Annotated in this window: 39 protein-coding genes and 2 pseudogenes; 14 read left to right on the forward strand and 27 right to left on the reverse strand. The window is 65.5% G+C overall.

Annotated elements, in window-relative coordinates; all coding sequences use genetic code 11:
- Window positions 1-127, forward strand: a pseudogene (locus AAHG09_RS29130) (IS481 family transposase); the annotation flags it as partial.
- A 38-nt stretch (window positions 128-165) separates the two neighbouring features.
- Here the strand turns inward: AAHG09_RS29130 and AAHG09_RS29135 are convergent.
- Complete coding sequence (locus AAHG09_RS29135; protein ID WP_342111380.1) at window positions 166-1,485, reverse strand: APC family permease; 1,320 nt, start codon at window positions 1,483-1,485, stop codon at window positions 166-168.
- Between the two features lie 235 nt (window positions 1,486-1,720).
- Between AAHG09_RS29135 and AAHG09_RS29140 the strand changes: the two genes are divergently transcribed.
- The 4 genes from AAHG09_RS29140 (at window position 1,721) to AAHG09_RS29155 (ending at window position 6,699) form a co-directional block, all read left to right on the forward strand.
- Complete coding sequence (locus AAHG09_RS29140; RefSeq protein ID WP_342111382.1) at window positions 1,721-2,869, forward strand: acyl-CoA dehydrogenase family protein; 1,149 nt, start codon at window positions 1,721-1,723, stop codon at window positions 2,867-2,869.
- The gene (locus tag AAHG09_RS29145; protein ID WP_342111384.1) at window positions 2,866-3,435 is read left to right on the forward strand and encodes a cytochrome b; all 570 of its coding nucleotides are present in this window, start codon (window positions 2,866-2,868) and stop codon (window positions 3,433-3,435) included. The genes AAHG09_RS29140 and AAHG09_RS29145 overlap by 4 nt, the downstream gene beginning before the upstream one ends.
- A gap of 349 nt (window positions 3,436-3,784) precedes the next feature.
- The gene (locus tag AAHG09_RS29150; RefSeq protein ID WP_012322182.1) at window positions 3,785-4,417 is read left to right on the forward strand and encodes a tyrosine-type recombinase/integrase; all 633 of its coding nucleotides are present in this window, start codon (window positions 3,785-3,787) and stop codon (window positions 4,415-4,417) included.
- Between the two features lie 308 nt (window positions 4,418-4,725).
- The gene (locus AAHG09_RS29155) at window positions 4,726-6,699 is read left to right on the forward strand and encodes an AI-2E family transporter (protein ID WP_342111387.1); all 1,974 of its coding nucleotides are present in this window, start codon (window positions 4,726-4,728) and stop codon (window positions 6,697-6,699) included.
- A 99-nt stretch (window positions 6,700-6,798) separates the two neighbouring features.
- Here the strand turns inward: AAHG09_RS29155 and AAHG09_RS29160 are convergent, their stop codons facing one another.
- The 4 genes from AAHG09_RS29160 to AAHG09_RS29175 form a co-directional block, all read right to left on the reverse strand.
- On the reverse strand, window positions 6,799-7,569 hold the full coding sequence (locus tag AAHG09_RS29160) for a cation:proton antiporter (RefSeq protein ID WP_342111388.1): 771 nt from the start codon (window positions 7,567-7,569) through the stop codon (window positions 6,799-6,801).
- Window positions 7,570-7,608: 39 nt separating this feature from the next.
- Window positions 7,609-8,625: a cation:proton antiporter gene (locus AAHG09_RS29165; RefSeq protein ID WP_342111391.1), complete on the reverse strand. Its 1,017-nt coding sequence runs from the start codon at window positions 8,623-8,625 to the stop codon at window positions 7,609-7,611.
- Between the two features lie 202 nt (window positions 8,626-8,827).
- A complete protein-coding gene (locus tag AAHG09_RS29170; protein WP_342111392.1) occupies window positions 8,828-9,922 on the reverse strand; it encodes a catalase family protein in 1,095 nt (364 codons plus the stop codon).
- A gap of 381 nt (window positions 9,923-10,303) precedes the next feature.
- A complete protein-coding gene (locus AAHG09_RS29175; protein ID WP_342111448.1) occupies window positions 10,304-11,083 on the reverse strand; it encodes a class I SAM-dependent methyltransferase in 780 nt (259 codons plus the stop codon).
- A gap of 87 nt (window positions 11,084-11,170) precedes the next feature.
- Between AAHG09_RS29175 and AAHG09_RS29180 the strand changes: the two genes are divergently transcribed.
- Window positions 11,171-11,626, forward strand: a complete 456-nt coding sequence (locus AAHG09_RS29180; protein WP_342111395.1) for an Rrf2 family transcriptional regulator — start codon at window positions 11,171-11,173, stop codon at window positions 11,624-11,626.
- A gap of 92 nt (window positions 11,627-11,718) precedes the next feature.
- On the opposite strand, the gene AAHG09_RS29185 is transcribed toward AAHG09_RS29180, so the two are convergent.
- The 3 genes from AAHG09_RS29185 to AAHG09_RS29195 all read right to left on the reverse strand — a co-directional run bounded on the left by AAHG09_RS29185 (window position 11,719) and on the right by AAHG09_RS29195 (window position 14,930).
- Window positions 11,719-12,612: an NAD(+)/NADH kinase gene (locus AAHG09_RS29185; RefSeq protein ID WP_342111397.1), complete on the reverse strand. Its 894-nt coding sequence runs from the start codon at window positions 12,610-12,612 to the stop codon at window positions 11,719-11,721.
- A gap of 11 nt (window positions 12,613-12,623) precedes the next feature.
- Entirely contained in the window at window positions 12,624-13,610 is a 987-nt protein-coding gene (locus AAHG09_RS29190) for an SPFH domain-containing protein (RefSeq protein WP_342111399.1), read from the reverse strand.
- A gap of 237 nt (window positions 13,611-13,847) precedes the next feature.
- Window positions 13,848-14,930, reverse strand: a complete 1,083-nt coding sequence (locus tag AAHG09_RS29195; RefSeq protein WP_342111401.1) for a molybdopterin-dependent oxidoreductase — start codon at window positions 14,928-14,930, stop codon at window positions 13,848-13,850.
- Window positions 14,931-16,081: 1,151 nt separating this feature from the next.
- On the opposite strand from AAHG09_RS29195, the gene AAHG09_RS29200 reads away from it, so the two are divergent.
- The gene (locus AAHG09_RS29200) at window positions 16,082-17,011 is read left to right on the forward strand and encodes a Hint domain-containing protein (RefSeq protein WP_342111403.1); all 930 of its coding nucleotides are present in this window, start codon (window positions 16,082-16,084) and stop codon (window positions 17,009-17,011) included.
- A gap of 59 nt (window positions 17,012-17,070) precedes the next feature.
- Here AAHG09_RS29200 and AAHG09_RS29205 read toward each other — a convergent pair whose 3' ends face one another.
- The 4 genes from AAHG09_RS29205 to AAHG09_RS29220 all read right to left on the reverse strand — a co-directional run bounded on the left by AAHG09_RS29205 (window position 17,071) and on the right by AAHG09_RS29220 (window position 20,518).
- The gene (locus tag AAHG09_RS29205; protein ID WP_342111405.1) at window positions 17,071-17,316 is read right to left on the reverse strand and encodes a DUF333 domain-containing protein; all 246 of its coding nucleotides are present in this window, start codon (window positions 17,314-17,316) and stop codon (window positions 17,071-17,073) included.
- A 454-nt stretch (window positions 17,317-17,770) separates the two neighbouring features.
- A complete protein-coding gene (locus AAHG09_RS29210) occupies window positions 17,771-18,814 on the reverse strand; it encodes an ABC transporter substrate-binding protein (RefSeq protein WP_342111407.1) in 1,044 nt (347 codons plus the stop codon).
- A 36-nt stretch (window positions 18,815-18,850) separates the two neighbouring features.
- A complete protein-coding gene (locus tag AAHG09_RS29215; protein ID WP_342111409.1) occupies window positions 18,851-19,705 on the reverse strand; it encodes an ABC transporter permease in 855 nt (284 codons plus the stop codon).
- A gap of 18 nt (window positions 19,706-19,723) precedes the next feature.
- On the reverse strand, window positions 19,724-20,518 hold the full coding sequence (locus AAHG09_RS29220) for an ABC transporter ATP-binding protein (RefSeq protein WP_342111410.1): 795 nt from the start codon (window positions 20,516-20,518) through the stop codon (window positions 19,724-19,726).
- A gap of 244 nt (window positions 20,519-20,762) precedes the next feature.
- Here AAHG09_RS29220 and AAHG09_RS29225 point away from each other — a divergent pair, with 244 nt between their 5' ends.
- Both AAHG09_RS29225 and AAHG09_RS29230 read left to right on the forward strand, forming a co-directional pair.
- On the forward strand, window positions 20,763-21,764 hold the full coding sequence (locus AAHG09_RS29225) for an ornithine cyclodeaminase family protein (protein ID WP_342111411.1): 1,002 nt from the start codon (window positions 20,763-20,765) through the stop codon (window positions 21,762-21,764).
- A 21-nt stretch (window positions 21,765-21,785) separates the two neighbouring features.
- Window positions 21,786-22,598 carry a phosphate/phosphite/phosphonate ABC transporter substrate-binding protein gene (locus AAHG09_RS29230; RefSeq protein ID WP_342111413.1) on the forward strand — a complete coding sequence of 271 codons (813 nt, stop codon included), beginning with the start codon at window positions 21,786-21,788 and terminating at the stop codon, window positions 22,596-22,598.
- Here AAHG09_RS29230 and AAHG09_RS29235 read toward each other — a convergent pair.
- The 4 genes from AAHG09_RS29235 to hutI are packed head-to-tail and all read right to left on the reverse strand — an operon-like array spanning window position 22,580 to window position 26,932.
- Window positions 22,580-23,203: a HutD/Ves family protein gene (locus tag AAHG09_RS29235; protein ID WP_342111415.1), complete on the reverse strand. Its 624-nt coding sequence runs from the start codon at window positions 23,201-23,203 to the stop codon at window positions 22,580-22,582. The two genes, AAHG09_RS29230 and AAHG09_RS29235, sit on opposite strands and share 19 nt — an antisense overlap.
- Window positions 23,200-24,864 carry a urocanate hydratase gene (gene hutU / locus AAHG09_RS29240; RefSeq protein ID WP_342111418.1) on the reverse strand — a complete coding sequence of 555 codons (1,665 nt, stop codon included), beginning with the start codon at window positions 24,862-24,864 and terminating at the stop codon, window positions 23,200-23,202. The genes AAHG09_RS29235 and hutU overlap by 4 nt, the downstream gene beginning before the upstream one ends.
- Complete coding sequence (hutG, locus tag AAHG09_RS29245; RefSeq protein WP_342111420.1) at window positions 24,861-25,700, reverse strand: N-formylglutamate deformylase; 840 nt, start codon at window positions 25,698-25,700, stop codon at window positions 24,861-24,863. Before hutG ends, hutU begins: the two co-directional genes overlap by 4 nt.
- A complete protein-coding gene (gene hutI, locus AAHG09_RS29250) occupies window positions 25,697-26,932 on the reverse strand; it encodes an imidazolonepropionase (protein WP_342111451.1) in 1,236 nt (411 codons plus the stop codon). The genes hutG and hutI overlap by 4 nt, the downstream gene beginning before the upstream one ends.
- Window positions 26,933-27,067: 135 nt before the next feature.
- On the opposite strand from hutI, the gene AAHG09_RS29255 reads away from it, so the two are divergent.
- Window positions 27,068-28,423 (forward strand): formimidoylglutamate deiminase, encoded by a 1,356-nt coding sequence (locus AAHG09_RS29255; protein ID WP_342111423.1) that lies wholly within the window; start codon window positions 27,068-27,070, stop codon window positions 28,421-28,423.
- The gene (hutC, locus tag AAHG09_RS29260) at window positions 28,420-29,160 is read left to right on the forward strand and encodes a histidine utilization repressor (protein WP_342111425.1); all 741 of its coding nucleotides are present in this window, start codon (window positions 28,420-28,422) and stop codon (window positions 29,158-29,160) included. Before AAHG09_RS29255 ends, hutC begins: the two co-directional genes overlap by 4 nt.
- A gap of 263 nt (window positions 29,161-29,423) precedes the next feature.
- On the opposite strand, the gene AAHG09_RS29265 is transcribed toward hutC, so the two are convergent.
- From AAHG09_RS29265 to AAHG09_RS29295, 7 genes are all read right to left on the reverse strand, one after another.
- Entirely contained in the window at window positions 29,424-31,109 is a 1,686-nt protein-coding gene (locus AAHG09_RS29265; RefSeq protein ID WP_342111426.1) for a methyl-accepting chemotaxis protein, read from the reverse strand.
- A gap of 344 nt (window positions 31,110-31,453) precedes the next feature.
- A complete protein-coding gene (locus AAHG09_RS29270) occupies window positions 31,454-33,610 on the reverse strand; it encodes a putative bifunctional diguanylate cyclase/phosphodiesterase (protein WP_342111453.1) in 2,157 nt (718 codons plus the stop codon).
- A gap of 1,562 nt (window positions 33,611-35,172) precedes the next feature.
- Complete coding sequence (locus AAHG09_RS29275; RefSeq protein ID WP_342111427.1) at window positions 35,173-35,415, reverse strand: DUF6894 family protein; 243 nt, start codon at window positions 35,413-35,415, stop codon at window positions 35,173-35,175.
- Between the two features lie 124 nt (window positions 35,416-35,539).
- Window positions 35,540-36,268, reverse strand: coding sequence for a Crp/Fnr family transcriptional regulator (locus AAHG09_RS29280; RefSeq protein ID WP_342111429.1), 729 nt, complete (start codon window positions 36,266-36,268; stop codon window positions 35,540-35,542).
- A gap of 133 nt (window positions 36,269-36,401) precedes the next feature.
- Window positions 36,402-36,680: an HU family DNA-binding protein gene (locus AAHG09_RS29285; RefSeq protein ID WP_342111455.1), complete on the reverse strand. Its 279-nt coding sequence runs from the start codon at window positions 36,678-36,680 to the stop codon at window positions 36,402-36,404.
- 221 nt (window positions 36,681-36,901) lie between these two features.
- Complete coding sequence (locus AAHG09_RS29290; protein WP_342111431.1) at window positions 36,902-37,162, reverse strand: hypothetical protein; 261 nt, start codon at window positions 37,160-37,162, stop codon at window positions 36,902-36,904.
- Between the two features lie 191 nt (window positions 37,163-37,353).
- Window positions 37,354-37,587, reverse strand: coding sequence for a hypothetical protein (locus AAHG09_RS29295; RefSeq protein WP_342111433.1), 234 nt, complete (start codon window positions 37,585-37,587; stop codon window positions 37,354-37,356).
- Between the two features lie 674 nt (window positions 37,588-38,261).
- On the opposite strand from AAHG09_RS29295, the gene AAHG09_RS29300 reads away from it, so the two are divergent.
- Both AAHG09_RS29300 and AAHG09_RS29305 read left to right on the forward strand, forming a co-directional pair.
- Window positions 38,262-38,651, forward strand: coding sequence for a PilZ domain-containing protein (locus AAHG09_RS29300; protein ID WP_342111436.1), 390 nt, complete (start codon window positions 38,262-38,264; stop codon window positions 38,649-38,651).
- 9 nt (window positions 38,652-38,660) lie between these two features.
- Window positions 38,661-39,746, forward strand: a complete 1,086-nt coding sequence (locus AAHG09_RS29305; RefSeq protein ID WP_342111438.1) for an HD-GYP domain-containing protein — start codon at window positions 38,661-38,663, stop codon at window positions 39,744-39,746.
- Between the two features lie 22 nt (window positions 39,747-39,768).
- Here the strand turns inward: AAHG09_RS29305 and AAHG09_RS29310 are convergent, their stop codons facing one another.
- The 3 genes from AAHG09_RS29310 to AAHG09_RS29320 all read right to left on the reverse strand — a co-directional run bounded on the left by AAHG09_RS29310 (window position 39,769) and on the right by AAHG09_RS29320 (window position 43,654).
- Complete coding sequence (locus AAHG09_RS29310) at window positions 39,769-41,739, reverse strand: methyl-accepting chemotaxis protein (protein ID WP_412760106.1); 1,971 nt, start codon at window positions 41,737-41,739, stop codon at window positions 39,769-39,771.
- Window positions 41,740-41,878: 139 nt separating this feature from the next.
- Window positions 41,879-42,124, reverse strand: coding sequence for a cupredoxin domain-containing protein (locus tag AAHG09_RS29315; RefSeq protein WP_342111440.1), 246 nt, complete (start codon window positions 42,122-42,124; stop codon window positions 41,879-41,881).
- A 586-nt stretch (window positions 42,125-42,710) separates the two neighbouring features.
- A protein-coding gene (locus tag AAHG09_RS29320; protein WP_342111442.1) for an IS630 family transposase occupies window positions 42,711-43,654 on the reverse strand; the annotation gives its coding sequence in 2 pieces (ribosomal slippage) (window positions 42,711-43,318 and window positions 43,318-43,654; 945 coding nt in all).
- An 827-nt stretch (window positions 43,655-44,481) separates the two neighbouring features.
- Here AAHG09_RS29320 and AAHG09_RS29325 point away from each other — a divergent pair.
- On the forward strand, window positions 44,482-44,736 hold the full coding sequence (locus AAHG09_RS29325; protein WP_342111445.1) for a hypothetical protein: 255 nt from the start codon (window positions 44,482-44,484) through the stop codon (window positions 44,734-44,736).
- Here AAHG09_RS29325 and AAHG09_RS29330 read toward each other — a convergent pair.
- Window positions 44,733-45,158 (reverse strand): annotated as a pseudogene (locus AAHG09_RS29330) (hypothetical protein). The gene AAHG09_RS29325 and the pseudogene AAHG09_RS29330 sit on opposite strands and share 4 nt — an antisense overlap.
- Window positions 45,159-45,417: the final 259 nt, after the last annotated feature.

Genomic DNA, 45,417 nt, shown 5'->3' on the forward strand with positions numbered 1-45,417 from the left:
CTTCGCCCGCCGCCTCAAGACCTTGCGCGGCCTCACGCCCTACGAAGCCATATGCAAGGCATGGTCGGCCGAGCCCAGCCGCTTCAGGTCAGACCCGCTCCACCAAATGCTGGGACCAAACATCTAGAGCGCAGCGATCACATCGCGGGAGCATGGCCGTCAGGCTCAGCGCCGCGTTCGCGCCTTGGCGGCTGCGTACAGCACGAGGCCGACCAGCATCATGAGCAACCCCCCCAGGGACTGGAAGGGTCTCACCGCCACGAGATAGACCATCATGAACAGAGTGACCGCGAGGAAGACCAGCGGCGTGAACGGGTAGCCCCAGGTCCGGCACGGCCGCGGCAGGTCGGGCCGGGTGATCCGGAGCTTGATCAGGCCGAGTACGGTCAGGAATGAGCAGGCGATCAGGCCGAACTGGACGAACTCAAGCACCGCCTCGAAGCTCTGCGTCAGGAGCAGAAGGCTGGCGACGCCGCCTTGGAGCAGGATGGCGGCAGTCGGTACGCCGTTGCGCGAGCGGCGCGTGAACACCTGCAAGGGTTCTACGTCTTCGCCCATCGCCACCGTCACGCGGGGACCGATCCACATCATCGCGCTGATCGTCGGGATCAGGCCGGCGCAGATCAAGATACCGACCAGGCGGCCACCCGCTTCACCGAACACGTGACGCCCGGCGATCAGGGCGACCTCGACTTGGCCGGCGAGCTCCGTCAGCGGTGTGGTGTAGAGGAACACCACGTTCAGGGCGACGTAGAGCACAGCCACGGCCCCCGTCCCGGCTAGCAACGCCCGCGGCAGGCTGTGATGTGGATCGCGGAGCTCGCCGACGATGTAGGTCGCGGCGTTCCAGCCCGAGTAGGCGTACATTACGAAGACCAGGCTGACCGCGAAGCCGGCGCTGACGATCTGCGTGAGGTCGAACGCGCTGGGGGCGAAGCTGATGGGTTGGCCACCGCCTCGGGCGAAGCCCACCCCGACGAAGACGACAATCAGAGCGAGCTTCAGCAGCGTGAAGACGACCTGAAACACGCTGCTGTGGCGCAAGCCACGCAGGTGGATGGCCGTGACAATCCAGATCAAAGCGAGGCCGAGCGGAAGTGCAGGCGCGCCGGGCAGTACAGCCTCGGCGTACCGCCCGAACGCCATAGCGGCGAGCGCCACCGGTGCAGCGAACCCAACGGTGGCCGAGAGCCAGCCCGCCATGAACCCGACCGCCGGGCCGTACATGTTTGAGAGGAAGTTGTACTCGCCGCCGGAGCGGGGAAACATCGTGGCGAGCTCGGCGTAGCAGAGCGCCCCACAGAGCGCGACGCCGCCGCCGACGACCCACAGCAGCACCAGGGCGAAGCCGGACGTGACGTCCCGGGCCTGGAACCCCAGACTGGTGAAGACCCCGACGCCGATCATGTCGGCCACCACGATGGCCGTCGCCGTCAGCGTGGTGACAGCCGGCAACCTTCCGGTGGCCGTCGGTCGGTCTGTCATCTCTTCCACCTGCCGGGATCCATCGCGCTGATGCGCCTGCTCACGAGAAGTCGAGTGAGCAACAGCCCGTGCTGCGCATGTGACAAACCGAGTGACCGGCCGCTGCGTAACCGTCGATTAAGTCGCACGCCGTGATGGACCGTAAACCGGGAGACTCGAATATCTTCCGGCAGCGGCCGTTCGCCGACGATAGAGCGCGAGCATGGCGCTTGTCGCGGCTTCGCGGGAGAACACCATGGATCAGCGCACGCCGCTCGACCTGACGTTCGACGCCGTCGCCGCGGCACGCGCGGCGTCACAGTCGGCGGCGCAGCGCGCGCAAACGCAGGATCGCGACGACGGCTTCCCAGCCGAAGACGTCGCCGACCTCGCACATCTGGGCTTGCTCGCGGCGCCCGTCCCGCCCTGGGCTGGCGGTGCTGATCTCGGTGAGGAGTCGGGAGCCTCCGGGCTCGCCACGGTGCTGCGGTTGGTGGGATACGGCAGCCTCGCCCTCGGGCGGCTCTACGAGGGTCATGTCAACGCGTTGCAGCTCATCGCTCGGCACGGTGACGCCGGCCAGCAAGAGCGCCTGTTCGCAGATGCTCTTGCTGGCCACCTGTTCGGCGTTTGGAACACCGAGCCGACCGAGGGCGGCCTCGTCCTGCAGGATGGCGTTGACGGCATGTGCTTCAGCGGCGTGAAAACATTCGCCTCTGGGGCGGGCTACGTCACCCGTGCGCTCGTGACGTGCCGCGGTCAGGCCGGAATTGGAACCCTGATGCTGGTCGTGCCCCTGAAGCCCGGGACCCGGAGCGACCTGTCGGCGTGGCGGGCCCACGGCATGCGCGCCTCGGCCACAGGAACTCTCGACTTCGGCGGCATCGCCGTGGCGGCGGAGGACGTTCTGGGCGGCCCGGACGACTACTTCCGTCAGCCAGATTTTTCAGGCGGCGCGTGGCGGTTCGCGGCCGTGCAGGTCGGAGGCATCGAGGCTGTGTTCGACGCCTGGCGGGGGCATCTCGCCGCGACCGGCCGCGGCGGCGACCCACACCAGCTCGCGCGTCTCGGCGAGGGTGCCATCGCGGTTGAAGGGGCCAGGCTGTGGGTGAACCGCGCTGCGGAGACGGTTTCCGAGGGCATCCTTCCGCCGGAGCGCGTCGTCGCACTCGTCAATCTGGCACGGCTAGCGGTCGAACAAGCCGGCCTTGAAGTGCTGCAACTCGCCCAGCGTTCTGTCGGCCTGCAAGGATTCCTGCGAACGCACCCTCTGGAGCGGCTGTCTCGCGACCTTGCCACCTACCTGCGTCAGCCTGGGCCGGACCGGGCCCTCACTACGGCCGCCGAGGAGATCCTCAGGGCCGGAGGCATGGCCGGGGACCTGTGGGACGGGACCATTGCATGAGCGCGGCCAGCGGTACCGACGCAGCCCCGGTTAGAGACGGGTGGCTCGATACACCAAGCCGCTACGGCCGCGTCAGCCGTGCGTTCCACTGGCTGATGGCCGCGCTGTTCGCGTGGCAGTTCGCAGGCGCGCTGCTGTACGTCGTCACCGGCGACAACGCGGTGACGCGCATCGTCGGCGGCAGCCACTTCACCTTGGGCTTCACCCTGTTCGTGCTCGCGCTGCTGCGCGGTGCCTGGGGCTTGGCGAACATGGCCCGGCGCCCGCCACATCCGGGGCGACTTGGTCGCGCCGCGGTCGCTGGCCACCTTCTCATCTACGCGCTGATGGTCGTCGTGCCGGGCCTCGCGCTGCTGCGCCAATACGGCTCGGGCAAGCCGTTTACGCCCTACGGCATCCCGGTGATGCCCGGGCGCGACGAGAAGATCGCCTGGATGGTTGCCCCCGGTGATTTGCTCCATCACTGGCTGGCCTTCACGCTTTTGGCGGTGTTGGCCGGCCACGTCGTCATGGCCTTCCTGCACCGCAAGCTGCGGAAGGAGGACGTACTCGCGCGGATGACATGAAGAGGTCGAAGCAGCGGCGCAGTCGGGAGATGGCGCTTTCGGGATGCCGTACCACGCCGCGTCCGCTTCCAACCCGTGAGCAGCCCCTCAGCTGAGAGGCTCGAAGTCGGCGAAGGGTCATCTACTGCCGGGGTGCAGGCATGATCCTCTCAATCAGCCCGGTCCAAAGCTAGCCGGTCAGGTCAGCTGGAGCGGCGGCGGAAAACACTTCCGCTTTCGGTGATCGCTTAAGCGTTCGTGTACGGCTGGGTTGGGTCGCCAGCGGAACGTCCGCATACGCCCCCATCTTCAGAGCCTTCGTTCGGGTGTCTCTTCGCCTCGTCGGCATGGGCCGGCGAGGAGACAGACGATGGGACACTCAGCACACGATCCGGCAACGAAGGGGCGGCCAGCCTGGAACGCTGGCCGCAAGCTCGGCGCCAAGCGCGCCCTCAAACCTCAGCAGGTTTGGGCCATCCGGTTCTGGCTCGACCGCGAACGGCGTACACGCGACCGGGCTATGTTCGACCTCGCCATCGACAGCAAGCTGCGTGGCTGTGACATCGTCAAGCTTAAGATCGGCGACCTGATCAGCGGTGGTCGCGTCCGTAGCCGGGCCATCGTCATCCAGCGCAAGACCAGCCGGCCGGTCCAGTTCGAGCTGCTCGAACCTGCACGAACCAGCATTCTGACATGGCTGGAAGCCAGGGGTGGTACGCTCGACGACTATGCCTTCCCGAGCAGGCTCGACGGCGTCACGCACATCAGTACCCGGCAGTATGCGCGCCTGGTCGATGAGTGGGTCGCAGGCATCGGGCTGCGCAGCGAGGACTATGGCACCCACTCCCTGCGCCGCACGAAGGCGTCGTTGATCTACAAGCGGACCGGCAACCTACGGGCGGTTCAGATTCTACTTGGCCATACCAAGATCGAGAGCACGGTCAGATACCTCGGTGTTGACGTCGAGGATGCCCTGACCCTGGCCGAAGGAACTGAGATTTGAGCGTTTGGCCCCTCGGCTACAGTGTCGAGGGGCTTCCAAACCAGCCCAGCAGCAATGCGCCCATCTCGGTCAATCAGGGGGCGGACGCGATAACCCTGAAGCGGACCTTGCCGACCGCCCGCGCCAAACGCCCCCTACCATCGACAGATGATCGGCGAGGAAGATGCCAGTCGAAAGTTCTCTTCTGTGTTGCGGGCTATGCATCAATCCGAGATCCATCGCACATCCGGCCGGACCTTACGGGAGACGAACCGAGGGTAACGACGTTATGGGGAAGCTGTCGGTGTCAGGCAGCAGGGAGTTTGCGTATGCCAACCGCTGTGCCGGACGCCTTGAAGCCGCCCGCCCAGGTGCCTCCGCCCCTCGTGCCGGGCCTGCGCGGACTTCTGACACTCGCCGTCGGCGTCGTGCTGGTAGCCGCACTGTACTTCGGCCGCGAGGTGTTCGTCCCTCTCGTTCTGGCCATCCTGCTCAGCTTCGTGCTGGCACCCGTGGTCAATCTGCTGCGCCGGATCAAGCTCGGGCGCGTGCCGTCTGTCATCGTCGCCGTCCTGCTGGCGCTGGGAGTTCTCGGCGGCATCGGGGCTGTGATCGGAACCCAGGTTGCGGGGCTCGCCGGCAACCTGCCTCAGTACCAAACGACCGTACAGAAGAAGTTCGCCGGCCTGCAGCAGGGCTGGTTCGGCGAAGCGAACAAGCTCCTGCAGAAGTTCAACCATCAGGTCCAGGACGTCACGCAGAAGGCCGACGCCGCCGGCACCACGGCCGAGACCGGACCGTCGGGCGACACGCCGAAGGCGCAACTCGTGCGGGTGCAGGAGCCCGAGCCCTCGCCTCTCGCGCTGGCTGAGAAGGTCCTCGGCCCGGTCGTCTCGCCACTGACCGACGTGGGCATCGTCCTCGTCGTCGTCGTGTTCCTGCTGCTGCAGCGGGAAGACCTGCGCAACCGCATGATCCGTCTGTTCGGGTCGAGCGATCTGCACCGCACCACGATCGCCATGGACGACGCCGCAGGTCGGCTCGGCACCTACTTCTTGGCGCAGCTCGGCATGAATGCCGCCTTCGGCGTCATCGTCGGCGTCGGCCTGTGGTTCATCGGCGTGCCCAACCCGCTGCTCTGGGGCGTCTTGTCGGCGATCATGCGTTTCATCCCGTACATCGGCGCCATCGTCTCGGGCGTGTTCCCGGTGGCGCTAGCCGCTGCGGTCGATCCGGGCTGGTCGATGGTGATCGCGACCGCCGCTCTGTTCCTGATCGCCGAGCCGGTGTTCGGGCAGGTAGTTGAGCCGCTGCTCTACGGCCACTCCACCGGGCTTTCACCCTTCGCGGTGATCGTCTCGACGCTGTTCTGGGGCTTCCTGTGGGGGCCCATCGGCCTGATCCTGGCGACCCCGTTCACTGTCTGCCTGGTCGTGCTCGGACGGCACGTGGACAGCCTGGAGTTCTTCGACGTGCTGCTCGGTGATCGCCCGCCGCTGACGCCGGTGGAGAACTTCTATCAGCGCATGCTTGCCGGCGACCCGGACGAGGTCCGGGAGGTCGCCGAGGGCATGTTGAAGGACCGCTCCCTGTCATCTTACTACGACGAGGTGGCGCTCAAGGGACTGCAGCTCGCCGCCAACGATCACGCCCGCGGGGTCGTCACCCCCGCCCAGCTAGAGAACATCCGCGCCTCGGCCCGTTCCCTAATGGAGGACTTGGAAGGACACGACGATGTCGAGCCGGCCGTCGATGACAAGGCGGTGAACCCATCCGACACCCCGACGCTGGCCGAACGCGCGCACCCGAAGACCGAGGCGGTGCCGGCCCAGGCCCCGCCCCGGGATGCCCTTCCGGAGGCATGGCGGGGCGAGGCACCGGTGCTGTGTCTGGCCGGTCGCGGGCCCCTCGACGAAGCGTCCTCGGCGATGCTGGCTCAGTTGCTGCGCAAGCACGGGCTCGGCGCGCGCGTGACCTCGTACCAGTCCGCCTCGCGCGAGGGCATCCGCGAGCTCGACCTCGCCGGCGTGGCGATGGTGTGCATCTCGTACCTCGACATCACCGGGAATCCTTCGCATCTGCGCTACCTGCTGGAGCGGTTGAAGCGGCGCGCACCGGGTATCCCCATCTTGGTGGGGCTATGGCCGGTCGGCGAGAAGGTGCTCACCGACGCGGCGCTCGGCCGGGAGGTCGGCGCGGACGCCTACGTTTCGTCGCTGCGCGACGCGGTGGATACCTGCCTGAGGGTCGCAACCGACTCCTCGCCGTCTCAGGGTTCACCCACCGTCGTACGGGTGGCTTGACCGATCGCCGGGGGATTCGCCCCCGGAATCTGCACCATGTGCGCCGGAGCAAGCTCCGGCTTGCTCCACCGATCCCGCAGGATCTTAGAGGGCCGGCCGTCATGCAGTAGCCAGGGGATGCATCGCGGCGGACTCGTGGCGCGAATGGTTGGGTCTGGCGTACGTCAGCAGGCGATCGCCCGCCTCGATGGCGGCTTCTTCGTGATCGACGGAGATGAATTCGACCGCGCCATCCGGCTTGATGATCAGCAAGCGTATCGTATCCAACTTTGAAGCCGATTGCGCAGGAACGACTTCGAACTGCCAGCCAGCATCATGGTGTCCCGCGAGGGTGTCGAAGTCGGCCTTGCCCTCACCCAGCACCTTCCCGCGGGCGTCCCGACTCACGCCCGTATCCTCGTGCAGGAGGTGGTCGGCCGAGGGAGCGAGTTGGTACACGCGCTCGCGGCCGAGCTCGGGGGCCAGCCTGGTGCAAACAAGGGCGTTGTAGAGTTCGTCGCGGGTCGCGGCGAGCAGATGGTCCGGCGGATGGTCGGCGAGGCCTTCCTCGGCATGGCGGGACAGGAGTTCGGCCTGCAGCGTCGGGACACCGGCCTCCTGCGCCGCGTGCAAGGCGCCGGGATAGGTGTCGATGAGAATGACCGGCACGCCCGCACGGTGGAGTGCGATGACCATGGCGGTCGCCCAGGGGCAGGCGCCGACGACGGCGAGCCGCTGGCTCTCGGCCGCAGCGGAAAGGCTCAAGCGGCGGGAGAGCGGCCCCAGGGAGAAGCCGTGCAGGATCACCGTCGCGACGATGACCGCGAACACGGTCGGCTGAATGAGATCGCCGCCGGGGTATCCCGCCTCGGTGAGGCGGGGGCCGGCCACACCCGCGACGGCCGCCGCGACGATGCCGCGGGGCCCGATCTAGCCGACGAAGATGCGCTCCCGCCGCGATAGGTCGCTGTTCAGCGTCGCCAGCCAGGTGGCGGCTGGTCGGACGAGGAACACGATGGCGGCGGTCAGGCCGATGATGGGCAGGGACAACTTGCCGAGGACCCCGAGGTCGAGGTCGGCCGTCAGCACTACGAAGAGGCAGGACACGAGCAGGACGACCAGGGCTTCCTTGAACCGGCGCAGCTCCGCGATGCCCGGCAGATGCCGGTTGGCGAGGGCGATGCCGAAGACCGTGGCGCCGATCAGTCCCGCCTCGTGCATGAACAGGTTCGGGACGACGTAGGCGATGAGTGCAAGTGCGAGCAGCACCGGGGTCTTCAGGGTCTCGGACACGAGGTCACGCCGGAACGCCCAGGCTACGAGGAAGGCCGAGCCCACGCCGAGGGCGACGGCCACCATCACGCCCTCGGCGAGATGGAGCGTGAGTGCGACGACAGGGTTCTCCCCGGCCTGGTGAGGCACGCCGACCAGGATCTCGATCACGACCGCCGTGAGGATCGCTCCGACCGGGTCGTTGATGATGGCCTCCCACTTGAGGAAGGCAGCCGAGCGCCGCTCCAGACGCGCGTGACGCAGCAGCGGCAGGATCACCGTGGGACCCGTCACGACGAGGATGGCACCGAAGACCGCCGCAGGCCCCCACATCATCCCGCCGACCAGATGGGCCGCGACCGTGCCGAGGACGAAGTTCACGGGGAGGGCGAAGGCGGTGAGCCGTAACACGCCCTCGCCGGATGCCCGGAGTTCGCGAAAATCGAGGGCAAGGCCGCCCTCGAACACCACGATGGCCACCGCGAGCCCGATCAGCGGCCGGAGGTTTTCCCCGAAGTCCCGGGTTGGGTGCAACAGGCCGAGCATGGGCCCGACCAGGAATCCGAACCCGAGAAGAAGCACGATGGCGGGGATGCGCAGACGCGCGGCGAGAACCTGGGCGGCGATCCCACCGCCCACGACGCACAGCACGGCCGTCGTCAGTCCGTGTTCCATGCGCAAGACTCCGGTCGAATGTCCGGAGATGCCCACGGGCGTCCGAACCGGGTTTCAGGTGCGAGGGACGTCGCGGGCCACGCCGCTCGCCCGGACAGGCTGAGGCTTGGCCGTGCGATAGCGACAATCTCGGTGCGTGATCCCGGTTCCCTTCGGCGCCCCAGCCACGCCGAGCCATCTTGCAGCTCCTATTGACCGGGCCCTACCCCGCAGGGAGACGCGTCGGCTCTTCGATCGTCACGGCGTTGTTCTCGGCACGGTAAGCACGGGCGGCGGCGTAGGCGGGGCGACGCGCCCGCATGATCGAGCCGAGCGGCCGATGCGCGGCCAAGCCCGTCCAGGGGTTGAATGCCAGGCGGTCCTCCACCTGCTGACGCAGGGCGTCGGACCATGTCTCCTGGGGGAGCGCGGTGATGCGCGCGACCGGGCGATAGGGGCTCTCGTCCTCCGGCCACATCGCGGCGGCGTCCTCGATCGGCATGGAGTCCAGGCTCGTCGCCAGCTGTACGCGCAACTCCCAGACGGCCGGGTGATCCCTGAAGTGGGCCGCGACGGACTCTCGGATGCCGTCGGGTCGGCCGGCGAGGTCGATGGCCTGCCCAGAAAGGGCGACGAGTTCGGGCGAGACGGGCGAGATCGCCAGCTTGGCGAAATACTCGCCGTGTAGAAGCGCGGCTTGCGAGTAGAAACTGTCGCCGAGCAGATGCGTCTCGGCTTGCCCCGCCAGGGTCGTCAGCGTCGCCGACTTCAGTCCGACCTTCTCCAGAACCGCCTCGGCCGTGCGTGACACGGCCGAGAGTCCGATCTTGACGGGCTCGGCGCGGCCCGTGGTGGCGGCCAGCGGCCGCAGCTGACGCAGGAACCCCCGGGCGTCGCCGATCTGAAACGAAGGGGAGTTGCCGAACACATAAATCTGCGTGGTCTCGTCCTCGCTTCCGGGCAACCGTGCGCCGGGTACATTCAGCACTTTGAGGGCGACCCCACGCGGGGTGGACACCTTGTCGTCCAGGATGTCGCCCGGTGTCGTACTGAAGCGGAGGATTGCGTCATAGCCGCCCGGCCTCGCGAACAGCCCCTGCGCGAGCTGCGGAGAGAGTCCCGGCAGGACCTCGAAGCGCGCCCGCAGGTAGCCATGCGCCTTGGCATGGACGGAGCGATAGGCGTGGCCGGTATCGGCATGGGTTTTTCGCTGGATCGCCAGCATCGTCTCAGTGAGGCCGCGCTGCGTCTCCGCCTCGTCCTCGGCGATGGTCTCGTAGGCGGGGTCGAAACGAAGCGCGGCGAGCGTCTGGGCCATGGGGCATAGACTTCTAGCTGAGGGAGTGGGCTGTTCGCGGTCGCAAGGCGGTCGTGCGTTTCAATGCAACGGGACGGTCGTCACCGCAGCTTCGCTGTCGGGCTCGATGGACGAGGCCACTTCAGCCGTCGCCGAAAGGGTAACTGTATGGGCAGGGCCTTCGGATCCGGGTGCGGCGCCATGGTCTGCCGGCTGGCCCCGAATTATGGATCGAGGCCGCGGGTGTGCGATGACCGCCTACCGTCTGACGAGCCTTCGGCTCTCGGTGGTTTTCTGCCTGTCCGCTTGTGGAACGTGGTTCACCAAACCAGACATACGTTCCGGCGGCGGATCCCACGCAGTATGGCTCGTTGGTACTTTGCGTTTTACGCGGCGCAACTTCTACCGCTGTGCCACGGCGATCAGTGCAGTCGACGGAATGGGGAGCACCGATCGATCTCCAGTCATTCGTCGTGCCTCTGCGATTACTGCGGTTTTGTCCGCGTCATTCAAGTCTGTCCAGTCTGGTGAGATGCCGAAGACCGTCTCTGGGTCATCCAGCATCCCGACGTCCAGTTGGTAGTCGAAGACCACCTGCTCGATTTGGCAATCGCGATACCCGGCGATGATCAGTTCGCGGGCGAACTCTTTGGGATCGCTGAGCGCCCTTACCCCGTCCGGCATCGCGCGTGTTTCGCGTTCGGGGAACAGCTTGCGGCGGATCTGACCGAGCAGAAGAAACGTCGCCGCTCCCTGTTCCTGCCACGTCGCTACAACACCTCGGCCGCCCGCACGGGTCACCCGCGCCATTTCGCCGAGACCCTTGCGCCAATCAGGGAACATGATGACGCCGAAGATTGAGAACACGGCATCGAAGCTGCCATCAGGTAAAGCAAGAGCCTGCCCGTCCATCACTTTCGCATCCACGTTGGACAATCCGGATGCCGCGATCCGCGCGACCATGGCGGGCGAGAAATCGATTGCCAGAACCTGTGCGCCTGTCCGGGCCGCAGCGAGCGTGAGCGCCCCTGTGCCCGCCGCAACATCTAGGACATGAGCGCGATCATCCAGGGGCACTCGCGCAAGGGCCGCTTCGGCAAATTGGGCGGTGAACGGATGGGCGGTCTTCTCATAGTGGAGGGCGACCTTGTCCCACCGGTCGGGGTTCTCAAAATCTCGCATCGGCATCGCCCATCAAATCACGTAACTTATGAAGTATCGTGATATGGCATAGTTGCCAATCCCTTTGCAGCCGACGAGGATCGGGGCGTGCGCAACGACAGCCGCCTCTCCCGAACGCTTCACGTGCTTCTTCACATGGCGCGTCACGAAGGACCCATGACGTCTGAAGCCATTGGGCGAATGCTTGGTACGAACCCCGTCGTCGTCCGGCGGACGATGGCAGGGCTGCGTGACGCTGGTTACGTGAGGTCGGATAAGGGGCATGGCGGCGGATGGAGCATCGCCGCGGATCTGGACGAGGTCTCGTTGCTCGACGTCCACCGCGCTGTTGGTGGCCCTCGCATCTTCGCCATCGGTAGCGACCGCTCAAACTCCGACTGCGCCGTTGAAAAGGCCGTCAATCAGGCGATCGAGGACACGCTGCGCGAAGCCGAGGCGTTGCTGATCGAGCGGCTAGGGTCGGTCAGCCTTGCGCAACTTGCGCGGGACTTTGATGCAGGGTGCTGCGTCAAAAAGCCTAGGTCTGCTTTGGGAAGCACTTAGTCTTGCTTCTGTCAACTACATTAGGTCGCCAGGAGCCTGTCCGCTTTCCCGGCGGACCAACTCCGAAACAGCCATAGCGAAGCCTAGCCTCGTTATGGGACCAGAAGATTGAGCGATTGGGACGCTGGCGTGATCACGACGCGCCGCCCCCAATCGAAGGCGACGAAGTCCTGCTCGATCCCGTCAGAGAAGACTACGCCGCCTTCGTTCATCCGCGACACCACGGTGAGGGGCGATCCGGCGAACTTGCCGCCGCGCAGATCCGTGCCGGTGGCGACGCTCGGGAATGGCTCGCGCACCCAGTAGCCGAAAGCCGCCTCCTCGATACCGACCTCCACCGAGAGATGCGTCGCCGCGCTGATCGAGCGCGCCCAACCGGTCAAGCCGGTGCCAGACGCTACGATCAGCCCACTCGAGGACTGGTCCTCCGCCTGCGCCCCGTCGTCGATCCGGTAGCGCGCGGATTGGTGGCTGCGGTGGCCGACGAAGATTTCGTTCAGAGCGAGCAGGCGCTCGCCGCCGTCGAACATCGCCTGTACCATGGTGCGCCGCTGCAGAGGCGCGGCGCCGGCCACGCTGGCGGGTAGGAGGGCGCGCAGGGCCTCCACCCGGGCTCGGGCCAGCACTCCATCGTAGAGGTTGGGCGCCGGGTTGACGCCAATCACCGGCTGCCCGTCGAGGTACTTGGCGACGTTGGCCACGAGCCCGTCCTGCCCGACCGCGACGATGATGTCCTCCGGGGCGAAGAGGAAGCGGTCGAGGTCGGGGCGCCTCACCAGGGCCTGCCGCCAGTCCAGGGGCACGCAGGCCCGGGCCTCGGCGAGGACGGCCTGGAACTGGGCGTGGCGCGCTTCGACCTCGGCAAGCGCCTGACCTCGGCTCTTCAGGAAGAACCGGACCTGGCCGCGGGTCGCATGCCGGGCAACGAGCAACTCGTAGTCCGTGTCGCGGATCACGAACACTACCCGGGGGGTGATGACCGGCATGGCAAGCCTCCTCAGCGGGGTGCGATACGGGCCGGGAGGGCGCCTCGGACCTCGCCGAGGAGTGCCGCCAGCAGGTCGGGCGTGATGGAGACGTGCTCGATCGTCTCCAGCTTGCCGGCGAGTTCCCGGGCGGCCAAGCCGAGCAGGACCGCAGGTGGCATATCCCGGTAGACCGTGGCGCGGCGCTGTTCCGCCTCGACCCTGGCTCCCTCGACGAGCCGGATACGCTCGGCCTCCGCCGCCGCCTCCAGGCCCCGGGCCTCCGCAACACCGGCGGCCCGGTCGCGGGCATTCTCGGCCTCCTGGGTGATCAGCACGGTCTCGCGCCGGGCCAGCTCGGTCTTCGTCGCGAGTTCGTTCTCGGCGATGGCGCGTTCCTTCTCCACCGCAAGGGCACGCCGCGCGAAGGTCGCCTCGTCGGCCTTCTGCTGCAGCGCCTCGAAGGTCGGCGTCTGCAAGGCGCGCTCCAGCTCGCTGATCGGCGCGAGGTTGGTGAGCCGGACCGATACGGCGGCGATGCCGATCTCGGCCAGCGCCGGGGCCGTGTCGAGGGCCCGTTCCAGCACGGCGCGCAGAGGCTCCAGCCCCGCATCGAGGAGGCCCCCGATCGGGCTTGTCCCGAGATAGTTCAGCGCGGCCTGACTAGCGATGCCGCTGAGGCGCGCCTCGATCCGCTCGATCGGCTGGCCTTGCAGGCGTCCGGTGCGGAGGTCGATGGAGAAATCGACGCGGCTTGCCAGCAGTTCCGGATCGACGACGTGCCAGCCGATCGTCCCCTGGACGACGACGGCCTGGAAATCCCGACTGCGGCCCCGAACGAACAGCGTCATCTCGCGGTCGTCCACCGGCACCTCACTGATGCTGGCGGTCTCCGGCCGGAACCAGAACACCAGCCCGCGGCCGCTCTGCCGGATACGGCCATTGCGGAAGCGGATGATGTGGCTGCTCGCCTCGCTTCGCAGCTGGGCGATCACACCGACATTGCGAACCGTGGCCATGATGGTCTCCTCAGAACCGCCCCGACTTGTCGACATCGACAACCCGGCGATGCCCGCGCAGCCGCACGGATCGCCGGGAGGATGGGACCCAGCGCACGAGCTGGCCGCCCGTCAGCCGGAACCCCGATCCGGTCATTCCCCAATTTATACTCATATTGAGTATAATGGAAGGGGCGAGTTGGTCATTGCGACCTGTGGGCCTGCCATGACTCACCGCCGACCCGGTCAACGGAACGCCTAGTCGGTTACGCTCACCCGCACGCGATGCCAGCAGGTGCAGAGGTAACCCTTGTGGTTCCAAGTATCGTCAGGCAGTGCCGGCTGGGTCTGGCCCGCCGTATCCCAGGCGCGCACGGTGAGCTCATGCTCACCGGGCGGCAGATCGAGATCGGCGGCCCAGAACGTCCAGGCGAAGGGAGCACCGGCCTCGTGCTCCAGATCGGCCTGCCTCCAGGATCGGCCGCCGTTCCCGGAGACGTCAACGCGGGCGATGGCCCTATCGCCGCAGACCGCGTAGCCGCGAACCCGGTTCCTCCCGGCTATGAGGACGCCGCCGCGCTCAGGTTCGCAAATCGCGGCATTCACCGGCATCGTTTCGATGGTGTACCCCTTGGCCGGATCCGCCGTCTCCGCGGTCACGTCGGCTGGGTATAGCTTGTAATCGTTGGCCTGGATCGGATTGTCGGACGGGTGATCCTGCACAGCGATGTGCCGGAGCCATTTGGGGCTGCGCACGCCGGCATATCCCAGCACGACTGCGCGAACCGGGAAGCCGTGCTCGGGCAGCAGGGCTTCACCATTCATGGCGTACGCAAGCAGGGTCTCGGGCGACATCGCCTTGGCGAGTGGGATCGAGACTCCGTATGGGCGGCCATCCACCGTGTCATGGCTTTCGAAGGCGACGTGGCGATCCACCCCTTCCGCGATCCCCGCCTCTCGCAGGAGGTCGCCAAGGCGAATGCCGGTCCACTCGGCCGTCCCGATGGCACCGGCCTCCCACGGATCGCCGGAGACTGGGGCGACCGCCCGCATGTCAGCGCGACGATTGCCGGCGCATTGCATCGTGGCCGTGAGAGCTGCCATCGGGAAGCCCGTCCGCAGGTCATCGAGCGACAACGTCAGAGTCAAACCAGCTCTTCCAACGACTGTCAGGCGCCAAGTCTTCGAGTCGAGGTTCGGAAGATCGCCGTGCGAACGGACATAGAAATCCTCCGCCGGAGTCCGGTAGGATGCACGCAAACGGCCCAAAGGCGGTTCGGCGTTGTAGGGCCGATCGTCATGGACGATCAGGCTAGCCTTTCGCTCGGGTCGGCTCGGCATAGCAGCTCTCGTTCAGATGAGGACACGGGAGCGAACGCGCCGCGAGCTGCAAGGCTCAATCACCGATCCGGGAGCCGTCGGGGCCGTCTGCTGTTCCGGTAGCGCTCCTCTGAAGCGGACCTGCCGCTTTTGGCTCGATCCAGTCGCGTGAGCAGGCGCCTCCGAATGTCCCTTCAGGGTGGATTTCTACCGGCCCGCTTCTGGGCAGCGTATAGATCGGAACGGACATCATCGCATGTGCCGCTGATGACCCAGAGCAGGCTACCATAGTGCCTGCCAACGAACATTCCGGCTTGTCGACTAGCTATGCTTGGCTCGCTTGAGAAAATTCGCTTTGGATGATCTCAGTAAAATTCTAAAGCAGATCGATATCCATGACTCGCTCCGATATACATAAATCGAACCACATGGAGGAGCCGAAACCCGCGTCCTTGCCTCCCGCTGCTCGTGACAATCCGGCCGGTCAATAGGTTTGTTTTAGAGTATGCTGCTTTTATCATCACGGCCGATAAATAATCTTCAAATTTCTGCGATAGCATAACACACCATTCCGGACTTGCGCTAACGCTCGCCGAGCCGGCATTTGTCTCTCAAAAACAACACGCTCGAAGAAGCAGTAACTATCACGTACTTGGCATTGCAGGCATATTGATCCCTGTCGTTTGAGCCCTCGACTCATATCACCCCAAGCGCGACGATCACTTCAAAGCATTAGAATGTCCGCTCTCTGAGGATACGATCCTCCGTTAGGCTTCGCCTAATGCGGTCTCACTGATATGGCATTTTTTTGAATAAGCCGGGAGCTTGTAATGGCTGTAGTCTCTGCAACTTTCACTGGCTACAGCGCTGGCCCATATACGGCACCTACCTACACAAGTGTAGATGGCGGAGCTTACGGCTCGCAAGCTGCCGATCGCTCTTATATATTAGCTAATGGTAGTACAAACGGTAATATAAACGTCGGCGATGGCGTTGCATTCTATTTTGACAGCGCAAGGCAGCCGAATGTTAGCGAGGCCGCAACATACATAGGTTATTATGACAACAATGGAACGCAGTATCCACTTGTTCGAGCTAATGGTGGGGGCTACTCACTCCTCGGCCAGCCGAGCTCAAACCAAAATTACACTATCACGTCTGCATCTTACACCATGGGCTCGGCCTCTCCTCCCTGTTACGCCGCTGGCACATGCATCCGCGTCCTGCGCGGGCTGACGATCCAGGATGTGCCGGTGGAGCACCTGTCCGTGGGTGACTTAGCACTCACTGCATCCGGTAAGCCCCGCCCCATCCGCTGGATCGGCTCCCGGTCCTACCCTGGCCTCACCGCCCCGCAGGCTGACCGCCCGGTGCGGATCAGGACTGACGCGCTGGCCGACGGTGTGCCTGCCCGCGACCTACTCGTCTCCCCTGATCATTGCCTCTGGATCGATGGCTTGCTCGTCGCCGCCGGCCACCTCGTCAACGGCACCTCGATCACCCGCGGCGAGGCAGTAGCGGACCTTACCTATTGGCACGTCGAGCTAGACAGCCATGATCTTCTGCTAGCCGAGAACGCCCCGGCGGAGAGCTTCCTGGCTGCTCCGGGCGTGCGGGCTGGCTTCGATGGGGTGCAGTCCCTCGACGCGGGCACGACCCCAAAGCCCTACGCTTCGCGCGTCGAACTTGGCTCTGAATTGGCTGCACTCCGTGGGCGCTTGGCCCTCCGCGCGGCCTCGTTGAACGGGGCCGCCAACCTTGGACCCGTGCGGGCGTGGCTGGATCGATGCGTGGTCGATACGGATGGCACGTTGTACGTGGCCGGCTGGGCGCACGACGCCGCACAGCCCAATATTCCAGTTTGCTTGGATGTGTTGGTGGACGGGACTGTAGTCGCGTTCACCGTAGCGAGCGAGTACCGCGCGGACCTCGCCGAGTCCGGCATAGGATTTGGTCGGGTCGGCTTCGACCTCGGGCTGACGGTGCCCTGGGTCACGGGTGCACCGCACATCGTGGAGGTTCGCCGTTCGACTGACCGCCTTCGGGTCTGCGCGATGGAGACAGACATGGTGGGTATCTGGACGCCGCTATGGGCGGCCTGATCTAGGTATACCCGAACCGAACCATGCTAGCTGGTGCCTATGGGCGGAAAAGAGATGTTCTATCGGAACGGGTTGTTGCCAGGCGCTGGCTTCACCCCTTGGAGCATCCGATACAAAGTCCACTCCTCCACGATCTTCTTGCCGGGGAGGTAGCAGAGGCCGATCTCACCACCATCGGGAAGCTTCGCGGTCACCAATTGTCCATCCATGGTCCCGCAGAAGACGGATGCTGGATTGCCCATGGCCTGTGCGGTGATTGGCTGAGCCATGATGGCACCGATCACGAACAGAGTGAGAGCTTTCACGGCGTTACCTCACGCATAGGCTGGGAGCTTTCTACACAAAGCACCTGAACCCTACCGACCGAGAGCGTTCAAAAATCAAATAGGATGGCCCTCACGCGATAGCTTGAGGTGTCTGCTTTCAGGCATCGATCCTCGGGGCCGAAACGACCGAGTCGGGTCGAAAGAAGGCCGTCCGCTCTTTTGAGCGGTCTAATCCAAAGCAGCGGTCATTCTGCTTTCCGTCAGACTGAATCATGCCGAAGGTTCAGCGTGTACAAAACCGGCCGTTCAGCTTGGCGTCCGACGCGCTCATTAGGACAACCACCGTGATGTCCCGTAAGCAGACACATGCGCAGCGAATACAGTCCGCTGCACCCTCAAAGTCGTGTCGTCTTTTCGCCTTCGGTCGGTCGGCCGGAAAAACGTCTCAAGGGAGCGCTCGGGCCGACGAACCTCTCTCGTTCGTGGGGGCCGACTATGGTTCCTGGGCTTCTTCGACGAACTGGTTCGTCCAAAGGTCGTTTTCGGACGCCTTCGCGTCGACACCGTTGCCATAGGGGGCACCAACCTCTTTAGCGAAAGTCAATGCATTGCCGACGCTGCTGGCATCCAAGCGGCCGTTCTCAGCGACACCGCTTGCCATCACCTTCACCGCGGATGCGATGGCATCCGGGCTCGCCTTGGCGAAGAAGCGCCTCTGGATTTCGGCCGCGGTCTCGTCGGGTTTCGCCGTCACGGCCGCGCTCGCCTCCTGCATGGCGCGCACCGTCTTCGTGATCAGTCCGGCCTTTCCGGCCTCGATCGGCTTCTTGGCCACCAAGACGAGGTACGGTTGCTGGGCGAGGAGAGGAAACTCGTCGCCCAGCGACACGAGCACCACGCCCGTTCCTGCCTTCTCGGCATTGTATCCTTCCGGCGGCGAGAGGACGAAGGCGTCGATCCGTCCGACGTCGAGGGCGGCCTGCACCGCGGTCGGGCTGCCGACCTGAGCCACCTTGATGCCCGTCTTCGGATCGAGGCCGCCCTTAGCTGCCAGCCAGCGGGCGGCGTTCTCCTGCACGCCGGCGAGGGACGTCACGCCGATCGTCGCGTCCTTCAGCGCCGCGAGCCTCTTCGGGAGGGGATCGCCGGCAGTGACGCCCGCCCGCTTCAGGAAGGCCGGAGACGCCACGAGCTGGAGCGTGACCTTCGACATCAACGTGTCGACCATCTCGAAGGGCTGGCCCTTGGCCACGGCGCGGAGGACCGCATCGGTGCCGACCGCCGCGAGGTCGATATCGCCGGCATCGAGGGCGGCCAGGGCCGAGGCGTCGCCCCCGGGCAGGGACGCGACGCTGGCCGTCAGCCCCTGTGCCTTGAAGCTGTCGAGGGCCCGCGCAGCCCAGATCGGCAGGTAGCTCAGCACCGGGGCGCCGAGGCCGATGCGCACCGTCTCCTCCGCGTGGGCCGCTTGCGGCAGCGGCAGCAGGAGCACCGCGCCCACGATCAGAGCCCGCATTCCGTCCCCGAGGCTGCGCATCGAATGCTCCCTGTGTAGGTGTGCTGGCGGATGGACTCAGATCTCGCTCGGACCCACGCCGGACAGCGTGCGCCAGCGAAGGAGACGGCGTTCGAGCCGGCCGGCCAGGATCCCGGCCCCGACGACGAACACCAGCAGGATCGCGATCCCCGCGAAGACTCCGGCCGGGTCGTAGGTCGAGGAGGCTTCGTGGATGAAGAGGCCGAGGCCCTGCGTGGCCGAAGTGAACTCGCCGACGATGACCCCGATGACGCTGTAGGGGATCGCCAACCGCATCCCCAGCATCACGAAAGGCGCTGCCGCCGGCAGGTAGACGTGGCGTGTGAGCTGACGCTGGTTCGCCCCCATGACCAGGGTCAAGTTGACGAGCTCCCGGTCGACGCCGCGCACACCCGTGTAGACGTTGTAAAAGACCAGGAAGAACACCATGATCGCCGCCAGCGCGATCTTCGAGCCCATGCCGATCCCGAACCAGATGATGAACAGCGGCGCCAGCGCGATCTTCGGAATGCCGTAGAACGCCATCACGTAGGGTTCGAACACGCGGGCGAGCCGCGGCGAGCGCCCGAGGGCGTAGCCGGCCACGACGCCACCCGCGACGCCGATCGTGTAGCCCAGGACGAGTTCCTGGGCGGTCGTCCAGAGATGCGAATAGATCTCGCCCGAGGCGAACAACTCGTACAGGCGGGCCACCACGGCCGTCGGCTTGCTGACGTAGATCTCGCGCACGAGGCGGCCCGAGGCCCATTGCCAGAAGGCCAGCAGCGCGAGGTCCGGCAGCAGGGGGATCAGCCGCTCGGCCCATGCCCGGTGTGTGCGGCGGGTGGCGCGTGAGGGCGCGTCCGCGGTCGGCGTGATTGCTGTCCGGGTCGGAGAGGCGGCGTCTGTCATGGCGGCGGGCTCCCGGCCTCAATGCATCCGGTGGCCGATGGCGATCTGAGTGCGAAAGCGCGACCACACCGCCTCGTACGCGGCCTCGAAGCCGGGATTGCGGAACGGCTCGAAGACGTCGCGCGGGCGCGGGAGGGTGACCGCGATATCGGCGAGGACCCTTGAGGGGCGCTGGCTCAGCACGACGACTCTGTCGGCGAGGACGACCGCCTCGGTGATGTCGTGGGTGATGAAGACGACCGTGGCAGCCGCCTCGCGGGACAGCGCCTGCAGGTCGGATTGCATGACCATCCGGGTCTGGGCATCCAGGGCCCCGAACGGCTCATCCATCAGGATGACGTCCGGCTTGTAGATCAAAGTCCGGGCGATCGAACCGCGCTTCTGCATCCCGCCGGAAAGCTGGTTGGGGTAGTGTCTCTCAAATCCATCGAGACCCACGGCCCGGAGGGCATCGGCGACGCGGCTCCGCCGTTCGGCATCGGGCACGCCCCGCAGGAGAAGAGGCAGCTCGACGTTCTCGGACAGCGTCTTCCACGGGAAGAGCTGTGCCTGCTGCGGCACGAAGCCGACTTCGCGGTTCACGCCGACGACGGGCCGCCCGCGATGCCGCACCGTCCCCCCGGTCGGCGCGAGCAGGCCCGCCGCCATCTGGAGCAACGTGCTCTTGCCGCAGCCGCTCGGCCCGATCACCGCAATGAACTCTCCCCGACCGACATCGAAGCTGATCCCGTCGAGGACGCGGGTCGGCGGCTCCGCATTCGGCCCGGGGAATTCCTGCCGGATCTCGGCGAAGGTCAGGGCAGCGTCGTCCAAGAATGCGGACTCCGGGCTCGAGCCTCGGGAAAAGTGCGACTATGTCTATACATATTAACGGACGATGCAAGCAAGCCGAGATCATAGGCAGGACGTGACCACCCCATGGGCAAGGCGTGAAAAGCTCAGCTTGCACGACGTCCGCCGGTTGACAGCCCCGACCGCGACAATAATGTATAGACATATTGTGTGCGGGCTAGGCGCCATCCGGCCTTAGGCCGAGGTCGAAGCGGGAGGCCCCACCGTGCAACCCATCTACATCGCCTACCTCAATCGTCTGGACATCGAGGCGCTGGCGATCACCGACGACGAGATCCTGCGGGCGGTCGAGGGCGCCCTGGCGAGCCAGGGCCGCGGGGAGACGGTCATCGAGCCGCGTGTGCATCTCGAACCGGGTGTCGCCAATGGGCACTTCAACGTGCTCCGGGGGGCGATCCGGGAGCCGATCGACTCGGCCGGGGTGAAGGTCGTCGGCGACTTCGTGGACAATTACAAGAGCGGCCTGCCCTCCGAACTCGCCATCCTGGCGCTGTTCGATCCGCGCACCGGAGTGCCCAAGGCGATCCTCGACGCCAGCGGCATCACCGACATGCGCACCGGCGCCGTCACCGCGATCGGCGCCAAGCACCTCGCCCGGAAGGGCTCGAAGATCCTCGGGCATGTCGGCGCGCGGGGGACGGCCTACTGGAACGTGCGCCTGCTCGATCGGCTATTCGGCTTCGATGAGATCCGCGTCCATTCCCGCCGTCCCGAGAGCCGGAACGCCTTCGCCGAGCGCCTCTCCAGGGACCTCGGCAAGCCGGTACGGGCGACGGAGGATTGGCAATCCTGCGTCGAGGGTGCCGACATCGTCGTCGAGGCGTCGCGGCTCAATGCGCCGGAGCCCATGCTGAAGACCTCCTGGATCAAGCCTGGTGCCTTGGTCGTCCCCTACGGCACGATGAGCGCGGTCGAGCTGTCGCTCACGGACATCATGACCAAGCTGGTCGTGGACGATTGGGGGCAGTGCAAAGGAGGCAAGTTCGGAAGCCTGCGCGCCCATGTCGAGACCGGCCGGCTTTCGGAGACGACGCTCCATGCCGAACTCGGTCAGATCGTAGCCGGGCTCAAGCCCGGACGCGAGAGCGAGGACGAGACCAACCTGTTCTGGCATCGTGGGCTGTCGCTCTCCGACATCGCCCTGGGCCACGCCATGCTGGAGAAGGCGGAGCGCCTGGGAATTGGCCAGCGCCTTCGCTTCGCCTGACGGGCCTCGGTGAGGCCGCCGATGGCCCTCGTCGCCAATGCCCGGATGTATGGCGTCAACACTGAGGCACGGGCGGCCTGGGCCGACCTGTTCGCGTGGCTGTCACGGAGGAGCGGCGTCAGCCTCTCCGTCATTGCGCATGCCTATCCGGCGCCGCTGCGGGATTTGTGGACCCGGGCGGATCTTGCCTGTGCCTTCATGTGCGGGTTTCCATTCGCTCGGGCGCATCGCCGCCCCATCCCGGTCGCGGCCCCCGTCCCGACCGCCGGCCCGGCCCCGGGCGAGCCGCGCTATGCCACTCGCTTCGTCGTGGCGAGCAACTCCGCGTTCCACACCCTGGAAGACACGTTCGGCCGGCGGCTCGGCTACACCGTCGAGGATTCGCATTCCGGCTTAAACGCCACGCGCTATCACCTCCTGGCGTACCGCACGCCGGAGCGACCGGCCCTGTATGGCGCGAGCATCGGGCCGCTCGTGACGCCGCGCCGGGTGATCGAGGCGCTCCTGTCCGGCACCATCGATGTCGGCCCCCTCGACAGCTATGCGTTCGACCTTATGCTGCGACACGAGCCTGAGCTCGCCAGACTGCTTCGCGTCGTGGCGAGCACACAGCCCGCGCCGATCCCGTTCCTCGTGGCGAGCCCTGCCACGCCCCCGGCGGTCGTTGCGGCCTTGCGGGCTTCGCTCCTCGCCTTCGGCGAGGCCCCGGACTCCGTCGACCTGCGTGACCGGCTCTGCCTCCTCGGCTTCGCGCCGGTCGATGCCAGCGCCTACGACATGCTGAGCCGCTGGGACGACGAGGCGTGCGCGGCGGGCTACCCGGCGCCAGGCTGACCGGTCGGTCGGTGCATGGAGACAAGCCACGCATGCGACCCTCCGAGTGGCCGGATCCCGAGTAAGCGGTCCGCGGCCGGGTCGAAGACGGCGGCATCGCCGGGCCCGAGCCCGATGCCCGTCCCGCCATCCGGTCCGTCGACAGCCACGAAGCCGACCGGCGCGACCAGAACCGCCGCGACGACATTGGTGGGCAACGGATGCGCGATCGGCTGCGTCACCGGCAGAACGGCGTGCCGGATCAAGTCGCGCCGCGTCATCACGTTGAGGGCATCGACGGGTCCGGCGCTCAGGCGGGCATGGACCGGACGCTCCCCGGGGAAGGCGAGAGGCGCCGAGGCAGCCGACAGGATTACCGGTTGGGCGCCCTCGATCTCGAGCGACAATCCTTGCCCGGAGACGACGGCGAGCGTCCGGTCGATGTCCGGGTAGGCCGAGAAGGGCCCATCGCACGCGATGCGCGCCACGCTGATGCGCCACGCGAAATCCAGTGAGGCATCGCCGCGGGGATGGCGGGCGATCTCGGTCGTGACGCCGCCGCCGTTCTTCCACGGCACCGCCGGAAGGGACGCGGCGCGGAGGATGTCCGGGCCGCGACCGCTCATGCGAGGCTCGGAAGATCGAGCCCGTGCCGGCGCGCGCAGGCGATGGCATCGTCGTAGCCGGCATCGGCGTGGCGCATCACTCCGGTGGCCGGATCGTTCCACAAAACCCGGCCGACCCGGGCGGCGGCCTCGGGAGTTCCATCGCAGACGACGACCATGCCGGAATGCTGCGAGAAGCCCATTCCGACGCCTCCGCCGTGATGGAGGGAGACCCAGGTCGCGCCGCTCGCGCAGTTGAGCAACGCGTTGAGCAGGGGCCAGTCCGAGACGGCATCGGACCCGTCGCGCATCGCCTCGGTCTCGCGATTGGGTGAGGCGACCGAACCGGAATCGAGGTGGTCGCGGCCGATCACCACCGGCGCCTTCAGCTCGCCGCTCGCCACCATCGCGTTGAAGGCGAGGCCAAGGCGATGGCGGTCGCCGAGCCCGACCCAGCAGATCCGAGCCGGAAGGCCCTGGAAGCTGATCCGCTCGCGGGCCATGTCCAGCCAGTGGTGGAGGTTGGCATCGTCGGGCAGGAGCTCCTTCACCTTGGCATCGGTGCGGTAGATGTCCTCGGGATCGCCGGACAGGGCCGCCCAGCGGAACGGCCCGATCCCCCGGCAGAACAGCGGCCGGATGTAGGCCGGCACGAAGCCCGGAAAATCGAAGGCGTCCGCGACGCCTTCCTCGAGGGCGACCTGCCGGATGTTGTTGCCGTAATCGACCACGGGGATGCCCATGCGGTGGAAATCCAGCATGGCGCGCACATGGGTCGCCATCGAGGCGCGGGCGGCCCGCTCCACGGCGCGGGGGTCGGTTTCCCGGCGGCTCTCCCACTCGTCGTTGGTCCAGCCTTGCGGCAGGTAGCCGTTGACGGGATCGTGCGCGGAGGTCTGGTCGGTCACGGCGTCGGGACGGACGCCCCGCCGGACGAGTTCGGGGAAGATGTCGGCGGCGTTCCCGAGGAGGCCGACCGAGACGGGTTTGCCCTCGCGTCCCGCCCGGTCGATCATCGCCAGCGCCTCGTCGAGGTCAGCGGCCTGCCGGTCGAGGTAACGCGTGCGCAACCGCATCTCGATGCTCGACGGGCGGCACTCGACAGCGAGGCAGGAGGCGCCGGCCATGGTCGCGGCGAGCGGCTGTGCCCCGCCCATGCCGCCGAGGCCCGCCGTCAGGATCCAGCGGCCCTTGAGACTGCCGCCGTAGTGCTGACGCCTCAGCTCCGCGAAGGTCTCGTAGGTGCCCTGAACGATGCCCTGGCTGCCAATATAGATCCAGGAGCCGGCCGTCATCTGCCCGTACATCGCCAGCCCCTTGCGATCGAGGGCGTTGAAATGCTCCCAGGTCGCCCAGTGCGGCACGAGGTTGGAATTGGCGATCAGCACCCGCGGCGCGTCCGCATGGGTGCGGAAGACGCCTACCGGCTTGCCCGACTGGACCAGCAACGTCTCGTCGCCTTCCAGCCGCCGCAGTGAGGCGACGATGCGGTCGAAGCTCTCCCAGTCGCGCGCGGCGCGACCGATGCCGCCGTAGACCACCAGTTCGCCCGGTCGCTCGGCGACGTTCGGGTCGAGGTTGTTCATCAGCATCCGCAGGGGCGCCTCCGTCTGCCAGGACTTGGCGGACAGGTCGCGCCCGTGCGGGCTGCGGATCACGCGGGCATTGTCGATGCGGGTCATCGGGAAGTCCGGTCGCGAGCAAAGGCAAGGCACGCCTCCAGCACCCGGACCAGGGTCGCGCGGGTCCCGGACGTGTGGGCGGAATCGTAGGCGCCGGGCCACTCGGCCGGATCGACCGGCCCGGGAGGCTCATGCATGTAGCCGCGGCAGGCCAGTTCCATCTGGACGGCGTGTACGCCTTCGGCGGGGCGGCCGTAGGCGCGCGTGATGTAGCCGCCCTTGAACCGGCCGTTGGTGACCCGGCTCGACCCGCTGGCATCGCACAGGGCCTCGACCTGTGCGGCGAGGCCGGGATCACAACTCCGGCCGTCGTCGGTCCCGATGTTGAACACCGGCAGCGTACCGGGGAACAGGCGGGGGATGACCGAGCGGATCGAGTGGCAATCGTAGAGCACCAGCGCCGGATGATACCGGCGCAGGCGTGCGATCTCGGGCGCGAGGGTAGCGTGATAGGGATCGAAATAGATCCGGCGGCGCTCGGCGATGTCCGCCGCCGCAGGCTCAGCGCCGGGGCGGTAGAGGGGCTCGCCATCGAAGGTCTCGGTCGGGCAAAGGCCCGTCGTGGCCTGGCCTGGATAGAGCGACTGCCCGGAAGGGTCGCGGTTCACGTCGATGACCGTCCGCGAGATCGCCGTGCGGACGACGGTGGCGCCCAGCCCGGCCGCGAAGTCGTAGAGGCGGTCGATCCACCAATCCGCGTCCTTGCGGGCGAGCCACGGCGACACGAGGCCGTCGAGAAAGGTCTCCGGGATCTCGGTCCCGGTATGCGGGAGGCTCACGATCAACGGAGCCTGTCCAGCGACGACCGTCAGCCAAGCCGGATCGCGCACGCTCATGCCCACCCCCTGCCAATTCCGGGCGTCGGGACACCGGCATGGACCCGGGCGTGAAGCGGATTGAAACCCATCCGGTAGACGAGTTCGGCGGGCCGCTCGATGTCCCAGATCGCGAGGTCGCAGCGCTTCCCGGCCTCGAGGCTGCCGATCTCATGGAATTGCCCGAGCGCGCGCGCGGCCTCCCGGCTCACGGCGGCGATGCACTCGTCGACCGTGAGCCGGAACAGCGTCGCGCCCATGTTCAGCGTCAGGAGCAGCGAGGTCAGCGGCGACGTGCCGGGATTGCTGTCGGTCGCGAGCGCGATCGGCACGCCGTGCGCACGCAAGGCCGCGACCGGCGGAGCCTGCGTCTCCCGGATGAAGTAGAAGGCGCCCGGCAGGAGCACCGCGACGGTGCCGGCTGCGGCCATGGCGGCGACGCCTGCCTCGTCGGCATACTCGATGTGATCGGCGGTGAGCGCCCGGAACCGCGCCGCGAGGGCCGCTCCGTGGAGGTTCGAGAGCTGATCAGCGTGGAGCCTCAGCGGGAGGCCGAGACCGGCCGCGGCCTCGAAGACCCGCGCCGTCTGCTCGGGTGAGAAGGCGATCCCCTCGCAGAACGCATCGACCGCATCGGCCAGTCCCTCCGCGGCGAGGGCGGGGAGCATGGTTTGGCAGACGGCCTCGATGTAGCCATCGGCGTCCCCGCGCCATTCCGGCGGGATTGCGTGAGCGCCGAGGAAGGTGGTGCGGATCGCGACAGGGCGCTGCGTGCCGAGCCGACGGGCGGCCCGGAGCTGGCGCCGTTCGGCTTCGAGTTCGAGACCGTAGCCGGACTTCACCTCGACCGTCGTCACGCCCTCGGCCAACAGGGCCCCGAGCCGGGGCAGCGCGGCGGCCACGAGATCGTCCTCGCTCGCGGCCCGCGTGGCCGCGACGGTGGAGACGATGCCTCCGCCGCCCCAGGCGATCTCTTCATAGGTCGCCCCCGCCAGACGCTGCTCGAACTCCCGAGCCCGGTCTCCACCGTAGACGAGATGAGTGTGGCAATCGATCAGGCCGGGCGTGATCCATCGTCCCTCGCAGTCGATGCGCTCGGCGGGCTCGAGCGCCGGCACCTCAGCGGCGGACCCCGCATAAACGATACGCCCTCCCACCTCGGCGACGAGCCCATCCGTCACGGTTCCGATGCCTTCGCGCATCGGTGCCAGTGTGGCGAGGCGGCACCCGTGCCAGACGCGATCGACCTTCATCATGGGTCGGACTACCCCGTCGAACATCGTGATTTGGACGGGCGCGACCGCTTGGCGCCCACTCCATTTGTCTATACATATTAGCCGGATCTGGTGCTGTAAAGGGGCTCTCGCCGAGCCCTCGGGATGCTTGCGATGACGACCCTGTACTTCGATGCGGCGCTCCTGCCGGAAGGCTGGGCTCCAGGTGTGAGGATCACCGTCCGCGACGGCGTCATCGCCGAGCTTGCCACCGGAGCCGTCCGGGAGACCCGCGACGAGCATCACCGCCTTGGGTTGCCGGGGATGAGCAACCTGCACAGCCACGCCTTCCAGCGCGGCATGTCCGGGCTGGCGGAGGTCCGGGGGCCCGGCAGCGACAGTTTCTGGACGTGGCGCGAGGTCATGTACCGGTTCGTCGGGCGTATGGATGCCGACGATGTCGAGGCGGTGGCCGCGCAGGCCTATGCCGAGATGCTGGAGGCGGGCTTCACGCGCGTGGGCGAGTTCCACTACCTGCACCACGACGCGGCAGGGATGGAGTATTCCGACATCGCCGAGCTTGCCGGGCGGATCGCCGCCGCGGCGGAGATAACGGGAATCGGCCTGACCCTTCTGCCAGTCTTCTATGCCCATTCCGGATTCGGAGGGGATGCACCGACGGCCGGGCAGCGGAGGTTTGCGAACGACCCCGACAGCTTCGCCCGTCTCGTGGACGCCTCCCGCCGGATCCTGGCCGATCGGGCGGGCGCGGTCGTCGGCATCGCGCCCCACTCCCTTCGGGCGGTGACGCCCGGGGAGCTCCAGGACATTCTACCGCTGGCGCAGGGGGGGCCTGTGCATATCCACGTCGCGGAGCAACTCGCGGAAGTCGAGGCGTGTCTCACCTGGAGTGGATGCCGTCCCGTGGAGTGGCTCTTGGACAATGCGCCGGTCGATCCGGCGTGGTGCCTGATCCATGCGACGCACACGAGCCCGGAAGAACTCGCCGGCATCGCACGGAGGGGAGCCGTCGTCGGACTCTGTCCCGTCACCGAAGCCAACCTCGGCGATGGGATTTTCCCTGGCTCCAGCTTCGCGTCCGCCGGTGGACACTACGGAATCGGTTCCGATTCGAACGTCCTCATCGACGCCGCCGGTGAGTTGCGGCAGTTCGAATATACGCAGCGCCTTGCCGGACGCGGACGCAATGTCATGGCAACGAACGGTTCGACCGGGCGCGCGCTCTTCGACGCGGCCCTGTGCGGCGGAGGGCAAGCGCTCGGCGCAGGGATGGACGGCATGCGGCTGGGCGCGTCCGCCGACCTCGTGAGCCTCGATATGGATCATCCGGCTCTGATCGGCCGCCGCGAGGACGCAATCCTCGACAGCTGGATCTTCGGCGCGAGACAGAGCGTGATCGACTGCGTATGGGTGCGAGGGAAGAAACGCGTCGAGGGCGGCTCTCACCTCGGAGCCACCGTGATCGCCGCACGCTTCCGCCGCACCCTCGAAGGATTGCTCGCCCTATGACCGTGCCGCTCAAGCCGGGTACGGATGGAGCCCCGGTCGCGCTGTACCAGCGCATCCGCAACGATATCGAGAGCCGGATCCTGTCGGGCGAATGGCCCCCGGGTCACCGGGTGCCGTTCGAGCACGAACTCATGGACCTGTATGGCTGCTCGCGCATGACCGTAAACAAGGTCATTTCCGGCCTCGCGAGCGCCGGTTTGGTCGAGCGGCGCAGGAGGGCCGGGACATTCGTGTCGCGCCCACCCATCCAATCCGCAGTCCTGCAGATCCCCGACCTGAAAGCCGAGGTCGAGGGTCGCGGCGAACGCTACGGCTACCAGCTCCTGGAGCGGCAGCAGCGCACCGCCACCCGCGCCGATTTAAGGCGTTTCGGCGTTCCCGCACGATCCCCTGTCCTCGCCCTGCGATGCCTGCACCTCTCCCAGGAACGGCCCTTCGCCGTCGAGGATCGCCTGATCAGCCTGCGCGCCGTTCCCCAGGCACAGCATCAGGACTTCACGGTCACGCCGCCCAACGTCTGGCTGGTGAGCCATGTCCCCTGGACCGAGGCGGAGCACCGTATCGGCGCGAGCAAGGCGGATGAGCGAACGCTGGCCGATCTTCAGATCCGTGCCGACGAGGCGTGCTTGATCCTCGATCGGAGAACGTGGCGTAACGGGGAGCCGATCACCTCGGTGCGGATGATCCATCCCGGCTCGCTCTACGATGTCATCGCTCGCTTTACTCCTACCGGCTGAGGGAACGACTTTTCATCAAGGGAGCGCCGAGAGTAAGCCGGGCGCCACGCATGGGTCGGCGGGCGGCCGTCCGCCTCTCCGGCGAATTCGGGCCTGCAGGAGGCCGTCCGCTTTTCCCGCGGACCTCCTCCAAAGCAGCCCTTCCGCTTACGGCCGGTTCCAGGCTTCTCAGCGAACGCCTCTAAAACGGCTGGGTTGGGTGGTTTCCTGCCTGTCCGCTTCCGTTCGAAGATAAGGCGGAAGCGGACCGTCGAGCCTTCGTGTCAGGCCGCGCGAACGGTGGCGAGGAAGCGCCCGACCTCGGCCGTCAGGTGCTCGGACTGGCGCGACAGCTCGGACGCCGCACCGAGCACTTGGCTCGCTGCCGCGCCGGTGTCCTCCGCAGCGCTCGCCACGCCGGCGATGTTGCCGGTCACCTCGCCGGTGCCCGCCGCCGCCTGGGCGACGTTGCGCACGATCTCCTGCGTCGCCGCGCCCTGCTGCTCCACGGCCGCAGCGATCGAAGTGGCGGTGGCGCTGATGTCACGGATCCGCTGCGTGATGCCGCCAATCGCCGCTACGGCCTGACCGGTCGAGGCCTGGATCCGCCCGATCTGCCCGGAGATCTCCCGGGTCGCCCGGGCGGTTTGGCCGGCCAGCTCCTTCACCTCGGATGCCACGACGGCGAAGCCCTTGCCGGCCTCACCGGCACGCGCCGCCTCGATGGTGGCATTGAGCGCCAGCAGATTGGTCTGGCCGGCGATCGACGAGATGAGCCCGACCACGTCTCCAATCCGCTCGACGGTGCTGCTCAGTTCAAGCACCAGCGCGCCAGCTTGGTCGGCCTCGGCCACAGCTTGCTGCGCGATGGCCGCGGAGCCATCCACCTGCCGACCGATCTCCTGCACCGAGGAGCCCAACTCCTCGGCCGCCGCCGCGACGGTGTTGACGTTGCTGGCGGCTTCCTCTGCGGCGGCGGCCACGGCCGTCGACTGCGCGGCCGTCTCGGCTGCTGTGCCGCTCATCACACCGGCAGTGGCCTGCAGCTCGGTTGCCGAAGACGACACGGCACCGATGATGCCGCCGACCGTGGCCTCGAAGCTGTCGGCCATCTGGCGCATCCCGGCCTTGCGCTGCTCCTCCGCGGCCAAGCGCGCCTGCGCCGTCTCGGCTTCCAGCACTTGCGTGCGGATCAGGTTGTCCTTGAACACCTGCACGGCCGCCGCCATGGCACCGACCTCGTCCCGGCGGGCGCGATAAGGCACCGCGGCGGCCCTATCGCCGGCGGCCAGAACGGTCATCGTGCCTGTCATGGCCTGGATCGGCCGGGACACGCGCAGCAGCACGAACAGGGCCGCTGCTACTGCGGCTGTCATGCTCAACCCAATCGCGATATAGGCCATCATCGTCGCGGACGCCGTGGCGGCCATGGCGCTGTCGGCATCGGCGTGGGCACTGCGTTCGATCAGGGCCACATCCTTGGCCAGCACGGCCCGCACGTCGTTGTAGAGGTTGATGTTGGCTGGTGCGCTCATGAGCCGGGCACCATCCGCGGCTTGGCCAGTCTCCGCAAGGCGCATAGCCTCGCGACCCATGGACTCGTAGCGGTTCCAGGCGGCACCGAACGTATCGTAGAGGGCGCGTTCTTCGGTGGAAGCAATCCTCTGCTCGTATGCCTTGCGCGCGACGGAGAGTGCGTCGATCGCCTTGTCGATCTGTTCCATATTCTCGGCACGCAGCTCGGAGCTGCCGGACATGGCGAGGGCACGTAGCTGCTTGATCCGCACTTCGGAGGCTGCACCGCGGATGCTGGTGATTGCCACGACGGAGGGCAGCCGGCTCTCAGCGACACCGGTGACATCGGCGCGGATGCCGGCCAGCGTCGTGATCGAGAGGATGCCTTGGCCGACAGATAGGAGGGTGAGAAGCCCGAAGGCGGCGAGGAGTGATGCTTTGAGGGTCAGGCGCATGAACGGATCCGAACGCGGGGCGTCCCGGACGAACGCGAAAATGCCTGCCCTGAGCAGGCGGTAACGCGGCCGCACGGGAAGATTGAGAAAGCCTGAACCCTGTGCCTCAGCGATCGAAGCCACCTATCCAAGCATGACGTTTATCTAAGCTTAGTCGTTAAAATTCGTGCCTGACTTGGCTTGCTAGGTAGAGATTTAGGATCAACTTAGGGTGATCTGTGATTATCGTCATTCACTCGATCTGATCATAGCGTCTACTTGCGGTTGCAAAATTCGGCTTTCGCCGGCTGATCCGCAGACCGGCAGCGATCAGCGCTCTCAGAAGGATACGGACGACTTTGGCGCTATGCTGAGAGTGCCATCGGGGCTTCGATCTGTTTCAGGCGCTCGGGGCGCCCGACCAGATAACCCTGGACGGCGTCGCAACCGATCTGACGCATGAGTTGTAGCTGCGATGCCGTTTCCACGCCCTCGGCCAGGATCGCGACGTTCATCGTGCGGGCGATATGCGTGATGCCCTCCAGCACCGCCATCGAGTGCCGGTCCGTCTCGGCGGTCGCCACAAAGGAGCGGTCTACCTTGATCCGGTCGAGCGGTAGATCGCGCAGATGCGCCAGCGACGAATAACCTGTGCCGAAGTCGTCCATTGCTACCGTCACGCCGAGGCGACGGATCGCGGTCAACATGTCGGCGATCTGCCGCCCGTCCTCGACGATCGCCGTCTCAGTCAACTCGATTTCCAAGCGTCGAGCGGACAACCCACTTTGAGCTAGCGCCTGCGTCACGTCAGACAGCAAGAGAGGGGAGCGGAACTGCACGGGAGAGACGTTGACCGCGACGTAGAGGTTGCCCGGCAACTGTGTTGCCTGCCGGCAGGCTTCCTGCAGGACCCAAGCGCCGATCGCCACGATCTGCCCAGTCTCTTCCGCGAGCGGAATGAACTTGGCCGGAGAGATCATTCCAAGCGTCGGGTGGGTCCAGCGGATCAACGCCTCGTAGCCGATCACCCGATCGTCAGTGAGCTCTATCACCGGTTGGTAGGCCAGATGCATCTCGCCGCGCTCGATCGCGGTGCGCATGTCGGTCTCGAGCTGGATCCGTTCCGCGACCGTTTCCAGCATGCCAGGGGTATAGCAACTGATCCGGCCGCGCCCCTTACGCTTCGACTCGTAGAGCGCGATATCGGAGAACTGCATCAGCTCGCCCGCATCGCACGCATCGTCCGTGCAGCACAGCCCAACGCTACAACCGATTGTTATTCTGACCTGATCGATCTGGAACGGGGTTGCGAGCGCTTCGATCACCCGGTTGGCGGCCGCAATGGCCTGTTCCTGATCGCCGTAGACAAGGATGGCCATCTCGTCGCCGCCGAGCCGCGCCACGAAGCCCTCCGGTCCGGCAACCTCGTTCAGCCGATCGGCGACCTGGATCAGAAGTTGGTCGCCAGTCGCGTGGCCATAGCTGTCGTTCACCTGCTTGAACCGGTCGAGGTCGATCAACAGCAGCTTGAAGCGCCGGCTGGAGAAGTCGTGTTCCATCCGCGAGGTCAGGGCACGCCGATTAGGGAGCTTGGTCAGAGGGTCGCAGAAGGCGAGCTCCGTGATCCGCCGCTGCGCTTCGCGGTCCGCGGTGACGTCATCGAACGTGATGACCGTTCCGCCTTCCATGGTAGGGCGGATCTCGACTTCCATGATGCGGCCGTCATCGAGGACGTAGTCGATCTGCGTGAACCTCTCGATGTCGCGCCACGCGTTCAAACGCACGCGCGCCTGCTGACGCCGTGTTGCAGTCCAGCCATGGCGGTCACCGACGACTTCGATAATTTCGTCCGAGTTGAGTCCAGTCAAGTTGCTGTCGAGTGGAAGTCCATAGATCTCGAGATAGCAACGATTGTACAGGCGAACGCGGTCGGTGTTATCGAGATACACCAGACCGTTCGACATGTTATCGAGAGCGGTCCGTAGCACGGTCGAATGGGCTAGCTCCTGCGCGTCGAAGCGTTGTGCCGTCAGAATTGTCAGGAAAGCTCCAAGGAACAGGACGCCGGCGGCGATGGCCGTGAAAACGCTGAGCGTGATATTCTCGTGCGGAGGACCATTGTATCCAGCAACGTGTTGCAGCGTCATGCCAGCAATGCCGGCGAAATGGGTTCCACCAACCGCTGAGGTGAAGAGAGCGCAAATCATACGATTGCTGGCCAAGCGTGGCGGAAGACCACAGGCCAGCGCGAGGCCGCAGGCGCCGATGCAGACAGCCAGGATGCTCAAGGGCATAGAGTGGCTCTGCATGCATCCTTGTATCGCCGCCATGCCAGTGTAGTGCATGGCGGCGATACCGAGACCGGCGACCGCTCCCGCTATAGCTCGAACGCGCCACGACGGAAGCAGCGGAGCAAGCGCCAGCGGCAGGCCGACGATCAGGATTGCGACAAGCGCCGAGAATGCCGTGGTGCCACCGGCAAAGCTCAACATCATGTCGGGGCGGTAGCCCAGCATGGCGATGAAATGGGTGGTCTAGACACCGAGCCCGGCCACAATCGCCGTTCCCATCAACCAACGATACCGGTGAGCTGGACTTGCCTCTCTGGTCTGGCGCATCAACGCGCCGATCAGCCACCCAGCAACGAGGCAGATGACGACGGCCGCAAGGACGAACCCGAGGGAATTGTCCTCGGCCAACTGAAAGGCACCGTAGATCATCGCAAGACTATGACAAGCGATCTCTCAATGCCGCATGAACGGAGGTAATGAAGAAACCGTTGAGATTGCAACTACATGGCCCTCACGGAAACGCGTAGAGCATCGACGACGGCAATCGAGCTGCGTTCGGTTCAAAATTTTGTGATCGAAATACTCACGCAAAAGAGGTCCAGTTACTCAAAGTGGCCGGGTGGCCAGATTAGGAAGCACCGGTTTAGCCGCTTGGTTTCAGACGGGTTAGGCAGCGAGGCCCTTGCAACGCTGCCGTTCCACGGGTTTGATCTTTGCACTGATGCTTGCGCGCAATCAGTCGAACGACAGGTAATGATCGAACTGATCCGTTGCGCAGTTCCGAAGGTTTCCATTCGCGCGGTGACTTATTAGCCTTATTGCTGCTAAAGCTGAGTTGGTCGACGGACGGCCTCTTCGTATAAGCGCCGATCGTCGTAGTCCGGCCGCTGTCCTAGGTCCGATGCAGACCACCTTCAAGACATGGCGAGCGCATCGAGGACTACAGCAGCAGCATCGCGACCGCCGCACTCAGGTAGCCGATCCCGAGAGCCATCAAAACCGCCGAGGCGGTCAATGGCGAACGGTCCCCGAAGCTGTGCGGTTTAATCATGGGCACGCAAACTGCGCTTAGGCTCAATCGTTTCCGCCTGGAAAAAGTTACGCGCCTTGTGTGGCTGTGGGACCACAATCGAAGCCTGAGATGGCTGCTTTGGAGAAGCGCGGTGGGCGGTCTAGGCGACCGGGTTGGGTCGAAACCAGATGCAAAAGGCGGTTCGCTAAGGGCCCATCCATAGCGGGCTGATAGCGCTGGTTCTCGGCCGCATACCCATAAGCGAGCGCCATCGGCGGCACAGACTGCATCGGCACGCCGATCTTGATCAATGTTGGTTCTGATGCAATTTTGACACTGCGAGCCCGATGACGGGTGAGCGTTGTGCTAAACACTGGTCCTCAGCCTCCGGCCCTAACGGGTGCGGAGGTTTTTTGTCCACTTCGAAAAGATGGGCATACCCAAACCGAACCGTGCGGATTAGCGGCTTTGGGCCGAAAGTTGCCGGCAGGGCTCAAGTTCCTGATGCGGCGGTGGCTAGCACTGTACGAGCGGATAGCCGCCATGCTGCCAGGGATCCCCGAGCCCGAGCACGTCAGGGAGGTGCGGGCGATCCTGCCAGGACCTGCAAGGAACCTCGAAGAGCATTCACGCCCGCCCTCCTGATTGACCTTGGGGGGTATCGCAGGGCGATCGCGGTAGTGGGGAGGAGACTACGACTTCGTCGTCGTAGCAACGCTCATGCAAGGTTCAACGTCCCCCCGACATCCGGCACAGGGAACGCTACCCGAGAGATGAAGGCTTACGGCTGTCCTGTCAGCCACTCCCCTTCGATCGTGAGGGTGGCTCGATAGACCGGGACACCGTGGTCGTCCCGCATCGTGACGCTGACCTTTTCGCCCATTTTCGTGAGCGGCTGATCCTTCACTATGTCGGGGAGCGACCGAAGCGCTTCCTGCGATGCGGTATGCGCATCGTCGAAATCGAGGCCTACGTCATCGCTGACGTCACTGCCGTTGCTTACGTCGAAGAAGTAACGGGCCACCAGCACCTCCAAGCCGATGCCGGGCTAAACACAGGCGCTGCAAAAGAGTTCACTGAACGAGACACCCGAGTCGATCCGGGCGCTTCAAGGCCACCGGAGCGCCTATCAGGCGGACGCGAACGACCTAGTCAGTGAGGTGCAGATACTTCGGGTTGAAATCAGCAACCGCACGCAGGGCCTCCCAGTCTAGGATTGTCGATCGGCGGCCATACAGGTCGACTATTCCCTGGCTGCGCAAGCTTCTCAGCGTCCGGTTTACGTGCACTGAGGTCAGACCCAGCGCGTCGGCGAAGTCGGTCTGCCGGAGCGGCATCGGCATGCTGCGGCCATCGGTGAGACCGACAGCTTCGAGGCGCAGGTACAGCTCGCAGATGAGGTGGGCGAGCTTCTGACGCGCGTCGCGCCGACCAAGGCTGACGATCCATGCCCGGTGCGTAGCCGCGGTGACGATGGCTTCCCGCCAGAAGGCCTGAGCGATGGTAGGGTATCGGTCCGACAACGTCCGCAGGTCGCTGTGCGGCACGAACGCGACGATGCTGCGGGTCACCGTAGCCATCCCAAAATCTGGCGACGGCAGGTGCAGGCCTTGCAGGTCTGGTAGATCGCCAGGCACATGAAACAACAGGATCTGGCGCCGGCCGTCCGTCAGGAGCTGATAGCAGCAAGTCCAGCCATCCAGGATCACACAGCAATGGTCGGATGGACCGCCTTCATAGAGGATATCCCGGGAGGCTTCGATCGTCCGGATGATGAGCGGTAAACCGAGGATCGCGCGTTCAGCCGCGACTGGCAGGGGCGCGGCGCTTCCTAACCTGCGGGCCAACAGGCAAAAGGGGGACTTGGACGATGCCATCGTATCACGCTGCGTCGAGCAGACGACGTACCCGTGGCGCGGGCGCGAGCTGCCGATCCTCCCATTCCTGCAACCAACCTAAGATATTGTATTCAGTTGCATGCCCAATTCCTGGGCATAACAGCACTCGCAATTAAGACACGCTCAGCAGCCGATCCGCCTTATCCTCCAGCTCAATCCCTCCGCGGTTGAGTCGCGCGTGCATCGTCTTGGACGGCTTGAAGTGGACGTTCGTCTTCTCGGGGACTTGAACGGCGACGCCGGATCGCGGGTTGCGGCTGACCCGTGCCCGCGTCTCCCGCGACGAGAAGGCGCCGAGCCCGCGCAGTTCGACCCGATCTCCATCCGCGAGGGCGTCGGTCATCCTGTCGAGGATGGCATCCACCACCCGCTCGACATCACGCGCGTACAGGTGCGGGTTCTACGCCGCGATGCGGGTGACGAGCTCGGACCGGATCATGCCGCACCGATGCCGCGACGCTTATCGAACTGCAACCGTATCGCGACGCGCTAGCGTTTCATTAACCATCCGACGTGAAGAGTGCCTCCGACGTCCGGAAGCCATTCGGGACGCCTCCCTGCCTCGCCCGCCCGGTTCGCCGCGGCGGGCTCTTTCGTGTCGCGATCTCGCGATCAGTTCCAAGCCCTGGGTCGATTGCCGACGAAGGCTGCTATGCCAGCAGCGTCGACCATCGCGTCAAAGGCGGCGCGTGCAGCCGCATCGGTAGCGAAGGTGGTGTCCCATCGGGTGCAGCCGGAGAGATGGACCACCTCCATGAGCCAGCATTCTGGCGTACCGGGAACGCGATAAATCTCAACCTCGACCGTCTCGCCATCCCGCGTGACAGGGCCGGATAGCGGGGAGTGTTCGAACTCGCAGTCCTCCTCGCTCATTCTCGGCCTTCCCTAATGCTCACCTCTGGACCGCGCTTATCAGACACGATCCCGGTTCGGGACGTCTCCAACGCCGGCTCGCCGACCGCTCGATAACCGACTGCATGGATCCTGTTCCTGAGCCGCGGTGCGTATCAGCTCTGCCGCAGACGCTCCGCCACCCCTTGAGCACTCAGCGACGAGGTTGAGCCTCAATCGTCTTTGATTGCTGGCGGGGATGATCCGTACCGCTCTTCGAGTTCGACACGGCCCGCATCGGTAATCTCATACTCGACGCTGTCGGACGCCGGATTCGATCGGCCAGTGGCTGCGACCAGCCCAAGGGTCTCCAGCCGTCGCATGTAGACAGACACCTGATAGAAGCGCGGCCCCAGCGTTGAGAGGTTTTGCAGGCGAGAGATGCTGCCGGGGGCGAGCTTGTGCATCGTTCACAAATGCACCGACCACTGGTTGCAGCGCCAGTAGGTTCTACGCTCCTCCGCCCCGTGAGCAGATCGAGACAGGGCCGGGCGGGCAAGGATCACGGCGGGGTCGGATGCGCCGCCATGATGGCGGCAGCCAGTCCGTTCCGGAACATCTTCTCCTGGGGGCCAGCGCGCTCTACCCGTTCGGGGCCGGGCCACGGATAAGGGTAATCCACAAAGGCAGGTTGTGGACACGGAACCGAAGACGGGCTGCCGTGGGGCAGCGGTCGACTTTGACCGAAGCGATCCTGTGAGAATTCTCGCGGGCGGTAGGACGGGCCGGGCCATGCGGTGACGGTCTGCGAGCGTTCGGCAGAGCGGACGCCTAAAGATCAGTTTGAGCTGGCCCTTACGATCACACGCCTGTGAAACCAACCAATGCGTGTGTCGCTGAGGTTATGACAGGCCGTAAACCAGATCATTGCTACCCTCCGTTATGCGAACTAGCGGAGACAACTTCCGTGCTGGATCGATTTGGAATTACAACCAAGGGTAGATATTGTCTGTCTGGCGGGGAGGACGTTCAGTGCCTTGCTGACGTATCCGCTACCGACTTCATCGAACTGCGCCGTCTCACGGCGGGACCCATCACTGGAAGCGGGGCACGCGTAAGCTCCTATCTCGACGATCTCGGGATGCTCGATGGCGTCGTTCTGCACGGCCGGCCGGGCGGTTTCGTCTTTCAAGTCGTGGCCAGCCATGAGCGGCGCTCACGGATCGAGGCACGCCTGGAATGGTTGCGCGGCGCCGGCGACAGAGAGGATCAGCGCAAGGCCGCCCGGATCGTGCCGGTTCACCGCGATGTCAGGATCGAGCTTCAGGGGGTTCGTGCGGCCGAAGCCTTCGTCGCCGACCTGTCCATGACCGGGGCTGCCTTGATCATAGATAAGCGGCATCAGGTCGGCGCGACCGTGACGGTGGGCAAGCGCTACGCGACCGTGGTGCGCCATACTCCTGAAGGTGTCGGCGTGGCGTTCCGCCTGCCGTTCGGCCCGCTGACCTTCAACGAGCGCGTCATCCTCTGACGGCGACCGATGAGCGCGCACCTGCTGATCACCGACGACGTTCATCGCGGCAGGCGCCTGGCGAGCGACCTCGCCGAGTGCGGCATGTGGCGTGTCCACGACCTCTACGGTGGGGTCGCGCCAGCCGCGGGCGCGAGCCTGATCATCAGCGACGTCGAGGGCCTGCACTCCGAGGCCCTCGTGCGGTTGCGCCGTATCTTGGATACAGCTCGTGGCAAGGGCGTACCTTACCTTTTCCTCGTACACCGCAACGCCGCGCGGGCGGAGGCACAAGCTCGAATCCTGGGCGCCACCGACACGCTCTCCGCGAGTTCAGCCGCCCGCCTCATCACCGATAAGCTCACAACGATGGGCAAGGCCGGTTCGACCGTGGTCGCCGCCCGGAAGCAGGCAGACCGCGCCAAAGGCTTCCTGACAGACGCCTTCTTCTCCGACCAGGCGATCACCCCAGCCGTGGCCGAGACCGGTACCGAGCTGATCGTTCAGGCCATTCGGGAGACGGACATCAACGATTGGGTGCAGGCGGTGCAGCGCTTCGATGACGTCACACACCAGCACTGCCTACTCGTCGCCGGCCTCGCCGCTGCTTTCTCGGGCGTGCTCGGCTTGGCTGCCGCCGATCGGCACCATCTCGCAAAAGCTGCCCTGCTGCACGACGTCGGCAAAACGAAGATCCCGACCGCGATCCTGAACAAGCCGGGCAAGCTCGACGACGCCGAGATGGCGGTGATGCGCACCCACCCGGCCGAGGGCTATACCATGCTCGTCAGCGGTGGCTTCGACGCGACCCTGCTATCGGTCGTGCGCTCGCACCACGAGATGCTCGACGGCTCTGGCTATCCGGACAAGCTGCGGGCGGCCGAGATCCCCGATCTGGTTCGGCTGGTGACGATCTGCGACATCCACGCGGCGCTGATCGAACGGCGACCGTACAAGGCGCCTATGGACGCGATGAGGGCCTACACCATTCTCGAAGGCATGGCGGGCCGCCTCGATGCCGACCTCGTGCGCGCGTTCCGGCCCTTGGCTCAGATCCACACCTCGATAGCATGCGCTGCAGCCGGACCACCCGCCGCCGGCGTGCAGGGGGACTGAACACCGGCGCACTTCTCTACGATCATGCGACGCGTGCCACGCCGGCCATCGATGACCGAAACTGCACGTTGACGCTGGCGTCGGAGCGGTGTCGGACCTCGCAGCTGAACCGACGTCCGTCTCCATCGAGGGTCAAGTCGAACCACTCCGGAACCTGAGCGTGCCTGCGCACATGCAGCCGCGCCCCGCCATCCGATAGGTCGCGGACGGAGCACGCAATAGAGCCGCCGCCAGAGGTAGTGATGGTTGCTGCCAACAGGACGCGGGTCCGGCGCTCGTTGCGCCGCTCCTCCATGCCCACGGTCCAGTTGTCCAGGCTCGTGCTGATACTCGACACACCGCTGGCCGCCTGACGCATGCTGGTCAGGATTTCCCCCGTCGCATGCGTCTGCTCGTCCATGGAACCACTGACGCCGTCGACGTGGGCGCTGATCGTGTCGATCGCCGCGGTGATGGTCGTCAGGTTGGCCGCCACCTCGGACGACACGGCTTGCATGCCGGCGACCTCTCCGCTGATCCGGGCTGTCGCCGCAGCCGCCTGACCAGCCAGCTCCTTCACCTCGGTCGCGACAACTGCGAAGCCCTTGCCGGCCACACCGGCCCGTGCCGCCTCGATCGTCGCGTTCAAGGCCAGCAGGTTGATCTGCTGGGCGATGCCCGCAATCACAGCGCCGACTCCGTCCATCGCGCTGGCGGCGGCCTGCAGGCGTTCCGTGGCGGCATTGGCTTCGCCGGCACGTCCGTGGATGTCGTCGACGACGGTCTTCGACTGCGCCATGCTGCGCGAGATCTCCAGCGCAGCGGCGTTCATGGTCTCGGCCGCATCGGTGACCGCCTGGACGTTGTCGATGGTCTCCTCGGCCGCCGCTATGGCGACCGAGCGGGCCTCCATGTTGGTAGTGACGTCGGTGGCGTATTTGACGATCTTGGTCAGCCGGCCGTTCGGGTCGAAGATCGGATTGTAGCTCGCCTGGATCCAGACATTCCGATTGCCCTTGCCGAAGCGCTGGAACATGCCGGTGGCGAACTCACCCGCCCGCAGCCGGTCCCAGAATGCTGCATACTCCAGCGTCTTCGCATAGCCGGGCTCGACGAACATGGCGTGGTGTTGCCCGCGGATCTCCTCAATCCGATAGCCGACTGTCTTTAGGAAGTTCTCGTTGGCGTCGAGCACCTTTCCGTCAGGGGCGAAGTGGATCACCGCCTGTGATCGGTTGACCGCAGCGAGCTGACCCATCGCATCGGTGGTCTGCAGCTTCTGGGCCGTGATGTCGGTTGCAAACTTCACCACCTTCAGAGGCTTACCGTCCCGATCACGGATCGGGTTGTAGGTCGCCTGGATCCACACCTCGCGACCGCCCTTGGCGATGCGGCGGTACTCGCCCGAGGCGAACTCTCCACGCGCGAGCCGCGCCCAGAACTCGCGATACCCCGTTCCCGCCCGTTCGGTGGCGTCTACGAACAACCCGTGATGCCGGCCCTTCACCTCATCCAAACGATAGCCGACGGCATCGAGGAAGTTCTGGTTGGCGATGAGGATGGTGCCATCGAGGGCGAACTCGATCACCGCCTGCGATCGGTGCAAGGCATCGAGCTGTCCGTCGTGATCGATGTTGCGCAACACCTGCGCCGTGACGTCCGTAGCGAGCTTGACGATCCGCGCGACGCGCCCGGCCCGGTCCAGCACGGGATTATACGTTGCCTGGATCCAGACGGTACGGCCGTCCTTAGCGATGCGTTTGAACTCGCGGGTCTGCGCCTCGCCTCTACAAAGGGCGGCCCAGAACGCCCGGTACTCATCGCCGTCGCGCTCGGTAGCTGGGACGAACAAGGTGTGATGCTGCCCCTTCACCTCTGCAAGGCTGTAGCCCATTAGGCCAAGGAACAGGTCGTTGGCGGCGAGAACAGTCCCATCGGGGGCGAACTCGATCCGAGCCCTGGACTTGTCGATGGCCGCCATCAAGGCACGCAGGTTGGCGTCGAACAACGGCACCGCAGGCGTCTCCACGTGCCGCGATGGCACGGGTGCAAGGAAAGCAAATTTTGGTTAAACGAGCGTCACGCGAGCGATGAGGCGATTGAACGCACTCATCACAACCTTGTCACTCTACTGAACAACCGTTGGTAGCAGTCTATTGGATGTGAAGAGTGAGTTTCATCATCGGGTGGATGCCGCACTGAATGATGAAGTCACCCGGCTCCTTCAACGTCAGCGTAACCTGCTTGCCGGGCTCCTGATCGCCGGCGTCGAACGCGAACCGGTCGGCCTCAATGAAGGCATGATGCACGGCGTTGTCGTCTCCGTTGACGAGGGTGATCGTATCGCCCCGATGCAGGAACAGATCGGTCGGGTCATAGTGCCGGCCCTTCTGCAGCACGATGCGGATGGCGCTGGATAGACCGGCTTGAGCCGGCCCGAGCGCAGCTATTGCTACCACGAGCGCAGTGGCACCGCAGCGAAGAAACTGAACGCGTAGATTGCAAATTGACACGGATACAACCTGAAAAACTGTATTTGTTGTAGTGTCTATCCGATTTGAAATCCTAGGTTCCTAACGCATGTCAGTATAATCAAATAAATCCGCTCTTGCCTCGTGTGCCATAGGTATCAAGCGCGGCTTTTGTTCCATGTAATTAACAATTCCGAAGCCATAAATAGGCTTGCTGGCGCAGGCGCGCTAACCGGCGTCCATGTCAGCAGGAACGGCGACCTCGCTCCGCACGGCTGCTACAGCACCCGTTGTTCACCCCAACGCGCCAGAGGCGTTTGCAACACCGCACGGCATGCAGCGGTTGCCCGCCCGGGATAGGTCGTGGCCCGCATGGCTTCTGCCATCGCTATGCAGCATTCAAGGCCTATGAACTCTGCCGCAAACGTTCCCGGCGCGTCCTCCGCACAGGCTATCGAGGCCGAAAGAACTCGCCTCTGCGCACACGCTCGCGCTGTGCTAGAGCGTTTTCGGTTTAATCTGGATCGTATCCTGCCGCGGCGAAGAAGTTGGCGCACTCGTCTGGCGTGACAGTGTCGATGAGCCGTCCGATGGCCGCCCATAGCCCTTCGACGGTGCGCTCGGCGGCCTTGCGCAGCAGCGCCTTGAGCTTGGAGAAGGCCATCTCGATCGGGTTGAAGTCCGGGGAGTAGGGCGGGAGGAACAGCAACTGCGCGCCGGCGGCTTCGATGGCCGCGCGCACGGCCGGGCCTTTGTGGCTGCCGAGGTTGTCCATCACGACGATGTCGCCTGGGGTGAGTTCGGGCACGAGCACGCGCTCGACGTAGGCCTGGAAGACGGCGCGGTTGATCGGCCCGTCCAGCACGAACGGCGCGGCGATCCCGGACAGGCGCAGGCCCGCCACCAGGGTGGTTGTCTTCCAATGGCCGTGCGGCACGGGTGAGCGCAGCCGCTCCCCGCGCGGTGAGCGCCCGCGGATGCGGGCCATGTTGGTGGCCGTCCAGGTCTCGTCGAGGAACACGAGGCGGCCGGGATCGAGGTCGGGCTGGCCCTCGAACCACGCCTCGCGGGCAGCCTTCACGTCCGGGCGATCCTGCTCGGTCGCGTGGGCTGTCTTTTTTTGTACGTCAGGCCGCGTGCGTCGAGGAAACTCCACAGGGTCCCCAGCCCGACCGGGAGAGCATGGTCCTCCCGCAGGCGGGCCCGCATCTCCTCAAGGGTGATGTCGTCCCGCTCGGCGATCAGGCCGCGCAGGAACGCCTCATGCGGATCGAGCTTGGAGCGGCGTGCCCGCCCTTGCGGTCGGGCCGCCACCGTCCCGGTCGTGGCCAGTGCCGTCATCCAGCGGACCGCCGTCGCAGCCCCCACCCCGAAGCGCTTGGCCGCTTGCCGCCGCGAAGTCGCGCCTGCCGCATCCACGACCCGCTCACGTAGATCCTGGCTGTAGGGTCGGCCCATGCTCTGCTCCTCATCTGGAGCGCGCAATGAATCAGCCCAACAGCCCCGCGTGAACCCCAGCCATCCGATTCAGCGCAAACCGAAAACGCTCTAGCGCACGGCCCAGCAACCACAGTACGGTCTCTGAGGCTTGTCGAATCGTGGCGTCACCCATCTGAACGATCGCCGTGTGCGCTTCGATGGAGCGGTCGCTTGCGACGTTCAACGGGTCCAAGACGTTCTCAGGGGCAGTAGCTTGCACCTCAGCCGGAACCCCCTGCCAGAATGGCTGGGTATGTGCGCTCGTAGTGTCGATGTAGCAGCCTTGGCCGCGCATCATTCCAGCCTCGTCCGGAGCCAGGGTCCCGAGCGTGAGCACCCACTTCACGTCGTGTTGCCGTCTGGACCCGGAACTCAGCAGAGAATGGACCGCCGGTGCGACGCATCCGACGGATGCGATCGAACACCCAGTCGCGGTCGTCTTGGTGCGTGCGCTGTAGTGCGATCTCTAGGGGCAGCGGTTGTCCCGCTAAACCAGCATCCCCAGCGAGCAGCGCGGCAGCGCCGTCGTCGAGGATGGATCGTGCGGCTTGAACGTCTGTGTTCCATGTGCCGATCAGGCCGGCTGCTTGCAGTGCAAGCTCTGTCGTGAGGGGGAATGACACGCGGCTTCTCACCTGCCACAGGTTGAGTCAATCAACGCGAAACCCTATCCAAGTTAGGGTGCGCCTAGGCAAATTGCACTACTGCAAATTGGCATCAAGAGGGCGCTACAATTTATCGTGAGGGTTCGAGTCATCTGATTTAGAACCCTTACAAACTGCGCTCGCATGAGCCATGGAGGACCAATGGCTAGCGATGCAACTTCCGACACCCTACAGCGAGTCGCCCACGCACTCGGTGTGCCAGTGGACGCCTTCTTCGATCCAAGCGCGAAATGTCAGATCGGATCTGCAGCGCAAGCCCTGCAAGATCGGATGGATCTGCTGGAGATATTTGCGCAGATCGAAGATCCGTCGGTTCAACGTGAATGCATTGAGTTCGTTCGGGCCAAGGCCTTACGTCCATCACGGCCGATATCCATGCCCCTGCTGGCCGATTAAGCGTAGGGACCGCCGAACAGGTCCCCGAGCGCCTTCCGCCGGAACAGCGTGCGCCACCGCCGCCTCTGATGCTCCGGCCGGTCGTGGATCATATGGCAGCGCTGGCAGAAGGCCGCGAGATTGGCGTCCGCGTTGTTCGAGGTGTCATGGTCCCGATGGGCGGCGGCCAGCACCATTCGGGTCCTGCGGGCGCGGCCGAGGATGTCGGTTTCAGCCGCGATCCGGGTACGGCGACCCCAGCCGTCGCGCCACCTGCCTTCCTCCGCGTCTCACCAGCGGCCATCGCCAAGGCGGTAGACCATCCGCCCATGCGGACGCCCGCAGCCCTCGCAGCAGCCCTTCGCCCGCCCGAACCGGATCACGGCCGAGAGTTGGGCCCAATCGATGGGATAGAAGAAGCGGTGCTCGGGCCGGATGGGCATGATGAGGGCACTGTGCCACCGGCCGCGAAGAAAGCGTAGCGGCAGAAGGCTGCTACGAATGGCGGATGGACCTGTCTGACCTCCAGTTCTTGGCCTTCCTGGCTGTAGCGATGTGTTTCGGCGTGCAACTTTGGTTCATCCGCACTTTCGGTGCTTGCGAGCCTCCGCACGGCCAAGCTCTACGGGTTGACCTCAGGCGGCATGGAGGACCCGCTGGCGCAGAAGATCGAACTTCGCGCGGCCGTACATGCTCCGCTTG

Origin of the sequence: Methylobacterium guangdongense (assembly GCF_038442355.1) — a bacterium.
Lineage (GTDB): Bacteria > Pseudomonadota > Alphaproteobacteria > Rhizobiales > Beijerinckiaceae > Methylobacterium > Methylobacterium guangdongense.

Coding starts and splice junctions, on each gene's coding strand:
- AAHG09_RS29235 (WP_342111415.1), bottom strand. CDS start 23,203: ATGAGCGGTCGCGGCCCGGACATCCTCCGCGCCGCGTCCCTTCCGGCG.
- AAHG09_RS29305 (WP_342111438.1), top strand. CDS start 38,661: ATGAGCGCGCACCTGCTGATCACCGACGACGTTCATCGCGGCAGGCGC.
- AAHG09_RS29155 (WP_342111387.1), top strand. CDS start 4,726: ATGCCAACCGCTGTGCCGGACGCCTTGAAGCCGCCCGCCCAGGTGCCT.
- AAHG09_RS29200 (WP_342111403.1), top strand. CDS start 16,082: ATGGGCTCGGCCTCTCCTCCCTGTTACGCCGCTGGCACATGCATCCGC.
- AAHG09_RS29300 (WP_342111436.1), top strand. CDS start 38,262: ATGCTCGATGGCGTCGTTCTGCACGGCCGGCCGGGCGGTTTCGTCTTT.
- hutC (WP_342111425.1), top strand. CDS start 28,420: ATGACCGTGCCGCTCAAGCCGGGTACGGATGGAGCCCCGGTCGCGCTG.
- AAHG09_RS29325 (WP_342111445.1), top strand. CDS start 44,482: ATGGCTAGCGATGCAACTTCCGACACCCTACAGCGAGTCGCCCACGCA.
- AAHG09_RS29215 (WP_342111409.1), bottom strand. CDS start 19,705: ATGACAGACGCCGCCTCTCCGACCCGGACAGCAATCACGCCGACCGCG.
- AAHG09_RS29185 (WP_342111397.1), bottom strand. CDS start 12,612: ATGCCGGTCATCACCCCCCGGGTAGTGTTCGTGATCCGCGACACGGAC.
- AAHG09_RS29175 (WP_342111448.1), bottom strand. CDS start 11,083: ATGCGAGATTTTGAGAACCCCGACCGGTGGGACAAGGTCGCCCTCCAC.
- AAHG09_RS29150 (WP_012322182.1), top strand. CDS start 3,785: ATGGGACACTCAGCACACGATCCGGCAACGAAGGGGCGGCCAGCCTGG.
- AAHG09_RS29195 (WP_342111401.1), bottom strand. CDS start 14,930: ATGCCGAGCCGACCCGAGCGAAAGGCTAGCCTGATCGTCCATGACGAT.
- AAHG09_RS29190 (WP_342111399.1), bottom strand. CDS start 13,610: ATGGCCACGGTTCGCAATGTCGGTGTGATCGCCCAGCTGCGAAGCGAG.
- AAHG09_RS29295 (WP_342111433.1), bottom strand. CDS start 37,587: ATGCACAAGCTCGCCCCCGGCAGCATCTCTCGCCTGCAAAACCTCTCA.
- hutG (WP_342111420.1), bottom strand. CDS start 25,700: ATGAGCGTGCGCGATCCGGCTTGGCTGACGGTCGTCGCTGGACAGGCT.
- AAHG09_RS29135 (WP_342111380.1), bottom strand. CDS start 1,485: ATGACAGACCGACCGACGGCCACCGGAAGGTTGCCGGCTGTCACCACG.
- AAHG09_RS29170 (WP_342111392.1), bottom strand. CDS start 9,922: ATGGCCCAGACGCTCGCCGCGCTTCGTTTCGACCCCGCCTACGAGACC.
- AAHG09_RS29280 (WP_342111429.1), bottom strand. CDS start 36,268: ATGGCATCGTCCAAGTCCCCCTTTTGCCTGTTGGCCCGCAGGTTAGGA.
- AAHG09_RS29230 (WP_342111413.1), top strand. CDS start 21,786: ATGGCCCTCGTCGCCAATGCCCGGATGTATGGCGTCAACACTGAGGCA.
- AAHG09_RS29255 (WP_342111423.1), top strand. CDS start 27,068: ATGACGACCCTGTACTTCGATGCGGCGCTCCTGCCGGAAGGCTGGGCT.
- hutU (WP_342111418.1), bottom strand. CDS start 24,864: ATGACCCGCATCGACAATGCCCGCGTGATCCGCAGCCCGCACGGGCGC.
- AAHG09_RS29210 (WP_342111407.1), bottom strand. CDS start 18,814: ATGCGCAGCCTCGGGGACGGAATGCGGGCTCTGATCGTGGGCGCGGTG.
- AAHG09_RS29145 (WP_342111384.1), top strand. CDS start 2,866: ATGAGCGCGGCCAGCGGTACCGACGCAGCCCCGGTTAGAGACGGGTGG.
- AAHG09_RS29290 (WP_342111431.1), bottom strand. CDS start 37,162: ATGAGCGAGGAGGACTGCGAGTTCGAACACTCCCCGCTATCCGGCCCT.
- AAHG09_RS29265 (WP_342111426.1), bottom strand. CDS start 31,109: ATGCGCCTGACCCTCAAAGCATCACTCCTCGCCGCCTTCGGGCTTCTC.
- AAHG09_RS29165 (WP_342111391.1), bottom strand. CDS start 8,625: ATGGAACACGGACTGACGACGGCCGTGCTGTGCGTCGTGGGCGGTGGG.
- hutI (WP_342111451.1), bottom strand. CDS start 26,932: ATGAAGGTCGATCGCGTCTGGCACGGGTGCCGCCTCGCCACACTGGCA.
- AAHG09_RS29140 (WP_342111382.1), top strand. CDS start 1,721: ATGGATCAGCGCACGCCGCTCGACCTGACGTTCGACGCCGTCGCCGCG.